This window comes from Kitasatospora sp. UYEF31 (genome assembly GCF_057291755.1).
In genome coordinates, this window is record NZ_JBXAWK010000010.1 from 56422 (window position 1) to 114092 (window position 57671).

Consider the following 57671-nt stretch of genomic DNA (forward strand, 5'->3'; position numbering starts at 1 on the left):
ACACAACAACACCGCACAACCCGGACAACAACACCGGACAACAGGGGGACGAACGGGATGCGACTGCTCCTGGTGGAGGACGACCTGCGGGTCGCCGCGCCGCTGCGCGCGGTGCTGGCCCGGCACGGCATCGAGGTGCGGCACGCCACCTGCGGCGAGGAAGCCCTCGAAGCGCTGTCGGACGCCTACGACGTCGTCCTCCTGGACCTCGGGCTGCCCGACCACGACGGGTTCGAGGTGTGCAGCCGCATCCGCCGGCAGTCCGACGTGCCAGTGATCATGGTCACCGCGCGGGCCGACGTGCGGTCCCGCATCCACGGGCTGAACCTCGGCGCCGACGACTACGTGACCAAGCCGTACGACATCGGCGAGCTCCTGGCGCGCATCCACGCGGTAGGGCGCCGTACGCGCGTCGACGCCGTGCCGGACGTCGCCGACAGCAGCCATCTGCAACGCCTCGGGCAGCTTGTCCTCGACACCGCCGCCAGGAGGGTCACCCTCGACGGGCGCGACCTGGGACTGACCCGCAAGGAGTACGACCTGCTCGCACTGCTCGCCGGGCGGCCCGGCGTCGTCTACCGGCGGGAGCAGATACTGAGCGAGGTCTGGCAGAGCGCCTGGTCGGGCAGTGGGCGGACGCTGGAAGTGCACGTCGCTTCCCTGCGCGCCAAGCTCGGCGACCCGGCGCTGGTGGAAACCGTACGCGGCGTCGGTTACCGCGTCGTGGGCGCCTGAGCCGCAGTGCGCACCCGTGTCCTCGCCCTACTCCTCGCCCTCATGGCGGCCGTGCTGCTCTCCCTCGGCATCCCCCTGGCCGCGTCCCGTGCCGACAGTCGGCAGCAGGACCTCATCCGCGACCGTGTCGACGACACCGCCCGGTTCGCCTCCGACGCGCAGCTGACCGTCGTCTCCGACTCCGAGCTCGTCCGCTCCACCGAGAGCACCGGCGAGCGTCCGGAACCGGCCGACCTCGGTGTCCTGCGCGGCGAACTCGAACGCTACGAAAACGTCTACCGGATCAAAGCCGGGGTCTTCGACCTCTCCGGGCGGCCGCTCGCCGTCTCCCACCCCGGTTATGTGCTCCCGGGCGGCATCCACCCGAAGAACGCTTTCGCCGAAGCCCTCGCCGGCCGCCGCAGCGAGGACCCGCCCCGGGTGCTGCCCTGGGAGGAGCGCCGCATCCTCGTCGCCGCCCCCGTCATCCACCGCGGCGACGTCATCGGCGTCGCCGTCACCGACTCGCCCACCGGGCGGATGCGCTCCCGCGTCCTGGGCGACTGGCTGGTCCTCGCCGCCGGGGAGGCCGTCGCGCTGCTCGCCGCCCTCGTCCTGGCCACCCGGCTGGCCGGCTGGGCGCTGCACCCCGTCCGTACGCTCGACGCGGCGACCCACGAAATCGCCACCGGGCGCCTCGGGGCACGCGTCGCGGCCGCCCAGGGACCACCCGAACTGCGTCGCCTGGCACGGTCGTTCAATGAAATGGCCGACAACGTCGAGACCGTCGTCGGGCAGCAGCGGGCCTTCGCCGCCGACGCCTCGCACCAACTGCGCAACCCCCTCGCTGCGTTGATGCTCCGGATCGAGGAACTCGGCTTCGAGCTGCCGCCGGAGAGCGACGGGGTCCTTGAGGGACTACGCGAGGAGGGCCGCCGGTTCACCCGCGTCCTCGACGGTCTGCTGGCACTGGCACTGGCTGAAAACGATGCCAATACAGCGTACGGAAACGCTGGTCCCGTCGATGTCGCCGCCCTGGTCCGGGAACGCGTCGACGGCTGGGGCCCGGTCGCCCGCAGCCGCGACCAGACCTTCGACCTGTTCGGTTCGGCGGCACTGACCGCCGCGGTCGACCCGGTGACCCTCGGCAGTGCCCTGGACGCGGTCCTCGACAACGCGCTGAAGTTCAGCCCGCCGGGGGGGACCGTCCGCGTCGGCGTGTCCGCAGCCGGTGACCACGTGGAGATCAGCGTCTCCGACCACGGACCGGGGTTGACCTCCGACGAGATGCGCCGCGTCGGGGACCGCTTCTGGCGCAGCCCCCGGCACCAGAACGTGGACGGCACGGGGCTCGGACTGTCCATCTGCCGCACCCTGCTCAGGTCCGCCGGCGGCACGCTGGAGTTCACCACCGGGGAGGAGGGCGGACTGACCGTCACACTCGGTCTTCCGCGCACAGACTGACGAAGCGTCAAATCCTCGTCGGGCCGACAGGACGCCAAGCCCTGTAAAGGTTGAGGAAGCGCCAGGCCCTGTTGAGGCCGAGGAAACGCCAGGCCCTGTTGAGGCCGACGGTCCGTCAGGTTCCGTCCAGGCCGACGGCCCGTCAGTTGATCTCACAGTGCGGCGGACGCGGCGCCGGCAGGTTCAGCTTGCCCAGGTGGGTGTCGTACGCCCGCTGCCAGTCGCCGTTCGCGATCCGCTTCTCCAGGGACTGGCACACCATCCGGGCCAGCGCGGTGTCGCCCCTGGCGAACGCGACCCCGTACGGCTCCTGGGAGAACGGCCGCCCCAACAGGCGCAGCTGACTGGGGTGCTGGGTGACAAAACCGGCCAGGATCGCGTCGTCGGTGCTGACCGCGCGCACCTTCTTCGCCAGGAGGTCGGTGACACACTCGGAGTACTTCCCGCGCTCCTCAAGCTTGATCTGCGGGAACTGCTGCTTGATCCGGGCCGCGGGCGTCGAGTCCCGGACCACGCACACGGGCTGTCCGGCCAGGTCCTCGGGGCCGTGCACGGCATCGTCGTCGGTACGGATGAGCAGGTCCTGACCGGCGATGAAATACGGGCCGGCGAAGGACACCCGCTTCTTGCGGTCCTCGTTGATCGTGTAGCTCGCCACCACGAAGTCGACCTGGCCGCTGGATATGCGGTACTCCCGGCCCTGGGTCTCCAGCGGCAGGAACTGCGGCTTCGTCTTGATCCGCAGGTCCTCGGAGATCATCTTGGCGATCTCGTCGTCGAAGCCCGCGTACGAACCGTCCGGCAGGAGCACGCTCAGCCCCGGCTGGTCGGGCTTGACGCCGATTATCGCGTAACCGCGCTTCACCATCGCCGCGTACGTCTGCGAGTCACGCTTCAACTGGTCGAACGTGTCATCGCTGCCCGCCCCATGACCCCAGGTCAGCAGCAACGGCAGGCCCACGACCAGCAGGGCCAGGGCCAGTGCGGCGGATACCAGCACCCCGCGGTGCCGCCAGAACTTCCGGCGCGGGGCCGGGACGGACGGCAGCGGGCCACCGGACGTCGGCTCCACGGGCCCGGTGTCGCCGGACCCGGGTGAGGCCACCATCAGTGAGGCCGCGGTCTCGGGCACCGGGCCGCCCCAGGTCGCCGGGACCGCGTCCTGGACCAGCCGGGCGAGCAGCAGCTCGGCCTCCTTGGCGTCCATCCGGTGCACGGGGTCCTTGCGGAGCAGACCCTCGATCACCGGCTCAAGCGGCCCGGCGAACCGCATCCGGGGCGCTTCCTGACGCACCGAAGCCTCGATGGCGTCGATCGGGTTGGCGCTGCGGAACGGCGCCCGCCCTTCGACCATCTCGTACAGCGTCGCGCCGAGCGACCACAGGTCCGAGGCCGGTTCCAGGCCGGTCCCGGCCGGTACGAGGCCGGTCTTCGAGCGCTCCGGGTCCTTGAGGTGCTGCTGGTGCTGCGCCACGGCCTGCCCGGCCCGTTCGGGCGCCAGGTAGCCGGGGGTGCCCAGGAGCTCCCCGTACTGCGTCACCTGCGGCGCGTCCACATAGGTGGCGATGCCGAAGTCGGTGAGGACCACCCGGCCGTCGTAGCCGAGCAGCACGTTCGCGGGCTTCACATCGCGGTGCAGCACGCCCCGTGCGTGCGCGGCGCGCAACGCCCGCAGCACGTGCAGTCCGACCCGGGCCGCTTCGTCCACTTCCAGACGGCCCTCGGCGCGCACGACATCGGCCAGCGGCCGGGAGACCACCAGCTCCATGACGATCCACGGCCGCCCGTCCTCCACGATCACGTCGTGCACGGTGACGACGTTCTCGTGCCGGATCCGGGCCGCGGCGCTGGCCTCCCGCTTGGCGCGCTCCAGCCAGGAGCGCTGGAGTTCCGGATCGAGCCCGGGCTGGAACAGCAGCTCCTTCACCGCCACTTCACGGCCGAGCGCGGTGTCGACGGCGAGCCAGACGCGGCCCATGCCGCCCTGGCCGAGGCTCCGGCTCAGCCGGTAACGCCCGGCGACCAGGTGACCGGCGGCGGCTCCGGACCCCTCCGGCCCCACAGGATTCTCAGACCTCTCGGACACTGCGGTCGGAACCTCCCTATCGCCCTGTTGTTCGATCCGGCTGACGTCGGTGCCAAGCATGGTGCACGCCGGGCACCGCGCGCATGTCGACTGCGTCACGGATTCCCGGCGGACGGCCCGCGCGGCGGCGCCCGCACCGGGGTTGATCACACATCAGCGATCCGCACGGCACCGTACGTCACGGTTTCACCGACCGGTACCACGCCCTGGCCCCCTCGTGCAGGGGCAGCGGATCAGTGAAGACAGCCGTACGGGGATCCACCAGCTGGGCCGGATGCACATCCCGGCCGATCTCCTTGCGGCTGCGCATCACCGTCCCGGTGACCTGCTCGACCAGGAGCGGATCGGCCCCCGCCGAGGTCACCAGCAGGTTGGGCACGGCCACGGTCGCGACGTCGGAACCCATCGAATAGGCGTCCCCGGGCACCACGGCCTCGCGGTAGACGGGGCCGTAGCGGTCCCGCAGCGCCGCCGCGTACTCGCCGAGCGGGACCAGCCGTACGGCATTGTTCTCGGCCAGCTGCGACACCGCCTTGGTCGGCAGACCGCCTGACCAGAAGAAGGCGTCGAGGGATCCGTTCTTCAATCCAACAACGGCGTCGTCCAGCGTGATCTGCGCCGCGTCGATGTCCGTGTCCGGATTGAGCCCGCCGGCCGCGAGCAGCCGGCGTGTGACCAGTTCCACACCCGACTGCGGCAGGCCGATGCCCACCCGCCGCCCGCGCAGGTCGGGCAGCCGGGCGACCTGGGACCCCGTCGGGACCACCAACTGCACGTAGTCGTCGAACAGCCGGGCCACCGCCCGCAGCCGGGCCAGGTCACCGGCCGGCAGGTCGGCCACCGCGTCCGTGGTGGCGATGGCGAAGCTGTCCCGTCCCGCGATCACCCGCTGGAGGTTGTCCACCGAGCCGCGCGTCGGATCGAGGGTGACCCGTACGCCCAGGTCGTCGGACAGACGCGGGGCGAGCAGTGTCCCGTACCGGTGGTAGACCCCCTCGGGTACGCCGGTCGCCAGACTCACGGGACCGCCGTCGTACCGTGGATCATTGTTCGAGTTCAGCCACAGCACCCCGGTGCCCGCGACCACCAGCGCCAGGACGGCCACGATCCACACCACGCGGGTGGTGGGTCGGGGGAGCGTTCTGCGCAGGGCTCGCATGGGGGGAATGCTCCCAGTCCTGCGGCAGGCCGTGACATGGGGGTTCCGCCACCACATATCCTTGGGCGGTTATGCGTAGCTACCAGGTCCGTACATACGGTTGCCAGATGAACGTCCACGACTCCGAGCGCCTCTCCGGGCTGCTGGAGGACGCGGGTTACTCGCGCGCGCCCGAAGGCGAGGACGCCGACGTCGTCGTGTTCAACACGTGCGCCGTAAGGGAGAACGCCGACAACCGGCTGTACGGGAACCTCGGGCACCTCGCCTCGAAGAAGGCCGCCCGCCCCGGCATGCAGATCGCCGTGGGCGGCTGCCTGGCGCAGAAGGACCGCGACACCATCATCGAGAAGGCCCCGTACGTCGACGTGGTCTTCGGCACGCACAACATCGGCTCCCTGCCGGCCCTGCTCGACCGGGCCCGCGTGCAGGAGGAGGCCCAGGTCGAGATCCTCGAATCCCTGGACGTCTTCCCCTCCACGCTGCCGACGCGGCGCGAATCCGCTTACGCGGCCTGGGTGTCCGTCTCCGTCGGCTGCAACAACACGTGCACCTTCTGCATCGTGCCCGCGCTGCGCGGCAAGGAGAAGGACCGCCGCCCCGGCGACATCCTCGCCGAGATCAAGGCCCTGGTCGCCGAAGGCGTCGTCGAGGTGACGCTGCTCGGCCAGAACGTCAACGCGTACGGCTCCGACATGGGCGACCCCGAGGCGTTCTCCAAACTGCTGCGCGCCTGCGGGGAGATCGACGGGCTTGAGCGGGTCCGCTTCACCTCGCCGCACCCCCGCGACTTCACCGACGACGTGATCGCCGCGATGGCCGAGACCCCCAACGCCATGCCGCAACTCCACATGCCGTTGCAGTCGGGGTCGGACACCATCCTGAAGGCCATGCGCCGTTCCTACCGCCAGGAGCGCTTCCTCGGCATCATCGAGAAGGTCCGCGCGGCCATGCCTGACGCGGCCATCTCGACGGACATCATCGTGGGCTTCCCCGGCGAGACCGACGAGGATTTCGAACAGACCATGCACACCGTACGGGAGGCCAGGTTCGCGAACGCGTTCACCTTCCAGTACTCCAAGCGACCCGGGACCCCCGCCGCCACGATGGACGGGCAGATCCCCAAGGCCGTGGTGCAGGAGCGCTACCTGCGGCTGGTCAAGCTCCAGGACTCGATCTCCTGGTCGGAGAACCAGAAGCAGGTCGGCCGCGTTGTCGAGGTGCTCGTCGCCGAGGGGGAAGGCCGCAAAGACGGGGAGACCCACCGCCTCTCCGGCCGGGCCCCCGACCTGCGCCTGGTGCACTTCGAGGCACCTGCTGAAGGTGTGCGCCCAGGTGCTGGACTCATGGTCCCCGGCGGCATTCGCCCCGGGGCTGGGGTTATGGTCCCCGGCGGCATTCGCCCCGGGGCTGGGGTTATGGTCCCCGGCGGCATTCGCCCCGGGGCTGGGTTTATGGTCCCCGGCGGCATTCGCCCCGGGGACATGGTCACCACTGAGATCACCTACGCCGCCCCGCACCATCTGCTCGCGGAGAAGCCGGTGCTGTCCGTGCGCCGGACCCCCGCCGGTGACGCGTGGGAGAAGCGCAACGCGGCCCCCGCGGCTGCTGGCGCTGCTGTCGCGCCCAAAGGCGTGATGCTCGGGTTGCCGACGATCGGCGTGCCGAACCAGGCGGCGGTGCAGGAGTCGGGCTGCACTAGCTGCGGCTGACGCTGCCGCGGGCTGGCACTCGGGCGACTCGCCAACCAGACAGACGGGTAAGAAGTGGTGGTCATCCGGCCCGGATGACCACCACTTCTTACCCGTCTGTTCAGTTGGTTAGCGTGCCGGCCAGGGGCCCACCGCGCACTGGCCAGGGGCCGACCGCGCACTGGCCAGGGGCCGACCACGCGCCGGCCGCCTCAGCGCGCGTTCCACCCCAGCATCACCGGGCGCTCATGCTCGAACCCCAGGACCGACACGGTGGCCGTGTCCAGCTTGAACAGCCGCCCGTAGTCCGCGGGCAGGCCCAGCCAGCGGGCCGTGAGCACCCGCAGCACGTGGCCGTGCGCGACCACCGCGGCGTCGCCGTCCTCCAGAACCGGGATCAGCCGTTTCAGCACCCGGTCCACCCGCGCGCCGACCTGGTCCGCGGTCTCCCCGGGGTGCTCGGCGTCGCCCGGGATGACGCCGTCCCGCCAGAGGTACCAGTCGGGATGCTTGTCCTTGATCTCCGCCGATGTCCGGCCCTCGTATCCGCCGTAGTCCCATTCCCGCAGGTCCGGGTCCAAGTCGACCGTGGACAGCCCGGCGAGGTGCGCGGTGTTGCGCGCCCGCAGCAGTGGGCTGACCAGAACCTGCTTGAATTTACGGTCGGCGAGCAGTCCGGTCACCGCGGTGGCCTGCTCCTCCCCGTGTGCGGTCAGTGGGATGTCGGTGAGCCCGGTATGCCGCCCCGTGCGGCTCCACTCCGTCTCGCCGTGCCTGATGACAATTAGTTCACCCATGTGATCGATTCCATCACGGGCCTACGGGGCGGGCATTCCCGCCGGTCACATACGCTCGGACCTGTGCTTGTAGCTGCTGTTGTCTCCCCCGCCCCGCCCCTGCTGCTCCCCGAGGTGGCGGGCCCCGCCGCCGCGTCGGAACTCGACGGCCTGCGCGCGGCCTGCGACCGGGCGCTGACAGCGCTCATCGCCGCCGGGCCCGCCGGCGTCCTGGTGATCGGCGCAGGGGACGAGTCCTTCGTGACCAGCCACCCGTGGGGTGCCGTCGGCGACCTCCGCAGGTTCGGCGTGGACCGCTCCGTGCGGCTCGGCACGGGGCGCGCCGCGAGCCCGGAGTCCGCGCGGCTGCCGACCTCCCTGACACTCGGTGCCTGGCTGCTCGACCGGGCGGGCTGGCAGGGCCCCGTCGCAGGCTGCGGCGTACCGTCCGACATGACCCCACAGGAGTGCGCCGAGCTCGGCCGCGAGGTCGTCGAGGGCCCCGCGCGTACGGCCCTCCTGGTCATGGGCGACGGCTCCGCCTGCCGCACGGAGAAGGCCCCGGGCTACCTCGACCCGCGCGCCGAGGCGTATGACGCCGCCGTCGCACGGGCCCTGGCGACGGCCGACATCACCGCTCTCGCAGCCCTCGACCCCGGGTTGTCGGCCGAACTGTGGGCTGCCGGGCGCGCACCCTGGCAGGTCCTGGCCGGCGCGGCCGAAGGGGCCGGACTGGGCGGGGAGCTGCTGTATTCGGACGCGCCGTACGGAGTCGGTTACTTCACCGCGCTCTGGATTTAGGCCCGGCCCCGCGATCGCAGTGCCGCCCCGGTCCGCAGGGCCGGGGGAGCGCCGGACCCACTCGCCCCGGACCCACTCGCCCCGGACAGACCCGAGGGCCCGTCCCCTGTGCCGGGGAGCGGGCCCTTGTGGTCCGAGCGGTCGTCCGCGCGTCTGATCAGATGGTCGGCGGCTCGCCGCCCGAGGTGCCGGGGACGACCTTCTTCACCGCGTTCTGCACCGAGTCGACCTTGTCGGCGTACTTGCCGTCGGTCTTCTCGTCGATCACGTCGCCGGCTTTGTCGACAGCGCCTTCGATCTTGTCCTTGTGGCCGCCGAGAGCGTCGCCGACCTTGTCCTTGAGCTCTTCGGCCTTGTCCTTGAAGTTATCGAGCAGACCCATGTTTTCTCCTTCCGGTTCTCCCACCGCTTCTTCCTGGTGGGAGGCCGTCGCAGCTTCGGGCTCGATGCCGTTCTCCGCCGCGTGCCCGTGCTCGGCGTCGGCAGGACGTTCCCCGACCAGGACGGCTACGTCGCCGCCGGCCTGTCCGGGCGGGGCGACGGCGTCCGATTCCTCGGACCGCCGCTTGAACCAGTCGAAAACGCCCATTTCATGACTCCTTGACCGTACGACGCAGATGATGTTCGTGCATGTCGTGGCACGCGGTCGCGGCCAGACGGGCGTACGGAGCGCTCCGGACGGCGGACGACCGGCAGACACGACACCTGAAGGGCGAAACGACGCTGAGCCGTCCGGGTTACGCGCGCTCGGGGCACCCCAACCCGACGGGGGACAAAAAGGTGGTCGCGATCCGGCACAATCGTGCAGGTGAGTTCCCCCGTCACGTCCTCAGGTCCCCGTGTCGTCGCCGTAGTCGGCCCTACCGCCGCAGGGAAGTCCGATCTAGGCGTGGCGCTGGCCAAGGCCCTCGGCGGCGAGGTGGTCAACACCGACTCGATGCAGCTGTACCGGGGCATGGACATCGGCACCGCCAAGATCACCGACGCCGAACGCCAGGGCGTGCCGCACCACCTCCTCGACGTGTGGGATGTGACGCGCACCGCGAGCGTGGCCGAGTACCAGGAGGACGCCAGGTCGGTCGTGGACCGGCTGCGGGCGGAAGGCCGCACACCCGTCCTGGTCGGCGGCTCCGGGCTGTACGTCCGCGCCGTGCTAGACGAACTCGACTTCCCCGGCACGGACGCCGCCGTTCGCCGGCGCCTGGAGGACGAACTCGCCGAAGGCGGCACCGGACCACTCCACCAGCGGCTCGCGGCGCTCGACCCCGAGGCGGGTGCGAAGATCCTGCCCTCCAACGGCCGCCGGATCGTCCGCGCCCTCGAAGTCATAGAGATCACCGGCCGTCCGTTCACCGCGAACCTGCCCACCCACGAATCGGTTTACGACAGCGTGCAGATCGGCGTGGACGTCCCCCGCCCCGTCCTCGACGAACGCATCGGCCTGCGCGTCGACCGCATGTGGGCGGCCGGGCTCCTGGACGAGGTCCGCCTCCTCGACTCGATCGGCCTGCGCGACGGCGTGACCGCCTCGAAGGCCCTCGGCTACGCCCAGGCGCTCCGTCAGCTCGACGGCGAACTCACCGAGGCTGACGCGAAGGCCGACACCGTACGGACGACCCGCCGTTTCGCCCGCCGCCAGGACACCTGGTTCAGACGTGATCCGCGGGTGAACTGGTTGGGGTGGGACCGTGCGGATCTGCTTGCGGAGTCGCTGCGGCTGATCGGCGGCTGACCGCGCCCCGGGGGTCCGGGGGGTGGCCCCCCGGGTGGGCGCTGTAGGCGTGATCCGCGGGTGAACTGGTTGGGGTGGGACCGTGCGGATCTGCTTGCGGAGTCGCTGCGGCTGATCGGCGGCTGACCGCGCCCCGGGGGTCCGGGGGGTGGCCCCCCGGGTGGGCGCTGTAGACGTGATCCGCGGGTGAACTGGTTGGGGTGGGACCGTGCGGATCTGCTTGCGGAGTCGCTGCGGCTGATCCGGGCCTGAGCGGGTCAAGACCGGGCGAGCGTGCGGAAGGCCCCGTGCGAGATGGCCGGTTCGCGGGAGTTCCTCCGTACAGGAACGGTTTTTTGACTGTTCGTCACCGGGTTGCTTGTTGACTGTGGTGACCCCGTGGCAGGGTGGCGCCATTGTGCTGTCCGCTCCGGGGGAGGCCCTATGGCCCTGCAGATGCCTAAGAAGCGCTACACCAGACTGGCTGCTGGTGCCGCTGCCGTCGGACTGGTCCTGACCACGCCGGGAGTCGCCTCGGCGCACCCGCACGGGCCGGGCGGTACGCCGCCCAAACAGCCCACCGCCACCGGCTACGGCGGCGCGGTGTCGTCGGTCGACCCCGATGCCACCGCGATCGGCCTGGAGGTGCTGCGCCGGGGCGGCAACGCCGTGGACGCGGCGGTGGCCACCGCAGCCGCGCTGGGCGTCACCGAGCCCTACTCGTCGGGCGTCGGCGGCGGCGGCTATTTCGTCTACTACGACGCGAAGTCCCGTACGGTCAGAACGCTCGACGGCCGGGAGACCGCACCCGCGGCGATGAACGAGAAGTCCTTCCTGGACCCGGCCACCGGCAAGCCCATCCCGTTCGTCGAAGGGGTCAACTCCGGACTGTCGGTCGGCGTCCCGGGCACGGCGATGACCTGGGACGAAGCCCTGCGCAAGTGGGGTAGCACCAAGCTGAAGGACGCGCTCAAGCCGGCCGCCGAGCTCGCCGAGCGGGGTTTCACCGTCGACGCGACCTTCCGTGACCAGACAGCGATGAACGCCACGCGCTTCGACGACATCGTCCCCACCAAGGCACTGTTCCTGCCCGGCGGCGTGCCCCCGGCCGTCGGCAGTGTGTTCAAGAACCCGGACCTGGCGCGTACCTACCGCGAACTCGGGGCCCGGGGCGTCGACTGGATCTACGAGGGCGGCCTCGGCCGGGAGATCACGGACACCGCGCAGAAGCCGCCCATGACCCCGGACGCGGACCACGTCTTCCGCCCCGGGCTGATGACGGCCAAGGACCTGGCGGCGTACGACGTCCTGCGGCAGAAGCCGACACAGACCGGCTACCGCGGCTACCAGGTCTACTCGATGGCCCCGTCGTCGTCCGGCGGTACGACCGTCGGCGAGGCGCTGAACATCCTGGAGACCAAGGACGTCTCGAAGATGTCCGCCGTCGACGCGGCGCACTACTACCTGGAGGCCTCGCGCCTCGCCTTCGCCGACCGCAACCGCTACGTGGGCGACCCGAAGTTCATCGACGTGCCGCGCGGGCTGCTCGACGACCGCTACGCGAAGGAACGGGCCTGCCGGATCGACCCGGCCAAGGCCGGGGTGAGTCCTGTGCTCCCGGGGGACCCGAGGCCGCCGTACGACCGGAACTGCGCCAAGCTCACCGGCGTCGCGGACAACACCCCGTACGAAGGCGACTCGACGACGCACCTGACGGTCGCCGACAAGTGGGGCAACGTCGTCTCCTACACGCTGACCATCGAGCAGACCGGCGGCAGCGCGATCACCGTGCCGGGCCGCGGGTTCATCCTCAACAACGAGCTGACCGACTTCAGCTTCGCCCCGGTCACTCCGGGCGTCTTCGACCCGAACCTGCCGGCCCCGGGCAAGCGCCCGCGCTCCAGCATGGCGCCGACGATCGTGCTCGACGGCCACGGCAAACCGAAGCTCGCGGTCGGCTCCCCGGGCGGCGCGACGATCATCACCACGGTGCTCCAGATCCTCGACGGACGCTTCGACCGGGGCCTGACCCTGCCCCAGGCAGTGGCCGCGCCGCGCCTGTCACAGCGCAACGGCGCCGCGACCGAGGCCGAGCCGGGCGTACCGGCCGACCTGAAGGCCGGGCTGGCCGCCAAGGGCCACGTCTTCCGGGACAACCCGGAGATCGGGGCCGCGGCCGCGGTGGAGTTCCTGCCCGGTGGCAAGCTCCAGGCGGTGGCTGAGCCGGTGCGCCGCGGTGGCGGGGCGGCGGGGGTGGTGTATCCGGCCGGCTGAGCCCGGTGTCGCGTCGGTCAGGTACAAAATGCCCCTCGGTTGTCCGTTCCGCCGGGATTTTGTACATGATCGACGCGGCGGACCCGGTCTTTGTACGATCGACCCGTGAACACTCTGCGCTTCCTCAAAGGCCACGGCACCGAGAACGACTTCGTGATCGTCCCGGACGCCGACGGCGCCCTGGACCTCACGGCCGCCCAGGTCGCGAAGCTGTGCGACCGCCGCGCGGGCATCGGCGGCGACGGCCTGCTGCGTATCGTCCGTACGGCCGAGGCCGCCGAGGTCGCGCACCTGGCCGACCAGGCTGAGTGGTTCATGGACTACCGCAACGCGGACGGCTCGGTCGCCGAGATGTGCGGCAACGGCACCCGGGTGTTCGCGCGCTACCTGGTCGAAGCGGGGCTCGCCGAGCCGGGGACGTGGGACATCGCCACCCGGGGCGGGGTCAAGACGATGACCGTGCCCGCCGAGGGCGACATCACTGTGGACATGGGCACCGCTGAGTTCCCGGCTGCCGCGGGGGTCGTCACTTTGGGCGGTTTCGGCCGTCCCGCCGTCAACGTGGACATGGGTAACCCGCACGCGGTCGTGTTCGTGGACGACCTGGCTGATGCCGGTCCGCTGTCCGAGGCCCCGGTGGTCAGCCCCGCGACTGTTTACCCCAACGGCGTCAACGTCGAGTTCGTGGTGGACCGCGGCCCCGGGCACGTGGCCATGCGGGTGTACGAGCGGGGGAGCGGTGAGACGCGGTCCTGCGGTACCGGGGCCTGCGCGGTCGTGGTCGCCGCGGTACGCAGGGACGGGGCCGCGCTGCCGGCCACGTACACCGTGGATGTGCCGGGCGGCCGCCTGGTGATCACCGAGCGGGTGGACGGTCACATTGAGATGACCGGGCCCGCGGTGATCGTGGCTGAGGGGGAGCTCCGGGCCGGGTGGCTGTAGGGCACCTGTGCCCTGCTGCGTCGATCATGCCCGGACTGCTGTGCCACAGATCAGTTCACTGCATTCCGAGCATGATCGACGAACGCCCGCCAGTGCCCGCCGGCAGCCAACTCCACGTTTCTGTAACACTGTTACGCCCTCTGTGGTAAACCATCGCTTGACTCGTACCAGCGATTCGGAGGGCTGAACCCCATGAGCGACACCCCCACCGCCCGCGTCACCGCCGCCGAAGTCAAGAAGGCGATCCACACCCTCGGCTCGCAGTTCTACTTCGCCCCCGACACTGCCGCGCTCGGCGAGGAGCTCGGCCTCGACTTCCTGGGGCTCTACGTCGCCGGACGAGGCGGAGTCCTGGGGAATGTGGACGCAGCCACCGTGGCGGACGCGTTCCACTTCTTTGTCCCCGGCATGATCGAGCGGGGCCACGAGAGTGCGGTCGCTTCCACAACCCTGGAGAAGGCCGCCCTCGCGTACGTCGAGGGCAACCGCGTCTGGGGCCGCAAGACCTACTCCGACCTGGACGGCGTCGAACGTCTGGCCGAGCTCGCCGGGAAGATCATCACCGCGAACGACCTGGGTGCCCGTGCCCCGCTCTACAGCGGCTGCCGCGCCCAGCCCGTCGCCGCGGACGCTCCGGCCGCCGTCGCGCAGCACATCACCACACTCCGCGAGCTGCGCGGTGACCTCCACATCATCGCCGTCGACGCGTACCGGATCGGCCGACTGGACGCGGGTGTGGCCGACGGCGAGTCCGAGGGGCGTATCCGCATGCACGGCTGGCAGGGCGACCTGCCCACCGCCTCCGACGAGCTCAAGGCCCGTCGGGCCGCCGCCGAGGACCTGACCGATGCCCTGGTCGCGGCGACCTTCACGGTTCTGGACGACGCGGAGCTCACGGAGTTCTCCGCCCTGGTGAACGCAGCGTTCGAGCACTTCAAGAAGCAGATGAAGAAGTGAGCTGAAGATCATCCGTACGTCCAGCCCCCGGGCCGGTCCCTCATCCGCGGGTCAGGGTCCACCCTGGCTGGAGGGTGGGGGACCGCGCCGCTCATTCGTCCCCGCGGAGGAGAACCCTGACCGGCCCGTGGGCTGACGTGCGAAGACGATCGCGAAACTAGCTTTGACCGTGTCGAAGCCATCCGGCCACCAAGGGGCCGAGGCGTGAAGTCCACGGGGGAGCACCACTCATGTCCGTACAGCGTCCGTCCACGCAGCGTCCGTCACACAAGCGGCGTCTTGCCCTGATCGCTGTAGCGGCACTCGCCGTACCCGCCTTCCTGGTGGGCTGTGATGTCAACGTCAGCACCGACGACGAACACAGGCGCGATGTCACCAGTGAGGTCACCCAGGCGGTGAAGAAGGTGACCGTGCGTTCCGACGCCGGCAGCGTCCGGATCACCGAGCAGGACGTGAAGACCGTCAAGGTGCTGGAGAAGAAGCACTACTCCAAGGACGAGCCCACCACCCGTCAGGACGTCAAGGGCGACAACCTCGACCTCGGCTACGACTGCAAGAACGGTGGCACCTGTTACGTCAGCTACGAGATCACCGTGCCGCGCGGGACCGCCGCCGACGTGAAGACCAGCGCGGGCGAGGTCTACCTCACCGGGCTGTCGGGCGACATCAAGGCCAACACGAAGGCGGGGCAGATCGACGGGCGGTCGCTCACCGCCAAGAACGCCTATGCCGGCACTGACGCGGGCAGCGTGGAGATGTCCTTCAGCTCCGCACCGCTGAACCTCACGGCGGAGACGGGGGCGGGCAAGGCTGTCGTACGCGTGCCGGGCAGCGCCAAATACGCCGTGGACCTGTCCTCGTCCATCGGGAACACCGAGCTGAAGGTGCCCACGGACCCGTCCGCGCCGAACAAGATCAGGGTGCACACCGACGCGGGCCAGGCCAAGGTGCTGGCCTCCTGAACGGCCCGCCCGGGGCGGCCGGGGAAAACCCGGATGCCGACGGCGGGGGCGGCATGGGAATATCGGGAAGGCCGGAGGCACTATGGCAGTAGCGGACAACTGCGCTTCTTAAGATCGACTCCGGTCACCGTGAACACCAGCCCTAAGGATGAAATGACCCACGCTGAGAGACGTCCCGGATACGACGCGAACGACGAGATGTACGACGAAATCCTCGACGGACCCGCGGCACCGGACGTCGACGGGCCTGGTCAGGACACCTCCGGCCAGGACGGTTACGACGGCGACCAGCAGGACCTCGCCGACCGCACGTCGATGCGCCGCGTCGCGGGGCTGTCCACCGAGCTCGCCGACGTCACCGAGGTCGAGTACCGCCAGCTGCGCCTGGAGCGCGTCGTGCTGGTCGGTGTCTGGACCTCCGGCACGGCTGAGGAGGCGGACAACGCCATGAAGGAGCTGGCCGCGCTCGCCGAGACGGCCGGCTCCGAAGTGCTTGACGCGGTGATCCAGCGTCGTGACAAACCCGACCCCGGAACCTACCTCGGCAAGGGCAAGGCGCTGGAGCTGGCCGAGATCGTCCTGGCCACCGGCGCCGACACCGTCGTCTGCGACGGTGAGCTCACCCCGGGCCAGCTGATTCAGCTCGAAGACGTGGTCAAGGTCAAGGTCGTCGACCGTACGGCCCTGATCCTGGACATCTTCGCCCAACACGCGAAGTCCAGGGAGGGCAAGGCCCAGGTCTCGCTCGCCCAGATGCAGTACATGCTGCCGCGCCTGCGCGGCTGGGGCGCTTCGCTGTCCCGGCAGATGGGTGGCGGTGGCGGTGCTTCCGGCGGCAGTGGCGGTGGTGGTGGCATGGCCACCCGCGGCCCGGGTGAGACCAAGATCGAGACGGACCGCCGCCGGATCCGCGAGAAGATGGTCAAGGCGCGTCGCGAGCTGGTCGAGATGAAGAAGGCCCGCGACACCAAGCGGCAGGAGCGCAAGCGTCATGCGATCCCGTCGGTGGCCATCGCGGGTTACACCAACGCGGGCAAGTCCTCGATCCTGAACCGGCTGACCGGTGCGGGTGTGCTGGTGGAGAACGCGCTGTTCGCCACCCTCGACCCGACCGTGCGCCGGGCTGAGACGCCGTCAGGCCGGGTCTACACCCTGGCCGACACGGTCGGTTTTGTCCGGCACCTGCCGCACCAACTGGTCGAGGCGTTCCGGTCCACCCTGGAAGAGGTCGCCGACGCGGCCCTGATCCTCCACGTGATCGACGGTTCGCACCCCGAGCCGGAGCTCCAGCTGGCTTCGGTCCGCGAGGTGTTCGCGGAGGTGGAGGCCTCGCAGGTGCCGGAGATCGTGGTCATCAACAAGGCCGACGCGGCCGACCCGATGGTCCTGGCGCGACTGCTCCGTCGCGAGCCGCACGCGATCGTCGTGTCGGCGCGTACGGGCCAGGGTCTGGACGAGCTGCTCCAGCTCATCGACGACGAGTTGCCGCGCCCGGCCGTCGAGGTGCGTGTGCTTGTCCCGTACAGCCGCGGTGACCTGGTCGCCAAGGTGCACTCGACCGGTGAGCTGCTGGTGGAGGAGCACCGGGAGACCGGCACCTGGCTGCATGCCCGGGTGGGTGCTGAACTCGCAGCGGAGCTGGCGAAGTTCGAGACCGCCGCGCACTGATCCGAGCGTCCCGAAAGGCCCCTTGCCCATCCGGGCGGGGGTCTTTCGTGTTGTCCGGGGGCGGTTGGGCGGCAGTGGACCAAGACGTCGTACGGGTCGGCTGGCGTGTCCGGGCCCGCAACCTCAGGCGCGCTGAAATGAGGCTCACCCGCGCGCATTACCCCGGCCGGGGTTGCTCGTTAAGCAGGACGGGGCCTGTTCCGGCGTACGCCCACTACGCACAGTCCCGGAAGAATTGGTCTCTGTGGCACATTTTTTAAGGTAAGCCTGGCCTAAGTCCCCTGGTTCGCTCCGGGTCGGGCTGCGTACGCACGTATGGAGGTCCCGCCATGACGGTGGCTCAGATTCGCTCCGGGGAAGGTCTGGAGACCGCCGCTGTCGGTCCGCAGCGGGACGGCCGGGAGCGGGACCGCGGCGCGGCGGCCGCCCTGCGCCGCCGGCGCAGCCGTGAGTCGGCTGCCAGGACGTACGCCCGGTCGCTGCCCATCGTGCCGGTGCGCGCCAGGGGCATGACCGTCGAGGCCGCCGACGGCACGCGCTATCTGGACTGCCTCTCCGGGGCCGGGGCCCTCGCGCTCGGCCACAACCATCCGGTGGTGCTCGAAGCGATCCGCGCGGGGCTCGACGTCGGGGCTCCGCTGCAGGTGCCCGACGCGGCGACTCTGGTCAGGGACGAGTTCGTCGAGGCGCTGTTCCCGACGCTGCCCCGCGAACTGGCGGAGAACGGCCGCATCCAGTTCTGCGGCCCCGCCGGGACGGACGCGGTCGAGGCCGCGCTGGAACTCGTGCGCACCGCGACCGGCCGTTCCCCCATCGCCGCCTTCACCGGCGCGTACCACGGGATGACCGCCGGGTCCCTGGCGGTCAGTGGCGACACCGCCTTCCGTGCGGCCGCAGGGGGGAGTGCCGGTGAGGTGCTGCGGCTGCCCTACCCGCACCCGTACCGCTGTCCGTTCGGGGTCGGCGGCGCGGAAGGGCACCGGCTCGCGGTCCGGCAGGCTGAGTCCGCGCTCGGCGCTCCGGGGTCCGGTGTGCCGCTGCCCGCCGGGATGATCCTGGAGGCCGTCCAGGGTGGAGGCGGCGTGGTCCCGGCTCCTGACGAATGGCTGCGGACGATGCGGGCGCTCACAGCCGGGCGCGGCGTCCCACTGATCGTCGACGAGGTGCAGACCGGCCTCGGGCGTACGGGCGCCATGTGGGCCGTCGGGCACAGCGGCATCGTCCCGGACGTCATGGTCATCTCCAAGGCGGTCGGCGGCAGCCTGCCGCTCGCGGTGGTCGTCTACCGCGAGGAGCTGGACATCCGGTGGCCCGGCCCGCACGCGGACACTTTCCGGGGCAACCAGCCGGCGATGGCGGCTGGTGCCGCGACGATCCGGTTCATCCAGGGCAACGGTCTGGTCGCCCACGCCGCCGCGACCGGACTGCGCCTGCGGGGCGGCCTCGACGACCTGATGAGCCGTACGGCCTGCGTCGGGGACGTGCGCGGCCGCGGCCTGATGCTCGGCGTGGAGATCGTCGAACCTGACTCGGGCCCGGGCCCGGACGGAGCGCGACCACCCGCCCCCGGCCTCGCCGCGGCGATCCGCCATGAGGCCCTGAACCGCGGCCTGATCATCGAACTCGGGGGCCCGTACGCCTCGGTGGTGCGCCTGCTGCCGCCCTTGACGATGACTCACACGCAAGCTGACGCCGTCCTCGAACGCCTGGCCGCAGCAGTCGCCGCCGCCGAGCGCACCACGGTCGCCGCGGAATGCGCGTGACCGGGCCTGAGGAGATCCCGTTCTCCGGTAACAGGCCTCAAGTGGCAGCACCCGTCAACGCGGACACAGTTCTCGCCACCGACGCCCAGCGCCTCGGCGGCCTGCTGAGCATCGCCTTGTCCGGACTCGCCGACGGAGCCGCCGAACGCGGCGGACCGCTGCCGTCCGGGGGTCCGGCGGCCGTCACCGCCGCGGTGACCAAGGCACTGGGGGAGACCCTGCCGGTGGAGGGTGTGGGCGCGGCCGAGGCCCTGGGCGTGCTCAGCCGCGCGCTGGCGGCCGGTGCCGCCGACCCGGCCGACCCGCACTGCGCCGGGCACCTGCACTGCCCGCCGCTGGCCGTGGCGGTGGCCGCCGACCTGGTGGCCTCGGCGCTCAACCAGTCCCTCGACTCCTGGGACCAGGCGCCGGCAGCCTCGGTCTTCGAAACAGAGGTGGTCGGGGCGCTGGCCGGGCTGGTGTTCGGCGCCGGCCGCGGCGGCGGCACCGTCACCACGGGCGGTACGGAATCCAACCAGCTCGGGCTGCTCCTGGCCCGGGAACACCAGGCCCGTTCCGGCGACGGCGCCGCCCGGATTCCGAAGCCCCCGCAGGGCAGTCGGGTGCTCTGCTCGCAGGCGGCCCACTTCTCCGTCAAGCGCGCGGCGGGTTTTCTCGGGCTCAGCCTGGGGCTCGGCGAGGACGCGGTGGTCACCGTGCCGACGGGGCCCGACCACCGGATGCAGCCCGCCGCCCTGGAAGCAGCCTGCCGCCACATCGAAGCGACCGGCGAGCGGGTGCTCGCGGTGGTCGCCACGGCCGGCACCACCGACCTGGGCGCGGTCGACCCGCTGGGCCCGATCGCCGGGATCGCCCGCGCGTACGGGGCCTGGATCCACGTGGACGCCGCGTACGGCGGCGGGGCCCTGTTCTCCGAGCGGCTCGCGCCTTTGCTGGCGGGGATCGACCAGGCCGACTCGGTCAGCCTGGACTTGCACAAACTCGGCTGGCAACCGGCCGCCGCCGGGGTGTTCCTCGTACGCGATCCAGCTCTTTTCGCCCCGCTGGAACGCAGGGTGGCCTATCTCAACACGGATGAAGAGCACCCCAGCCTGCTGGGGTCTTCGCCGCGGACGACCCGGCGGCCCGACTGCTTCAAGATCGCGGTGACCCTGCGGGCCCTCGGGCGGCGCGGCCTGGGGGAGCTGGTCGACCGCTGCCACGACCTGGCCGGACACGCGGCGGTGGCCGTTGTAGCCGACAACCGTCTCGAACTCACCGCCGAACCGGTGCTCACCAGCGTGGTGTTCCGCTACGTGCCCGCCGACCGTACGGCATCCGACCGGGTCAACATCGCGCTGCGCAACCGGCTCCTCCACGCGGGCCGGGCCGTCGTCGGCCGGACGGAACTGGGGTCCGGGCCCGGTTCCGTACGGCTGAAACTCACGTTGCTCAACCCGCACGCGACCGAAGCCGACGTCGAGGCACTCCTGGGCGCCGTCGTCGAGGCGGGCCGGGCCGAAGAATCAGCACAGCCGGACGAGTTGACGCGTACGAACAGTCCACAGAGGAGAACCGATGAAGCCCGCCGGTCCTGACAGTGCCGAACCGGTCATGGGGCCGGTAGCGGTGGACACGGGCCTGCTGCCCGGCCCCCGGGGCAACTGCCGCTCGGCCGCGGAACCGCCGGACGGGCCGAACCCGTTCACGGTCCCCGACGCGCTGGACGACCCCGACCCGGAAGTCGCCGCCGACGCCGCGGCGACCGAAAGCCTCCTGCGCTGCTGGGTCCGCGAAGCCGACCTGCCCCGGCCCGACGGGGATGTGCTGCGCCTGGGCCTGCTCACCACCGGCGTCACGATCGAAGTACCGGTCCACTACTGGTCGGCGGCCGGCTGGCACCGCCTGGGGCGGCCCGTCGTCGCGGAGACCGGCGCGGACCTCGACGTCGTCACCCTGGCCGCGCTGCTCGCCCGCGAGGTCTCGGCCGACGGTGGCGGAGCCGACACCGTGGCCAGGGTCGCCGACTCGGTCCGGCGGACCGCCGCGCACATCCGGCACCGCCGCGCGCACCCCGCCGACCCGCAGGGCGGCACACCGTTCCTGGCCGCCGAACAATCTCTGCTGCTGGGCCACCCCTGCCATCCGACGCCCAAGAGCCGCGGCCAGTTCACTGACGCGGAAGCGGCGGCGTATTCACCGGAGTTGCGTGGTTCATTCCCGTTGCACTGGTTCGCCGTCGCGCCCGACCTGGTCAGCGAACGCAGTGCGCTGAAACAGAGTGCTTCGCAGATCCTGCTCGAACTCGCCGACGGGGCCGAAGCTCCCGACGGCATGCTGCTCATCCCCGCCCACCCTTGGCAGGCGCGGCAGTTGACGTACCGTCCGGAAATCGCCGCGCTCCTGCGCACCGGCATGTTGCGCGATCTCGGCCCCGGCGGCCCTGAGTGGTCGCCGACCTCGTCGGTGCGCACGGTCTACCGCCCCGGCGCGCCCGTGATGCTCAAGCTCTCCCTGGGCCTGCAGATCACCAACTCCAAGCGCGAGAACCTGCGCAAGGAGCTGATCCGCGGCCTGGAGGTGCACCGGCTCCTCGAAGCGGGCCTGCGAGCCGAACTCAAGGAGGCACACCCGGGCTTCGGTATCGTCAGCGACCCCGCGTGGATCACAGTGGACGCGCCGCCGCAGGAGGGCGATCTCGGGCGGGCCGAGTCCGGATTCGAGCTGATGCTCCGCCAGAATCCTTTCGACTACCGGGAGTCGGTCGCCTGCCTGGCCGGCCTGGTCGCCGAGCGGCCCGGGCTGGGCCCCTCACAGCTCGCCCGGCTGATCCGGACCTACGCCGAGCGCCACGGACGCCCGGTGGCCGCCGCCGCGGAGGAGTGGTTCGACCGCTACCTCACCCACGTCGCCGAACCCGTCCTGTGGCTCGACGTCCACGCGGGCATCGCCCTGGCGGCCCACCAGCAGAACACCCTCGTCCTGCTCGACGCCCACGGCCTGCCGTGCGGCGGACGCTACCGGGACAACCAGGGCTACTACTTCCGTGCCTCCCGTCGCGCCGACCTCGACCGGAGGCTGCCGGGCGCCGGACGGGCCAGCGACACCGTCGTGCCCGACGGGACCGCCGACGAACGCCTCGCCTACTACCTCGGCGTCAACAACCTGCTCGGGCTGATCGGCGCGTTCGGCGCGCAGGGCCTGGTGGCCGAAAGTGTGCTGATCGGGCACGCCCGGAGCCTCCTGGAGGAGTACGCGGACCGGTCCGGAGCCGCGCACAAGCTGCTGAAGGAACACGAACTGCACTGCAAAGGCAACCTGATGACCCGACTGCGCGGCCTCGACGAACTGGTCGGCCCGGTCGACGGACAGTCGGTGTACGTGCGCGCGCGGAACCCGTTCGTGTGAAACCGCCGGGCGGATTCCCGGCAGGGCTCGTGTCGTGACCGCGGCGAGCCGACGCATTACTGACCGGAGCAGCCACCCGGCGACTGATCGAACCCCTCGAGTACGGAGGTCCCCCTCATGCTGTCCCCCGCGATCGCCCGCCCCGCCACCACCGCACCGGCACGGGCCGTCCCGCCGAGCCGCGAGCCCGGCCGCGACCTCAGCCGTGCCCCCAGCCGCGACACCGTGGCCGGCCCGCTGGCCGAGGCCGCCCGCTGGGGCTCGGTCATCCTGCCGTTCGGCCGCTTCTCCCTCCACGAGGTCGTCGTCAAACGCGACCTGCCGATGCTGTACACGTGGATGAACGACCCCGCCACGGCCCGCTGGTGGGACCTGGCGGGACCGTCCGACATCACCCGCGACCACCTCGCCCGGCAGGCCCGCCTCACCCACAGCGCGGCCTACCTCGGCTGCCTGGACGACGAACCGGTGAGCTACTGGGAGCTGTACCGCGCGGACCTAGACCCGCTGGCCGCGCACTACCAGGCCCGGTACCGCGACGCCGGAATCCGCCTGCTCGTCGGCCCGGCGGCCAGGCGGGGGCCGGGCCTGGCCCCGGCACTCCTGCGCGTCGTCTCGGACCTCGTACTGCGCGCGGACCCCGACGCCACCCGCGTCGTCGCCGGACCCGACGTGCTCGACCGCACGACCGTCGCCGCGTTCCGCACCGCGGGCTTCCACAGTGTCGGGGAGCCCGGACTCCCGGGCCGGACCGCCGAGCTGATGGTCAGGGACCGGACCCCAGGAGCGCCGCACCGGTGACCCCCCTGACCCCCGTCCCGGCCCCCCGGGACCCGGCAGTCCCCACGTACGACCTGGTCGGTATCGGCGTCGGCCCGTCCAACCTGGCACTGGCCGCCCTCGCCGACCGGGTCGCCGGGCTGCGCACGCTGTTCCTCGAACGGACTCCCGAATTCCAGTGGCACCCGGGCCTCCTCATCGAGGGCACCGCGCTCCAGGTGCCGTTCCTCGCCGACCTCACCACGATGGTCGACCCGACCAGCCCCTGGACCTTCCTCAACTACCTGCGGGTCCACGACCGGCTGTTCCCGTTCTACTTCGCCGAGCGCTTCCAGGTGCCGCGCCGCGAATACGACCACTACTGCCGGTGGGTGGCCGAATCCCTGCCGTCCTGCCGGTTCGGCACATACGTCGACCGCGTCGAATGGAACCCGTCGACGGCGGTCTACCACGTGCACTACTACGACGTCACCCAGGAGCGGGCCGGCGTCGCGTACGCCCGGAACGTCGTCCTGGGGCTCGGCACCGAAGCCGTCGTGCCGCAGCCGCTCGCCCCGCTCCTGGGCGAGGACGTCCTGCACGCCGCGGACTACCTGCACCACCGGGACGACCTCACCGGGGCCGGCGACGTCACTGTCATCGGCTCCGGGCAGTCCGGCGCCGAGGTGTTCCTCGACCTGCTGCGTCGAAGGCCGGACAACGGACGCCTCACCTGGCTCACCCGCTCCCCGGCCTTCGCGCCTGTGGAGAACTCAAAACTCGGCCGGGAGCACTTCACCCCCGACTACACCCGGCACTTCCACGGGCTGTCGGCCGAGACCCGCGACCGGTTGCTGCCCGGCCAGTGGCAGGTGCACAAGGCGGTCAGCGGCGGGACGATCGCCGACATCCACCGGGAACTGTACGAACGCGGCATCGGCGGGAAACGCGTCCGCGCCACGCTGATGCCCCACGTCAGCGTCAGTACGGCCCGCCACTGCGCAGACGGCGTCGAACTGGGCTGCCTGCACACCGGGCAGGGCCGCGGCTTCCAGGTGCTGACCGACAAGGTCGTCTGCGCCACCGGCTACGCCCCACGCCGCCCCGCAGTCCTCGACCCGCTCCTCCCGTACGTCAGGACCGACCACCGCGGGCGCCTGCAGACCGGTCTGGACCACCGGGTGACCCTCGACCCGTCGGTCGGCGCGGGACTGTACGTCCAGAACGCCGAACACCACACCCACGGTGTCGGCACCCCGGACCTCGGACTGGGCGCGCACCGGGCCGCGCTGATCCTCAACGCGGTGTGCGGCAGGACCGTCTACCGGATGCCGGACCGCGCCGCGTTCACCACCTTCGGCCTGGCCCCCGCCGACCTGCGGACACCCGCCCGGGGCCCGGCGCTCGCGCTGCCCGCGGCCCAATGACTGTGCTTCACCGAGCGGTGTCCTCTTACGTCTGTCCTGCGCTTCGCTACGGACTGACGCCGGACACCGCGGCGACGACCACCCCGACCATTCCCAGGAGTACCGCCGTGTCCCTGCCCCACCCCGTAGAACGGGTCGACCCGAAGGTCCCCGGAGCCAGGCAGCACCGCACCGGACAGTCCGCGGAAGCGGCCTGGCGCAGCGCGGGGCGCGCGCTGCTCGCCAAGACGATCGGCGAATTCGCGTACGAGGAACTCCTCCTGCTGGTCGCCGACCCGGAGGGTGGGGCCGACGCGTGGCGGGTCGACCTCCCCGGCGAAGTCCGCTACCGCTTCCGGGCCAAGCGCGGGGCCTACGACACCTGGCACGTCGAAACGCAGTCGCTGCGCCGGGTGTTCGGCTCCGGTAAGGACCGCGAGGAGGACGTGGCGTGGGATCCGCTGCGGTTCCTCCTGGACGCGTACAGCGCGCTGGGCCTGTCCGGCGACACCGCCGGGCACCTCGTCCGTGAACTGACCGCGACACTCGCGGCCGATGTGCGGCTCGCCGACGGCGCGATCCCCGCCGCCCGGCTGGCCGAACTCCCGTACGCCGAACTCGAAGGCCATCAGACGGGCCATCCGTGGATCGTCCCCAACAAGGGCCGGGTCGGGTTCTCCGCCGCGGATGTTCAGCTCTACGCACCCGAGGCGCGCAAGCCGATGCGCCTCGACTGGATCGCGGTGCACCGCGACCGCGCGGAGTTCCGCGGCGTGCCCGGTCTGACCGCTGAGCGGCTCTACACCGCCGAACTCGACACCGACACCCGGCTGCGGTTCCGCTCGGTGCTGTCCACGCGCGGCCTGGACCCCGGCGACTTCCTGTGGCTGCCGGTGCACCCGTGGCAGTGGACGGAGACCATCGAGACCCTGTTCGCCCCGGACATCGCGGCCGAACGCATCGTCAAGCTCGGCCCCGCACCTGACCGTTACCTCCCGCAGCAGTCGGTCCGCACCTTCCTGGACATCGACGAACCAAACCGTCGTACGGTGAAACTTCCACTGTCGGTGCTCAACACCCTGGTGTGGCGCGGTCTGCCGACCGAGCGCACGCTGGCCGCGCCCGCGGTCACGAAGTGGCTGCTCGACCTCAGGGACGCAGACCCGTTCCTGCGCGACGAATGCCGGGTCGTGCTGCTCGGCGAGACAGCATCGGTGACGGTCCGTCACCCGGTTCTCGAAGAACTTCCCGGAGTGCCGTACCAGTACCGGGAGTTGCTGGGGGTCATCTGGCGTGACCCGCTGGAGCCCCGGCTCGAATCCGGGGAGCGGGCCCGTACGCTCGCCGCCCTTCTCCAAGTCGACCCCGAGGGACGCCCGCTCATCGCGGAACTCGTGGACCGCTCGGGCCTGGGGGCCCGCCAGTGGCTGCGTCGGCTGTTCCATGTGATGCTGCCGCCGCTGCTGCACTTCCTCTACCGCTACGGAATCGTGTTCTCCCCGCAGGGCGAGAACGTGATCATCGTGTACGACGACACTGACGCGCCTGTGCGACTGGCGGTCAAGGACTTCGTCGACGACGTCAACGTGAGTGCCAAGGCGCTGCCCGAACTCGACGGCATGCCCGCCGGGGTCGCGGACGTCCTGTTGCGCGAACGCCCGGAAGCCCTCTGTCAGTTCATCCACGCAGGGCTGTTCGTCGGTCACTACCGCTACCTCGCCGAACTGTGCGACCGGCAGTTCGGGATCACCCAGACGGAGTTCTGGGCGATGGTCCGCGAAGAGATCCTCGACCAGCAGGACCGCTTCAGTGAACTCACCGACCGGCACGCGATGTTCGACCTGCTCACCCCGCGCGTCGAGCGCCTGTGCCTGAACCGCAACCGATTGCTGCTCGACGGCTACCGGGACCGTCCGATGCGCCCGCACGCCGCCGTGCACGGGACGGTGCGCAACCCGCTGCACACCAGCTGAACCCGTGTCAGGAATGGATCTTTCGGCGCACCGTCCTTTACGGGGTGGGATATTGCCCCGCTTTGCGAAGTCACCGGGGGCTCGTCCTGAGGCCCGGCGGGGAATGCGCCGGAAGATCCATCCGGCACAGCACTAGTGTGATCCAGGTCACCGGTGTCAGAATGCGCCCGTGACCGACGACGACGACGTCCTGGACCCACGCCGCCATGAGGCGCGTCCTCCGCTGAATGCCGCCGTGGCCCAGGCGGAGGCGGTGCCCGGGGATGTGGCCACGAATGTGGCCACCGCGTCCCGTCTGGTCCGGCTCGCCGCGACCGTCGGCGCGGACGTGGTGATCCTCCCCGAGCTCTTCCTCTCCGGCTGCGACCTCGAACTGCTGCGCGACGGACCGCGGGACAGCGCGATCATCCCCGGCGACCCGCGCCTCGACGAACTGTCGGGTGCCTGCTACACCTCCCGCACGGTGGTGGTCGTCGGCGCGTACGTCCGGCAGGGCGGCGACCGCACCAACTCCACCGTGGTCATCGGGCGGGACGGCGAGCCGCACATCGCCTACGACAAACAGCACCCCGGCGCGGACGAACGCGGCCTGTTCCGGCCCGGCGTCCACGGCTGCACGGTGGAGGTCGGCGGCTGGCGGCTCGGCCTCGGCATCGGCTACGACATGAGTTTCCCCGAACACGTCCGGGCCGCCGTCCTCGACGGGTGCGACGCCTACCTCTGCAGCGGCCTGACCATCCAGGGTGACGGCCGCCACCGCGGCGGGCTCTACCTGGCCACCCGGGCGCTGGAGAACACCTGTTACACCGTGGGCGCCAACCACGTCGGCAAGACCGGGCAGGGCGACGCCGACGGGCACAGTGCCGTGTTCGGCCCGGACGGCCGCCTTGTCGTCGAGGCGTCCGCGGACAGCACCGACGTGGCCGTGGCCACCTTCCAGGACTTCGAACTCGACGCGGCCCGCGAATGCCTCACGATGCTCGAGGACCTGCGCAGCGTGCGGACGGGGCGGCGGGAGGGGCTCAAGCTCGGCTGACCCGGGGCCTCCCCCTCGCCGGTGGCTTCCACGCACCCGGCCCGCTGACGGGACCGCGCGTCAGCCGTGCTTGGCCACGGTGAGCAACACGGCGGCGTCCTCCAGGGCTTCGAGCGTGTGCCGGGCGTCCGGCACGATCAGCAGGTCTCCGGCCGAGCCTTCCCAGGATGTGTCACCCGCGCGCAACCGGACGCGTCCTAGGAGGACGTGGACGGTCGCTTCGCCCGGGTTCTCGTGCTCGTCGAGCACCCGGCCGGAGGCCAGTGCGATCACGGTCTGGCGCAGCACATGCTCGTGTCCGCCGTACACGGTGTGGGCACTGCGGCCACTCGACGCGTTCTGTGCGAGGCCGAGCTGTTGACGTGCCGTGGCTGTCAGGGACGACTTCTTCATGCGGGTCTCTCCTTCGGACACGTGCGGTGGGTGGACCGGCGTCGGCAATCACCCCGTCCGGGGCGGCTGCCCCCGTTTCGGGTCCTTGAAGCAGCCAGCGGTCAGATGCTCTGGCGTTGACACCCTCTCCAACCTCAAGGGATGGAGACTCCCTCCACCCTCAAGGGATGGAGACTCCCTCCACGCTGCGCACAGACCGCGCCGCAGGCGGCACAGGTCCATTTCCGCACGTTCAGCGGTTTGGGTCCGTCCTTGGTCCCGCAGGCCGGGCACACCTGGCTGGTGGGCTCGAACCGGCCGATCCGGCCGGTCTCCGGGCTTGCTGTACCCGGCCGGGGCCGGACACGCTCCCGTAAGCTCCTTGCGGTCCGACGCCTGCGTGGTGGACTGCCGGACAGGCGTCCGTATCCACTTCGGCACCGGCGAACCGGCGGGAAGTGTCACAGGCAGCCTCTACTCTTGTCGGCGATGAGCGCCACCGATCTGAATGAGCTGCTGAACGCCGCCGTGACCGCCCTCGGCGGCACCGAACGACCGGGACAGGTCACGATGGCCCAGGCTGTCGCCGGCGCTGTCGAGCGCCGGGAACACCTCCTCGTGCAAGCCGGCACCGGCACCGGCAAGTCCCTCGCCTACCTGGTTCCGGCACTCGCCGCGAACCGCAAGGTGGTCGTCGCGACCGCGACCCTGGCGCTCCAGCGCCAGCTGGTCGAGCGCGACCTGCCCCGCCTTGTCGAGGCGCTGTTCCCGCTGCTGCGGCGACGGCCGTCGTTCGCGACCCTGAAGGGCCGCAGCAACTACGTGTGCCTCAACCGGGTTAACGGCGGGCACCCCGAGGACGACCCCGAAGACCAGCTCTTCGACCCGGCGCCCACCTCAAAGCTCGGTCGCGACATGATCCGGGTCCGTGAGTGGGCACAGGAGACGGAGAGCGGTGACCGCGACGATCTCAGCCCCGGCGTCAACGACAGGGCCTGGTCGCAGGTGTCCGTGTCGTCCGCCGAATGCCTGGGCCGTTCCAAGTGTCAGTTCGGTGAGGAATGTTTCGCTGAGCAAGCCCGCGAAATCGCCAAACAGTCCGACGTGGTGGTGACAAACCACGCACTGCTCGCCATCGATGCACTGATGGATGACGTCCAGGTCCTGCCCGAGCATGAGGTGTTGATCATCGATGAGGCGCACGAACTCGCCCAGCGGGTCACCGGCGTCGCCACCGACGAACTCACCATCGGCTCCGTCGAGCGCGCCCAGCGCCGTGCCGCGCGGCTCGCCAACGAGCGGGCCGTCGACCAGTTGCAGACCGCGGCTGAGGGCTACGCCAAGGTCATGGGCCAGTGCGAGGCCGGGCGCATCCGGGAGATCGGCCCTGACCTGCAGTGGACACTGTCCGCGCTCCGCGACGCCTGCCGGGCGGCGATCACCTCGCTCGGTGAGGTCCGCGACAAGTCCGTCACCGCCGAGGAGTCGGCGAACAAGCAAGCGATGGCGGCGGTGCAGGCCGTTCACGACTCCTGTGAGCGTCTGCTCAAGGGTTCTCCGTACGACGTCGTCTGGATCGACGTCAACGAACGCTCAGGACCGGTCCTGCGGGTCGCCCCGCTGGCCGTGGCCGGGCTGCTCCGCGAGGCGCTTTTCGGCGACCGTACGGTGGTCCTGACGTCGGCGACGCTGAAGCTCGGCGGCGACTTCGGCGGGGTGGCCAGGTCGCTGGGCCTGAGCCTGGAGGGGCTGCTCCCCGAACCGGGCGCGGAGGTCCCGGTGCCGGTGGTGGTCAGCAGGGCCCCCGAGGCCGAACCCGGCCCTGAGGACGCGGACCCCGAGTCGGACGCCGACCTCGCGGTGTGGCGCTGCCTGGACGTCGGCTCGCCCTTCGACTACCCGAAGCAGGGCATCCTCTACGTCGCCAAGCACCTGCCCCCGCCGGGCCGGGACGGCATGGGGCAGGAGCGCCTCGACGAACTCGCCGAGCTGATCGAGGCGGCCGGCGGGCGCACCCTCGGGCTGTTCTCCTCGCGGCGGGCCGCGGAGGCCGCGACCGAGGCCCTGCGTGAGCGTCTGGACGTGCCGATCTCCTGCCAGGGGGAGGATTCCCTCCCTGAGCTCCTCAAGGCCTTCTCCGCGAATCCTCAGGCCTGCCTGTTCGGCACCCTGTCCCTGTGGCAGGGCGTGGACGTGCCCGGCCCGTCCTGCCAGCTCGTGGTCATGGACAGGATTCCGTTCCCGCGTCCCGACGACCCGCTGATGTCGGCCCGCCAGCAGGCCGTGCAGGAGAACGGCGGCAACGGCTTCATGGCGGTCGCCGCCACCCACGCCGCGCTGCTGATGGCCCAGGGCTCCGGGCGGCTCATCCGCACCATGGACGACCGGGGGGTGGTGGCGGTGCTCGACTCAAGGCTGGCCACCGCGCGGTACGGCGGTTTCTTCCGGTCCTCGATGCCGGACTTCTGGCCGACGACCGACCGGAACCTCGTCCGGAAGTCCCTGGCCGCGCTCGACGCGAAGGCGAAGAACGACTGAAGCGGGCAGGTCGAGCGCCTTCGCTGAGCACAGTCGGTTGCGCGCGTGCGGGAATGACAAGTGCGGGGCCAGGAGGAATTCCTCCTGGCCCCGCACTTGTGCTCGGTGGTTCCGCTTCGTGGTCGGGTTCCGCGACCAGGCTCCGCTGTCAGGCATTGTTGTTCAGGGCTGTTCAGGGCTGTTCAGAGTTATTCAGCCTGTTCAGAGCCTGTTCAGAGCCTGCGCATGACCGCGACGACCTTGCCGAGGATGGTCGCGTGGTCTCCGGGGATCGGGTCGTACCGCGCGTTGTGCGGCATCAGCCAGCGGTGCCCGTCACGGTCGCGCAGCCGTTTCACGGTGGCTTCGCCGTCCAGCATCGCAGCCACGATGTCGCCGTTGTCGGCGACCGGCTGGCTGCGCACCGCGACGTAGTCGCCGTCCATGATCGCGGCCTCGACCATCGAATCGCCGGAGACTTTGAGCAGGAACACGTCGCCGTCGCCGACAAGCTGCTTGGGCAGCGTGAAGACGTCCTCCACCGACTGCTCGGCCAGGATAGGACCGCCCGCCGCGATCCGGCCGATGACGGGCACACGGGACGCGTTGGGGAACTCCGAGGCGCTCCGCGAACCCGGCAAGGCCCCGGCCGCCGCGGGGGCCAGGGGGCGCCCGCCGTCCGGGGAGCGGACCTCGTACGCGCGCGGCCGGTGCGGGTCGCGGCGGAGGTAGCCCTTGCGTTCGAGGGCCATCAGCTGGTGCGCGACCGACGAGGTGCTGGACAGGCCCACAGCCTCCCCGATCTCACGCATGCTCGGCGGGTAGCCGCGGTCTTCCACGGAGGTGCGGATGACCTCCAGGACCCGCAGCTGCCGCTGCGTGAGGCCGGTGGCCGCCCGGCGCGGAATTGTCCGCGCGGCCTGCTGAGGCCGTGCGCTTTCATCCAGCGCCGTCGGCGTCGTGGATTCGGAAACCACAGTCACAGTGCCCCCACCCGCTTGTGCTTCGACTACGTGCCCGTTGGCTGTCGAACGGATTCCGGTGTGGCCGGAATGAACGACCCCGGTGGTGTCTCCCGTCATCACATGCCCCTCTCGACGGTTTTCCGACACGGTTCATCGGACACATCAGAGAACGGTACTCGCATCGAAAGGTTGCGCCAAACACACGTTCGAGTGAATTTAGACCGTTTCAGTGGCGTGCACCCTCAAGTGGCGGTATTCATCGTACAGAAGTTCGAATCAAAAAATGGTGGAAAACCGGCTTCTCTGGTGAATTCGAGCAAGCTGTTCGAATCGTGTCGCGCTCTCGTTCGACAACGGACCATACGGTTGCGAACGGCGCCTTCCGGTCTCCCGGCCGAGCGGTCGGCGGGTGCCGTCCGGATGTCGGCGGGGTGCCGGCCGGGCGTCGGGCGATCCCATCGGCACGTCGGGTCGATGTCTGAAATCTTACTGATTGTCGGAGAAGTGCAGGTGGGCAGGGCCACGCGGATTAATTTCCCGCCGGCCCCGCCGCTGCCACCTGCGGCGATGACCGGCGGTCACAACAACGGTGCCCACGGTCCGCGAGTCGGCTTGCAGCGCGTCCGAGCTGCGGTCTAACGTAGCCACTACATCTTGTGGTCGAGATCTGGAAGCCACCCACAAGTTGTGGTCGCCGTATATAGCACACTCCCGAAGCGCACCGGCGTGGACCCCTGGGGCACAGCCCCGGGCAGCCCCCGGGGCGTGGGCAGCGGCCCGGCTTCCGACTCGAAAACCGGAAACAGACGACGGAAGGGGGAGGACAAGGCATGCACTGCCCCTTCTGCCGCAGACCCGACAGCCGTGTGGTCGACAGCCGCACCGCCGACGACGGCGCGGCCATCCGCCGCCGCCGCTCCTGTCCCGACTGTGGTCGCCGCTTCACCACCATCGAGACCGCCTCGCTGACCGTCATCAAGCGCAGCGGGGTCACCGAGCCGTTCAGTCGCGACAAGGTCGTCTCCGGAGTCCGCAAGGCCTGCCAGGGACGCCCTGTCACCGAGGACGCGCTCGCCAAACTCGGCCAGCAGGTCGAAGAGGCGGTCCGGGCCACCGGCTGCGCCGAGCTCAGCACCCACGATGTCGGCCTGACCATACTCGGGCCGCTCCGGGAGCTCGACGAAGTCGCGTACCTGCGCTTCGCCTCGGTCTACCGGGCGTTCGAATCCCTTGAGGACTTCGAATCAGAGATCGGGCTGCTGCGCACCGGACGGGCCTCCCCGGAGGCCGCGCCCGGTGCGGACGGCGTCGGTCCCGACTCCGAACAGCACGGCACCGGGCTTCCCGAACAGGTCGGCAGGACGCCGGAGCCGGTCGGCAGAGCCGCGAGCCGGGCGGGGAAGAGCGACAGGCACGGGAAGATCGAGCGTCCTGTGCAGGACGGCCGGTCGGCCAAGGACGAAAAAGACGACGCAGTCCCGCGTGAGCCCGTGCCCGATGCCGGCTCCGCAACCCCCTGAGGCATTCCCACGCCGCAGAACCCCCGCGCGATCCAGGGACAAGTCCGTACCCGGACTTTTCCGACGGTGCGCGGGTTCCAGACCCGGGTGGTCCGGGCGACCGAGGCCACCCCACCGGACGGAGCCGGGCGCACCCGGCGGTCCGTGACGCTTGTTGTTTTGGAGGAGAAGGCATGACAGAGACGACGAACGGCCCGGCACGCGGTGGCCGGTCACGGTCCGGCAAGGGCCTGCGGGTCGAGCGCGTCTTCACCACCCCCGGAGTCCACCCGTACGACGAGGTGGTCTGGGCGAAGCGTGACGTCGTCATGACCAACTGGCGCGACGGCTCGGTCAACTTCGAGCAGCGTGGCGTCGAGTTCCCCGACTCCTGGTCGGTGAACGCGGTCAACATCGTCACCAGCAAGTACTTCCGCGGCGCCGTCGGCACCCCGCAGCGTGAGACGGGCCTCAAGCAGCTCATCGACCGCGTGGTCAAGACGTACCGCAAGTCCGGTGAGGACAACGCCTACTTCGCTACCCCCGCCGACGCTGAGATCTTCGACCACGAGCTGACCTACGCACTCCTCCACCAGGTCTTCAGCTTCAACTCGCCGGTCTGGTTCAACGTCGGCACCAGCCAGCCGCAGCAGGTCAGCGCCTGCTTCATCCTGTCCGTCGACGACTCCATGGAGTCGATCCTCGACTGGTACAAGGAAGAGGGCATGATCTTCAAGGGCGGTTCGGGCGCGGGCCTGAACCTGTCCCGCATCCGGTCCTCCAAGGAACTCCTCTCCTCCGGCGGCAACGCCTCGGGCCCGGTCTCCTTCATGCGCGGCGCCGACGCCTCGGCCGGCACCATCAAGTCGGGCGGCGCCACCCGCCGCGCGGCCAAGATGGTCGTCCTGGACGTCGACCACCCCGACATCGAGGACTTCATCGAGACCAAGGTGAAGGAGGAGGAGAAGATCCGCGCCCTGCGCGACGCGGGCTTCGACATGGACCTGGGCGGCGCGGACATCACGTCCGTGCAGTACCAGAACGCCAACAACTCCGTCCGCGTCACCGACGAGTTCATGGAGGCGGTGGAGCAGGGCGGGAAGTTCGGCCTGCGCGGCCGGATGACCGGCGAGATCATCGAAGAGGTCGACGCCAAGTCGCTCTTCCGCAAGATGGCGACCGCCGCCTGGGCGTCCGCCGACCCGGGCATCCAGTACGACAGCACCATCAACCACTGGCACACCTGCCCCGAGTCCGGCCGCATCTCCGCGTCGAACCCGTGCAGCGAGTACGTCCACCTCGACGACTCCTCGTGCAACCTCGCCTCGCTGAACCTGATGAAGTTCCTGCGCGACGACGACACGTTCGACGGCGAGAAGTTCGCCAAGACCGTCGAGCTGGTCATCACCGCGATGGACATCTCCATCTGCTTCGCCGACTTCCCGACCAAGAAGATCGGCGACACCACCCGCGCCTTCCGCCAGCTGGGCATCGGCTACGCCAACCTCGGCGCGCTGCTCATGGCCACGGGTCACGCGTACGACTCGGACGGCGGCCGGGCGCTCGCCGGCGCGATCACCTCGCTGATGACCGGCACGGCGTACAAGCGCTCCGCCGAACTCGCCGCGGTCGTCGGCCCGTACGACGGTTTCGCCCGCAACGCCGACGCGCACAAGCGCGTCATGAAGCAGCACTCCGACGCCAACGACACGGCCCCGCGCACGCAGGACCTGGACGCCCCCGTGTGGGAGCTGGCGACCAAGGCGTGGAAGGACGTTCTCAAGCTCGGCGAGAAGAACGGCTACCGCAACGCGCAGGCCTCGGTGCTCGCGCCGACCGGCACCATCGGCCTGATGATGGACTGCGACACCACCGGCATCGAGCCCGACCTGGCGCTGGTCAAGTTCAAGAAGCTCGTCGGCGGCGGCTCGATGCAGATCGTCAACGGCACGGTCGCCCGTGCGCTGGGCCGCCTCGGCTACCCGCTGGAGCAGGCCGAAGCGATCATGGCGTACATCGCCGAGCACGGCCACGTCGTCGGCGCCCCCAGTCTGAAGTCCGCGCACTACGAGGTCTTCGACTGCGCGATGGGCGAGCGGTCCATCTCCCCGATGGGCCACGTCCGGATGATGGCCGCCGCTCAGCCGTTCCTCTCCGGCGCCATCTCCAAGACGATCAACATCCCGTCGGCCGCGACCGTCGAGGACGTCGAGCGCGTCTACATGGAGGGCTGGAAGCTCGGTACGAAGGCCATCGCCGTCTACCGCGACAACTCGAAGGTCGGCCAGCCGCTGTCGGTCGGCAAGGGCGACAACAAGGGCGAGGCCGCGGCGGCCCCGGCCGTCATCGTCGAGAAGGTCGTCGAATACCGCGCGACGCGCAAGCGTCTGCCCAAGGGCCGTCCGGGGATCACCACCTCGTTCTCGGTCGGTGGCGCGGAGGGCTACATGACGGCCAACTCCTACCCGGACGACGGCCTGGGCGAAGTCTTCCTCAAGATGTCCAAGCAGGGCTCGACCCTCGCGGGCATGATGGACGCCTTCTCCATCGCGGTCTCCGTCGGACTGCAGTACGGCGTGCCGCTGGAGACCTACGTTTCGAAGTTCACCAACATGCGCTTCGAGCCGGCCGGTCTGACCGACGACCCGGACGTGCGGATGTCGCAGTCGATCGTCGACTACATCTTCCGCCGCCTGGCGCTCGACCACCTGCCGTTCGAGACCCGCTCGGCCCTGGGCATCCACTCGGCCTCCGAGCGGCAGCGGCACCTGGAGACGGGCTCGTACGAAGAGGAACTGGCGATCGAGGCCGAGGGCTTCGCCACCGGGACGCCGGCGCAGCCGGCTCCGGTCGAGAACGCCGCACCGGTCGCTGAGAAGCGCGCGGAGGTCAAGATCCTGCCGGCGCAGGTGAAGCCGGCCCCGAGCCTGCTCGAAGCCCACCTGGGCCGCAGCGACGACGCGCCGCTGTGCATGACGTGCGGCACGAAGATGCGGCCCGCGGGGAGTTGCTACCTGTGTGAGGGCTGCGGCTCGACGAGTGGTTGCAGCTGAGCTGTTCCCGGTTGACCGGTAGGTGACTCCGGAAGGGGAGTCGGCAGGGTTGGTTCCCGCCGGCTTCCCTTTTTGGGTTTTCCGGGGGTGTACGGGGGAGGCCGCGCTTGTGCGGGGCCTCGGAGACCGGGACGATCGGGCCGTCGGTGATACAGGTGTAGGTGACCGTGTAGTGGCCGGGGATCTTGTCTTTGTCGTTGGTGATGAAGGTGACGAGATCCCCGGACACAGCTACAGCGCTCGCGAACCTGACCGGCGCACGGCGGAGGCTGGAGATGCCGTCGCCGTCGATGCTGACGAGCGGGAAGGCTGTGTACGGGTACGCCCAGGTGTTTTCGGCGCCGACGTTCAGGGCGTAGCAATCGGTCCAGTGGTCGCCCAGCCTGTCGAAGGCGGCGTACCAGGTGGGACGGCCGTCGGACGAGATTGTGCGGCCGTCGAGTGGCAGTGCGGCTTCGATACCGGTCGGTGGAGTGCCCGGTGGAACGGCCGATCTGGCTGGGGATCCGGTCAGCACAAAGCCGCTGCCGAGAGTGTCGATCCTTGGGTGGTGCGAGTCCAGTTCACGGAGCGGGACTTCGGTGATGTCCTTACCGTCGATCACGACGGCGGTCGCTGCGTACGGCTCTTTGGGGAGTGTGCGCTCAATGCACCACGAGCCCGGATCGACGAGCAGAACCACGATGCGTCCGTACGCATCGACAGTGGAGGCGGCGACTGATCGGTCCGCATGGCGCTCCGGCACCGCGTCCCACAGGCGCAGCCGGGCAGACGCGGCGGAGCGCCCCCGGCCCGCTAACGCGGAAGGAGGGCGCCCCGGACGGTGGGTCAGTTGCTCTCCGGCGTGATCACCGAGAAGGTCGCCCCGGCCGGGTCGGTGAGCATCGACATGCGCCCGACCGCCGGCAGGGTCTCCGGGCCCATGAGGGTGGTGGCGCCGAGACCGACCGCGGCGGCGGTGGCCGCGTCGCAGTCGGCCACCGCGAAGTACGGGTGCCAGTTCGAGGTGCTGGCCTCCATCGGCATGATGCCGCCGAAGACCTTGCCGTCGGCCAGGCCGCCGGTCGGGGCGACGGTGGTGTAGACGAAGTCGCCGACCGGGACGTCTTCGGTGTCCCAGGCGAAGACCGAGCCGTAGAAGGACTTCGCGGCCGGCGCGTCTGTGGTGAGCAGTTCGGCCCAGTACAGGCTGTTCTCCACGGTGACGACCTCCAGTCCCTTGTTCGCCGCGGGCTGCCAGACGGAGAACTGGGCACCGGACGGGTCGGTGAAACCGGCCATCCGACCCTGGTCGAAGACGTCCATCGGGGCGAAGCGGACGGCACCCCCGGCCTGCTCGACGGCCTTGGTGGTGGCGTCGGCGTCGGCGGTCTCGAAGTAGATCGTCCAGTCGCCGGAGACGCCTTCCTCCGTGCACGGGCCGATCGCGGCGACCTTCTTGTCGTCCAGGTAGAAGATGCCGTAGTTTCCGGCCTCCGCACCCATCGAGAAGAACGTCCAGCCGAACAGGGCGGTGTAGAAGGCGGCGGACGCCCCGATGTCGCGGCTGCCCAGGTCGAGCCAGCTGGGGGAACCGGGGACGTGGCTGGTGGTGATCATGCGGTGGGCCTCCGAGGATCCTGTGGGGGTGTCCGCGTGGTTGACGGGCGCGGAGGGTGACGTTCCTTGGGTTGGTTCCCAGCATCGCAGCGGACACTGACATCCGCCGTTCGACCGTCGGACCGGCGGAAGGGTTCCCGGACGGGCGGCGGGTCACCGTAGGGGTGTGGGGCGCCTCCTGCGGGTGCTCTGCGTAGCGCTGTGCGGCCTGTGCGGCCTGTGCGGCCTGTGCCGCAGTCCAGGAACGGTCGCCTCAGGCGCTTCGGGAGCTGTCCTCTTCCGCAGCGGGTACGTCGAGCGCCGTCCCGTTACAGCCGCTTCACCCGCAGTCTGATCACCACACGCTGGTCGGCAACCACCTGCCGGAGGACGGCGGCCTTTTCCTCCGAGTCTTCGAACTCCGGCATCATGCTGAGGAGTTCACGTCCGGTCGCGTCTCCCGGCTCGGTGCTCACCGGGGACACTTCCGCTTCGCCTTCGGCGACGGCGAACGACCAGTGGTCAGCGCTCGACACACACAGCGCACTGCGCGGATCCTTGCGGAGCTGCCGGAGTTTGACCCGGTCGGCGGTAGTGCTGATCCGTACGGTCCGCTCCTCCGGGTCCCACCCGTAGAGCACGGTCGACAGGTGCGGGTGGCCGGTGCTTTTGTTCGTGGCCAGCGTGCCGCCGACGCCCTACAGGAACCGGGCGGCGATGAGCATCTCCTGCGCGGTGGAGATTCCGCACAGGAGCGAAGCGGTGGTGAACACGGCCAGTCCGGCGATGAACATCCGCTTGCGGCCGGTCAGATCGCCGAGTCGGCCGGCCAGGAGCAGCAGGCCGCCGAAGGCGATCATGTACGCGTTGACGGTCCAGGTGAGGTTCCCTGCGGTGAAGCCGAGGTCGTCCTGGATGGCCGGCAGGGCCACGGTCACGATGCTGCCGTCGAGGATGATCATCAGCATTCCCGCGCGGAGCGCGGCGAGTGCGAGCCGTCGTGCGGGGGTTTGTGTGGCCCTGTCCATGGAGCGTCTCCCGAGTCGCGTCGGGTTGTCAGGAGAGACGTTAGCAGATGATTTTGTTAGATATGATATAATTCCGAACTATCTTTTGCAGATCAAGTTTGGTGGTGCCGTCCGGGCGTCGTGGCCTCAGCCGCGTGGCCGACGGGCCCGCCGTACGGTCTGCTCACTCGCCACCGGAACCGCCAGGTGTCCTTCGAAAAGCTGGGTGAGCGCACTGAGGAGGGCGTCCTGCTGCGCGGGCGGCAGCGTGCCGAGGGCCTCGCGGTGCACCCGGTCGGCGATCTTGATGCCCGCGGCGACGGCCTGCTCGCCGGTTTTGGTGACCGAGATGATCCGCGCCCGACGGTCCGTGCGCGACAGGTGGCGCTCGGCGAGCCCCAGCCGCTCCAACGCGTCGACCGTCACGACCATCGTGGTCTTGTCCAGGCCGGCGATCTCCGCCAGCTGGATCTGCGTCCGCTCGGCCTCCATCGCGTGGAGCAGTACGCAGTACGCCCGGGGGGTGATCCCCAGCTCGGTGAACGCCGCCGCCATCCGGGTCGCCAGGACGTGGCCGGTGTGGGTCAGGAGGAAGGACAGGTCCGGGTTGGTGCGGGTCGGGACGTTGGTAGTCATGGAGCCAGCCTACCCAGAACGTCCGCTAGCGGATTATCTATCTCCGTCGCGAAGCCGTGAAGCCGCGAAGCCGCGAAGGTGTGGACGCCTGAGGTAATGAGGTCCTGACGGTTCGACGTGATGTCACATTCCGCACCGGCAACCGGTCAATACTGCGAGAACGTGTGCGATACGAGGAGAGGCGGCAGTCATGGACGACACAGTCCTGGTCACCGGAGGCACCGGAACCCTGGGGCGCGAAGTCGTGTCCAGGCTGGTCGGAGACGGCCGGGCTGTACGGGTTTTGAGCCGTCGTCAGCGCACTGACGGGGGTCCGGAAACCGGCTGGGCCGTCGGGAACCTGGAGGCGGGTACCGGCCTCGCCGTGGCCCTGGCGGGGGTGGGCACCGTCGTGCACTGCGCGAGCGTCACGAACAAGCCTCTGGGGAAGCCCGACATCGCGCTCATGCGCAACCTGGTCGCGGCCGCGCGGCCGCGCGGCAGGCCGACACCGCGCCGCACATCATCTACGTCTCGATCGTCGGCGTGGACCGGATCCCGTTCTCCTATCTACCAGGCTAAGTACGGCGCGGAACAAGTGCTCGAAGCATCGGGACTTCCGTACACGATTCTTCGCACGACGCAGTTCCACAACCTGGTCGCGGGGCTCATTGGGGGACTGACGAAGGTGCCCGGAGTCCTGCTGCTCCCCAAGGGCGTGCGGATCCAGCCGGTTGCGGCCGGGGAGGTCGCGGACCGGCTGGTGGAGCTCGTCGACGCCGGACCCGCGCAGCGGGTGCCTGATCTCGGCGGCCCGCAGGTGCGTGAACTCGCAGACCTGGCCCGGGTGTACCTGGCACGGGACGGCAGGCGGCGGCGGACGGTCGGGCTCCCGTTGCCGGGGAAGGCCTGGCGGGCACTGCGTGCGGGGGAGGGCCTGGCGCCCGGCCATGCGGACGGCAAGGGGACCTGGGAGGACCACTTGGCCGGGCGGCCCTGATCACGGCGGCATGATCACGGCGGCATGATCACGGCGACATGACCATGGCTGCCTGACCATGGCTGCCTGACCACGACGCGCGGATCACCACTCGCGGATCAGCTTCACCGTGTCCTGATTGCCGAAGTCGATGTTCATCCAGGCGACGGTACCCGGCTGTCCCGGGCAGCACGCGATCGCGATCGAATGGGCGTTCTCCCCCTGGAACACGATGTCGGTCTTCCCGGCACCGGCCTTGTACGTACCGGATAGGGCGATGTCGAGCAGCCGGGCGCTGATGGTGTGGCCGTCAGTTTCGAAGGTGTACCGCAGGTCGTTCATATCCTCGGCGTAGTACGTGCCGAAGAAGTCCGACGACTTGGCTCCGCAGACGGCGTCCGCCTTCCCGGAGCGCGCCGCGGCGGCGGCCGGGGCAGCAGCGCCGGCGAGTAGCAGGGCGGCGCAGGCGATGGCGGGGAGAGTGCGGGCGCGGGACATGCCCATGGTGTTGCCTCCGGAGCGGGAGTCGGCGGTTGATCCGCCGGGCTGGACCCCATCTTTGGCGGCGGAGGGTGTCGGCGCATTCGGTGTTGGGCCGTGCGGGTGTTGTCCCGCCGCGTCGGTCATGGTCAAAACGCCGCTCAACGATCTCCAGAAGGCACTTTTGTACATGACCGACGCGGCGGTTCACGTCAGCGAAGGCACGGCCGTGCGCCCCCGCTTGAACTCGAAGAACTCCGGCCGCCGGGCCAGCGCCGCGACCGCGTCGAAGATCTCCAGGGCCGCCTCCCCGACGGGCTTCGGGGTGACGACCGGACCGAAGGCCGCACAACCACCGGGCTCGAACACCAGCACAGGGGATCCGACATCCGGCCCCGCGGCGTCGAACGCCCGCTGGTGACTCCGTACGACGTAATCATCCAGAGCGGTGTCCGTCGCGGCGTCGATCACGTCCAGGGCGCCCGCCGCCTGCAGAGCGGCTTCCAGAGTGGCGGCGGTGGGCGCCGCGCCGTCCTCGTGCAGGGCGGAGCCGAGCGCTGTGTAGAACGCGCCGGACTCCTTGTGGCGGCCCTGCTCCGCCAGGTATTCGACGACCCGCTGCGCCTGCAATGAGATCTCGAACACCGGGACGAGGTCTGCGGGCAGTTTCGCGTTCGGGCTGAGCAGCCGCAGGCTGAACGACCGCCAGTGCACTTCGAACCCGCGTTCCTGCGCGACGTCCGCCAGCCAGCGCGAAGTGACCCACGTCCACGGGCACACGGGGTCGAAGTGGAACCGGACGACGGTGACCTCGGGGCTCACGCGATTCCTCCCTGACGCTTCGGCACGGGGCGCCGCGCGGGGTTCTGTACCCGTGGCCCACCGTGCGCAACGAAGGAAAAGCTGTCCGTTTTGTCGCGATCAAAACATCAGACAGTCGTACGGTGGAGCAAACGGGCGCAGGGAAATCCAGCCAGGTGCAGGGGAAACCAGCCAGGCGTACGGAAAATCAGTCGGGCGTCCGGTAGAGCCGCGCCCGCACCCGGCCCGCAGTGATCTCGTCCGCCAGCGTGAAGCCCCACGCCGGTTCCAGGTGCGGACGTTTGTGCGGAGTCACCACCACGAACGTGTCCGTGGCGACGGAGAGCCGGTAGACGACCTGCGGCAGCCGCGAGACGTCGAGGAGGTGCAGCGCGAAGCTGCACACCGCGAGGGTGAAACGGCGGTCCTCAAGAGCGCCCGCCCCGACATCCTCGAAGCGCAGCGGAAGCGCCGTCAGACCGGTGCGGTCCCGGTAGGCCGCGCCCGTGTACGGGTCGGCCCCGGTGACCTCGACCGCGCCCAGGGACCGCAGCACCAAGGTCGCCTCGCCGCTGCCGCAGGCCAGGTCCAAACAGGATGTCAGATCCAGCGACCAGCGCTGCGCCGCGTCGGCAAGGACCTCGTGGACGTACTTCTCGTGCGGGTTGCGGTACTCCGCGCCGAACCGGTCGTAGTACGCGGCCACGCCGTGTTCCCGGTAGCCGTGGCGGACGGGGGCGCCGCTGGTCTCAGGCCTGGTCTTGGAGTCACTGGTCTTGGAATCGCCGGACTTGGAATCACCGGTTCTGGAGCCACCGGACTTGAGGTTGGCGGCCCGTACGACGTCGGGCTTCACATTGGGGGTCTTCGGCTTCCTGGCCATCAGCGCCGCAGCTCCGCGGTCACGGTGACCGGGCCGGGCGCGGCGACGGTGACCGTGGTCCAGCCGTCGGGGGTGCGGCCCAGGACCGCGCCGGGGTGGTCGGCGCTGAACCAGCGGGTGGCGTGGATGCGGACGGTGAACGTGCCGGGGGCGTCGGCGGTCAGGGTGAACGACGACGGGTCCAGCTTGGTCAGCCGCCCGGGTCCGTCGACCAGACCGCTCGGGTCGGCGACCTCCCAGAGTTTCCAGTGGGCGTCGGACCAGACGGGCTTGAGCCAGTCCGCGCCGATGCGCAGGAGGTCGGCCTCGCGGTAGCCGGCCGGGTCGAGCGGCACGTCGGGGAGGGCGATGAAGCGGACGCCGGTCTCCCGCACCCACGCGTGGTAGCCCTCGGCGGTCAGCTTGGCGTCGTACAGCGGCGCGTTGTCCTTGCGGTCCAACTGCCGCTCCCAGCCGCGGGCGAGGGGCTGGTGCTCGGCGACGAACACGGCTTCCTGGTGGCTGCGGGTGAAGGGGATCTCCACCCGGCCGATGCCGGAGCTGTTGTGTTTCTCCAGGTAGTCGAGCAGCCCGGAGTAGTAGCTGTCCCGCTTTGCGGGGGCGTCGCCGAAGCTGTGCGCCACCGCGATGGCAGCCGAGGAGAACTGCCAGGCGAGCAGTGGCACCGCGAGCAGCGCGAGCACCTTCCGGCGGCCGAGTGACAGCAGGAACGCGGCGGCCAGCGGCCCGGCGACCATCTCACCGAGCCGGGCGACGTTGCCCCCCACCGCACTCGGGACGACGAAGATCACGGTGGCTGAGGCCCCGTACAGGATGAGGAAACGGCGCGCGGTGGTGCGGTCAGCGGGCAGGAACCACAGGCCGAGACCGGTGAAGGCGAGGATCGCCAGGAGCCGCCACAGCGGGAATCCGAAGTCGCCGCCGCCGGGGAAGGCGAGCGGGAGCGCGAGCCCGGCGACGGCCGGGGCCAGCGCCAGGCGGCTCAGCCAGACGCGCCGCCGCGGCACCCACGCCAGCGCGCTCATCAGCAGGAAGGCGGCGGACAGCGGCGAGGCGAGCCCGGTGAGCAGCGCTGCCAGGGCGGCCCGGACGAGCCGGTTGTCGCGGGCGGCGAGGAGTGCCAGCAGGGCGAGGGCGACACCGAGGACAAAGGGCGTACGGCCGATCAGATACTCGATGCTGACCACCGTGGCGAACCACAAAGACCCCACGCCCCGGGCCAGCGGTGTGCGGCCGATCCCCAGCCGGGACCAGGCCCACGCGGCGGCCACGCAGGAGAGCGCGGTGAGCGTACGGGTGCCGATCCCGCCGGCCAGGACCGGGGTGATCACGCTGTAGCCGGGCAGCAGATGGCCGCCGTACCACTGGTTGTTCCACAGGACGGCCCCGTGCTCCTTGGCCAGCCACGCGCGGAACACCTGGGCCGGCCAGTCGGCACCGCTGACACCGCTGACGGTGATCAGGGCGATGAGCGCGACGGTGATGAGGTACGGGCGGTCGGCGAGCACCCGGGCGGCGCGTCTGCGCCGGCTCGCGGGTGGGGCGGTCGTGGGCGCGGTGGCCGTGGGCGCGGTGGCCGTGGGCTGCGCCGAGGGGACCCCGGAAGTGCCTACGACGGGGGTCCGGTCGCGGCCGTCCAGAGTTTCGGTCATGGGGGATATTTTTTCACGAACCGGGGACATCCGGGACCGCACCGGGGCTGACGTGCGGCGTACTACCTCAGGGGGACGGCGGACCAGCCGCGGGGCGCAGGCCCCGGACCCCGGTTCGGACCGGGTGCTGCCCGTGCTCGCGGACCCGGCTCAGACCGGGTGCTGCCCGTGCTCGCGGACCCGGCTCAGACCGGGTGCTGCCCGTGCTCGCAGACCTGGCCCTGGGCGGGGATCACCGCTCGCGGCGCGTCCGGATCGTCGTCGGGGTCAGGCTCGGGCGGGTTGGGCAGTCCGGCGCGGATCCGCATGTCCCGCGGGTCGCGCGGGCCCTCGATCCGGCGGATGACCGACAGCGCGGCGGTGTTGAACGCCTCCACCAGGGACTGCGCGGTTGACGCCGGCCACTCGGCGCGCTGGACCGCGTGCATGCTGTGGTCGCTCTCGCACCAGCACGCGACCTCGACGGTCGCGGTGACGCTCACATACGGGCCCTCGTGCCGCCAGACGTCCAGGCCGAGCTCCAACCAGTCGCCGTCCAGCGTCGATTCGTACAACTGGAGGGACGTGCCCAGAACATGCGGGGAGTCGGCCGGATCCAGCCCCTGGGTGTCCGCCGGGTCCGGCTCATGCCAGAACCACCGGGCCGGGTCGTCCAGGGACCGGCGCAGGTCGAGCGCTCGCGCGGCGGCGATCAGACGTTCACGGCCGGCGTCGTCCAATTGCGGGAACAGCCGCGCGAACGGAATTTCTGAGGCAGGTCGTTCGGTGGCGGGCACGTGGGCATTCTGCCGCCGAATGGGGTACCGGCGTCAATGCGTCAGCGGGCGTGTCGGGGCTGAGTCTGGGTCAAGACCCGGCGCGGGCCGCGGATCGGCACCCGTGGTGACCGTGCACTGCCTGTCCGCAGTGGGGCGGGCGGCTATTTGAGTATCTTCGACTCCTGCGTGGTGATGTTCACCGGTCCGGGCGTGTCCACGATGATCTCGGTCCAGTCGTCGGGCGTGGCCTTGAGCTCCACGCCTTCGCGGTCCGGGGTGAACCACCGGGTGTAGTGGATGCGCACGATGAACGCGCCGGGGCTGTCCGCGGTGAAACTGAAGCCCTTGGCGGTCAGCCCGGTCAGGCTGCCGGGCCCGGTGAGGATCGGCTTCGGGTTCTCCACCTCGTAGACCTGCCAGTGCTTGTCCGACCAGACCGGCTTGAGCCACGGCAGTTGTCTGGTGTTGATCAGTTCGAGCTCGCGCTTCGCGGAGAAGTCCATCGGCACGTCGGGCACGGCGATGAACCGCACGCTCGTCTCCTCCACCCACGCGCGGTACTGCTCCGCGGTCAGGTGCGGGAAGTACAGCGGCGCGTTGACGTGCCGGTCCAGCTGCCGTTCCCAGCCGCGGGCCAGCGGCTGTTTGTCCGCGACGTACACCGTCTCCCAGTGGCCGCGGGTGAACGGCACCTCCACCCGGCCGACGGGGAAGTTGGCCGCTTCCAGGAAGTCGTTGACGCCCTCGTAGTAGGCGGCTTTCTCGCCGGGACTGTCCTTGGCGTCGTGGACGACGGCCAGCGCCGCGGACTGGAACTGCCAGACCAGGAGCGGCACAGCGAGGATGGCGACGAGCCGGCGACGCCCCAGGGAGAGCAGGATGACCGCCATCGCGGGGCCGGCCATCATCTCGCCGAGGCGGGCCAGGTTGCCGCCCAGTGAGGTCGGGATGAAGAAGAACACGACCGCGGAGGCGGCGTACAGGATCAGGAAGCGGCGGGCGGTCTTCTGCTCCTTGGGCACCAGCACCAGACCGACGACGGCGAAGGCCACGATCGGCCAGAAGCGCCACCACGGGAACGGGAAGTCGCCGGCGTTGGGGAACGCCAGCGACGCGGCGATGCCGACCAGCGCGGGGGCGAAGGAGAACCGGGTCGGCCATTCCCGCGTACGGGGGACCCACGCGGCGCCGATTAGGAGCAGGAAGGCTCCCGACAGGGGCGACGCGAGACCGGCGAACAGCGCCGCGACGGCCGCCCAGCCGAGGTAGCCCTTGCGGGCGGCGAGCAGGGCCAGCAGGCCGAGCGCGACGCCGAGGACGAAGGGGGTGCGGCCGATGAGGTACTCGACCGACATCATCACGGCGAACCAGATGGCCCCCACGCCCCGGGCCAGCGGTGTGCGGCCGATGTTGAGCTTGTGGAAGGCCCAGGCGGAGGACACACACGCGATGGCGGTCAGCGTGCGGGTGCCTATCCCGCTGGCGATCAGCGGGGAGATCATGCTGTAGCCGGGCAGGAGATGACCGCCGTACCACTGGTTGTTCCACAGCAGGGCACCGTGGTCGCGGATCAGCTGGGTGCGGAAGATCTGGGCCGGCCAGTCGGGGCCCTTGATGCCGGTGACCGCCAGGATCAGCACCAGGGCGGCGGTGATCAGGTACGGCCGCTCGGCGAGCACGATTCCCAGGGCGCGCAACCGTCCCCGGGGCGGATCACTGTTCTTCACAGTGTTGTCGCCCAGGGCAGTGTCATCGCCCAGCTCGGGGGTCGCTTCAGAGCCAACTGTCGTCACACGGTCTAAGTCTTCCAGAAGGAGGGGTCTGCGAGCGCCCGGATAATAAATTATGGGCTTACTTGTCGTTAATGTCACACGATTTTTACTGTTGCTCTCCCAGGAGTGACCGGGTGGTTGGCTTGTGGTGCCGCCGGTCACCGCAGCAACAGAAGCGCGGCGTAGCTGATGGGGATCCCCCACAGGAGCACCGCGAACACGATGGAGGCGATCAGTCCCGCCCAGCCCTCGGGGCCCAGGCGCGGGCGTCCCACCAGGGCCGGCTCGGCGGGCACGTAGGTCACTTCCGCGGGCCCGGGGTCGACTTCCCCGGCGAAGTACAACCGCTCGGCGGGGATCTCACGCAGCCGTCCGTCCACGGTCACGAACCGCACCGTGCGGGGTGGCGGGACACGCGGATCGGTGACCGGTGGCCCGAGCACCTCGGCGTGCACCGTCACGCCGTGCCTGCGCAGCCGCACCCGCAACCGGATCCGGCGGAACAGGGACCCGGTGCAGGCTGCGGCGACGGGCAGGGCGAACACCACCGCGGCGGCGAAGGCCAGCAGGTCGTCGGGTGCCGTGCTGGGCAGGATCGCCGCAGCCGCGATGAACAGCCCGGCGTACGCCAGCCAGCGGCGTCCCGGGGAGAGCCGGGGGCGGCGCTCCAGAGTGATCCACGCGCTGAGGTCCACCCGCCGCCCGGGGCCGGCCAACTCGCGCCGGGCTGCGACGGTGAACAGCTCAGCCTCCGTCGCGCTGGGGCAGGTCACGTCGATGGGGGCGCTGCCGTCGGCCAGGATTATCCGGACCAGTCCCGGGCTCAGGTCCACGGTGGTGACGGCGGCGAACGGGATTCGGCGGGTCACCCGGCCGCGGGTCCACAGGAAGACCTCGTCGCCGAGCCGCACGGTGGACCGCCGGCCGCGCAGGACGGGACGCACGGGCTGACTGCCGGAGAACCCGGATCCGTCGGGCGCCTGGTCCGCGGGTGGCTCCGTGCCGGTCATCCTCTGACGGTAGACCGTCCCCGCGGTCCCAGAAATCCGGGAACTCCCTCAAATGTCGGGGCGTCAATTGGTGGGGTACTGCGATCGGTTGCGTCTGGAATGCCGTGAATCGTAGGGATTGCTCGGATTCCTGACCAGTGTTCGCCGAGTCTGCCGGTTTGCTCGAACAAACGAACGCTAGGGTCTGTCCAGTACGGCGGAACGGGCGCGTCCGGCAGCGCAGGACGTCCGTCGGGTGGAGGGGAAAGGTCAGTCGTGGACAGGACAAAAAGCGTGCGCACAACCGGCGGCCGGGACATTCTCCGAGCGGCGCTCGCGGTCGCGATGCTCGTCGTGCTGTGCGTTGTACTGGCACTGCCGTTCATCCTCGCTGCCGCGTTCCTCGGAATGATCATCAGTGGTCCCGGATTCATCGGCGGCCCGCTGGTGATCGTGGCCGAGATCCTGACCGCCCTCGTGGCACTCGCCGTGGAAACCTCGGGACCCCGCAGGCTGCCGGTCGGTCTCGCCCCCACCCGGCGCGAGCAGCCGGGCCTGTGGCGCCTGGTCCGGGCCACCGCGCGGGAACTGGACGTACCCGAGCCGGACGGCCTGGTCCTCACCGGCGGCACCGTGTGCGAACTGCGCGCGCTGCGCCGCCCGGGTCCTGCCCTGCGCCGGCACCTGATACTGGGTGCGGCCCTGCCTTTGTCCCTGAACGAGCGGCAACTGCAACTTGTGGTCGCACATGCGCTCGGCCACGCGCGCCGCCGCCGGCCCAACGTCCTGGAGGCCCTGGCCGTCCACGGGGTGGACCTGGTCGCCGGACTCGCCGAGACCGCCGGGCGCCACGATTGGTGCGCGGAGGCCGCCCGCGCCTTCGCCCGCCGCTACGCCAAGGTCACCGCGCCCCTCGTCGCCCGCGAGGAGCGCGCCGCCGACCAGACCGCCGCCCGGGTCTACGGCTCCGCGGACCTCGCCGACGCGCTGACCGCGCTGGAGTCCGTACGTGCCGACTGGCGTTCCTACCGCCGTGACGAACTGGTGGTGGGCCTGGCCGCGGGGTGCGTCCCCGCCGACCCGCTCGACGGTTTCGCGGCCCGGCGCGCGCCGGACGGGACTCCGGAGGCAGCCTCAGCGGAAACCCCGGACGTCCCGGACAGCCCGGATGCCCCGGACACCGGCGACGGACTGCGCGCCCGGATCGGCGTGCTGCGCGCCGCTGCCGTCACCGGCCGCACGACTGCGGAGGGCGCACACATCCCCGCCTCCCTCCTGGTCCACGATCTGATCCGGCTCAAGCCGCACCTGCGCCCCTACCTCGTCGCCACCGACGACGAAGGCGGCCTGCGGCCCGGCGGCTTCGCGGTGCTCGAAGACCTCCCCGTGCTCGACCAGGAGACCTTCCACCGGCAGTTGGCGGACCACAGGGCGGCCGTGGGGCGCCCGTAGAACGGCACTGGAGGACCGTGCCGCTCCACTACCGTGGTCCGCGATGAAGAACGCGGGCGAAAAGAAGACCGAAGTCAAGACCGAAAAGCAGAATCCGGTACGGACGGGTCCTACGTACGAGGTCGAACTCGAACTGAAGGCCGCCGGGGCGCACACCATCGCGGGAGTGGACGAGGTCGGGCGCGGTTCCTGGGCGGGACCCCTGCTGGTCGCCGCCGCGGTGACGGACCTCAGCACCCCGCCCGCCGGGCTCACCGACTCGAAACTGCTCACCGCCCGCCGCCGCGAGACGCTGGTCGTGGAACTCGACCCGTGGGTGACGGCGTACGCCTTCGGTGAAGCCTCGGCTGAGGAGATCGACGCGCTGGGCATGACCGCCGCACTGCGCCTGGCGGCCGTCCGGGCGCTCGACGGCCTGCCGGTCCGGCCCGACGCGGTGATCCTCGACGGCAAGCACGACTTCCTCGGCTCCCCGTGGCCGGTGCGTACGGTGGTCAAGGGCGACCAGGTGAGCGTCAGCGTCGCGGCGGCTTCCGTGCTCGCAAAGGTGCACCGGGACGCGATGATGGCCGGCCTCGACGCCGACTACCCGCGGTTCGCCTTCGGGTCCAACGCCGGCTACCCCTCACCGACGCACCGCGCGGCGCTCGCCGAACTGGGTCCCACCCCGTACCACCGGCTGTCCTGGGCCTACCTCGACGACCTTCCGCAGTGGAAGCACCTGAAGCGGGTCCGGAGCGACCTTGAGGGTGGCGGCCAGCTGGGACTCGGTTTCTGACCCCGCGCCGGTCGGTGGCGTGCCGCCGCAGCCCACGTTCGCGCCGCCTGCCGCCCAGCCGTTCCCCGGCGGCCCCGCGCCCCACCTGACGGGCGCTCAGGAACCAGCGCGGATCCCAGGCGCGGGCAGGACCCGCACGGGCGTCGGTCGCGCGCGATAGATTGCGGAAAAACAGTGGGTACGGGGGAATGGGTTCCGCTTGCCCGGTGCCTTCGTCCCGTCCGTCCGCCGGGCACGCGATCATGGAGAGGTGACTGTGCGCATCGGTGACCGCTTGCACTGCCCGGGATACGCCGTCGTCGGAGTGGAGACCAGCGGCCTGTCCCCGCACCGACACCGCATCGTGGAGATCGCGGTGGCGCAATGCGACCTGGACGGCCAGGTCACCGACTTCTTCGCCACGCTCGTCAATCCCGAGGGCCCGGTCGGCGACTTCGAGAACCACGCACTGTTCGACGACGACATCGTCGAGGCGCCGGCCTTCGCCGAGATCGCGCCGTGGCTGGCCAGGCTGCTCCAGCAGCGAGTGGTGGTCGCGCACAACGCCCGGTTCGACATCGGCTTCCTTGAACGCGAGTTCGAGCGCCGCAGCCGGCCCGCACTGCCGCCGCTCACCACACTGTGCACGATGCGCGAGGCCCCGCAGTTCCTTCCGGACGCCCCGCGCTTCTCGCTGCCCGCGTGCTGCGAGGCGGCCGGTATCCCGCTGGACACCGGCCACGGCGCGGCGGCGAAGGCGATGGGCGCGGCCCGGCTCCTGGAGCGCTACCTCGCCGACGGGGCCGGCGACCTGCGCCACTGGCAGCAGGCCCGGACGGTCGCGGCCTCGCTGAACTGGCCACGCCGTAAGGCTGAGGAGCCGAAGACCTTCACCCGGGACGAAGCGCACGCCGCGCGCCGGGTCCGGGCCGAGGCCGAGCAGACCCGCCGCCGGCACGCCGTGGCCTACCTGGAACAGGCCCGCGTCGGCGGCCCGCCGGTCGGTGTGGGGGAGGGCCCCGACAGTTACCTCGCCGTACTCGACGCCGCCCTCGAAGACCGCGTGATCACCTTCGAGGAAGCGCACGACCTGGTCGAACTCGCCGCCTCGCTGGGCATCGACGAGCAGCAGCGCAAGGACCTCGACCGGCTCTACGTGACCTCCCTCGCCGCCTCGATGGTCGCCGCCGGGCCCGTGGTCGACCGCGAGGAACGGGCAGACCTGAGCCGGGTCGCCCGGCAGCTGGGGATCCCCCGCACGGCCGTCGACGACATCCTGACCATGGCCGGCGACGCCGCCACGCCCTCGGCTGGTACACCTGGCGTCGACCCGCGCATCCTGGCCCGGGGCCGTCGCCTGGACGCGGGCCTCTGCGTGCTGTTCCACGGCTACCTCGCCATCGGCCTGCCCGAGTTGGAACGCCGGATGGCCCGCGCCCACCTGACCCTGGCCGGCGGCATCCACGACCGGGTCGACGTCCTGGTGGTCGCCGACCCGGACGAATCGGCCGACAGGACCTACTGGGCCCGGCAGCGCGGCATCCGGGTGTTGATCGAACCGGTCTTCCTGGCACTGCTCGCCGACCTCGAACGCGAGCGGGACACCGCCGCTGACTCCGCCGTGCACGAGAAGACCGCGCCCGCCCCGCGCACCCCCGCGCCGGACCCGTGGGTCGGCCCCGGCGTGCCCGCCCCACGCACCACCAGCGGCTTCCTCATGCCCCGGGCGGGCAACACCCCGGGCTACGACACCGACGACGTCAACAATGATGTGACAACGGCCGACGAGGCGTTCGGCGGCCTCGAAGCGGCCGAGGTGACCGTCGCCGACGTCACCGGGCCGCCACCGCCCAAGCCGGTCAGGCCGCCGCCCGGCACCCTCGCGGCCAACCCGCAGGCCAGGACCGCGGCACTGCCGTCGATCCCGCCGCCGCCCGCCCCGGGCACTGTGCCGGTCCCGGAGGCCGGACGCTCCCGGCAGGACCGCACGAGGGCCGCCGGACCGGCCCAGGAGTCGGCCGAACTGCCGGCCGCCGGGTCATCCGTACCAGGGCCGACCGCCCCGCCGGAGTCCGCGTCCCCGACCGCCGCGCCCCCCGTGGTGCCTTCAGCGGCGGCACCCGCGGCCCCGGCGGCAGCTCCCGCGCCGGCCCTGTCTGCGCCCGCCCAGTCCGGGCCGCCCCGGGCGCTCGCCCGCGGCCAGGCGGTCGTGATCAGCGAACTGGGCCCGTTCCGCGGCACCCTGCGCATCGAGGCCGCCTGGTCCGGCCCGGAGACCGCGGACGCCGACGTGATCGTGCTCGTCCTGGACGACGACCGCAGGGTCGGCGGCGACGACGACCTCGTGTTCTACAACCAGCCTGTACACCCGTCAGGAGCCGTCGGCCTGGCCGGGAAACTCCGGGAGGGCGACCGCGCCGCGGACTCCGTCGACCTGGACACCGAAGCACTGCCGGGCGGGCGCAGCCGGATACTCGTCGCCCTCGCCCTGGACACCGGGACGGGCGACCACACCTTCGCCGACGTCTCCGCCACTGTGGCGGTCGTCGATCCGGTCAGCCGTCGCCGGCTGGCGGAATTCCGCTTGTCCGGCGGGCCGGAGACCGTCATGATCCTGACCGAGGTGTACCGCCACAGCGGCTCCTGGCGGCTGCGGGCGGTCGGCCAGGGGTACTCTGAAGGGCTGGCCGCACTGGTCACAGAGCACGGTGTCGCAGTTGACGCAGAGTAGGGCCGGTCGGTCGGAGGCTGCGTCGCCGCACCAGGGCAGCGGTGCTCCGTGGAGCCGTCCGGCAGACGGTCGCCGGGCATGGGGTTGCCCGTACGGCCCAGTGGAACGACCCCCGTCTTCGCACACCGTGGACGGGTTTGATAAGACTGCCTACCATGTCGCGTGTGTTCTCCGGAAAACGGACATCCATCCCGCGCTTCACCTCGCGATCTCCGCGCACACCGCACGCGTCGGTTCCGTCCGCTCCCCCGGGGGATCGCTGAAGACCTTCAGCAGTCCCCCCGCGGCACCGACAATCCGCCGAGTCCCCGAACACGATTGATGACTTCGAATCCTGTGACTGCACAGCCCGTGGCACCCTCGCCGTCCGCTCAGCTCCCCTCCGACGTTCCGCGTCCCGCAGCCCCCAAGCCAGGACCGCCGCGCCCGGCGGCGCCGAAGCCGGGGCCCCGCCCCGCGCCGAAGGCCCCCGCCGCCAAGGTCCCCGGCCCCCGGGCCCAGACCACGGCCCCGGCCCCGGCCCCGGCCCCGGCCCCGGCCCCGGCCCCCAAGGCTGCGGCCCGGGGCACCGACCCGCGCGTCCAGCACATCAAGGCCACCGCCGCCGACGCGCTGGACACCGCCGACGCGACCGTGGACCGGCTGCTCGACGAGGGCGCGGACCCCGCCGGGATCCTCGTCCTGACCACCGGTGACCCGCACCCGTGGCAGCAGCACGAGCAGTCCTTCGGCGCGGACGCGTACTGGCGTCAGGCCACCGGGGGCGGCGACGTCTTCTACGCCTCCGCACTCGACCGCCGCGACGTGCGCCGCCCGATCGTGGTCGTCGCGGTCAACGGTTTCGCTGACGTGACGCAGGCCGCCGCAGTGCTGGCCGCGGCCGTCTCCGGTGCCGATACCGCCTACGTCTGCGGCGAGCCGGTCTGATTTTTCCGTCGATCATGCTCGAAACGCTGTGGATCCGGCCGCCGGAGCAGCGTTCCGAGCATGATCGACTGATTTCGGGCCGCACAACCGGGATCATCGGCTAGCGTTCGGACCATGTCGGACTCCCCCTCCATAGCCCAGCTGCTCGACCGTTTCCTGAGCGAGCAGGAGGACACCCTGCGGCTGCAGCAGTACCGCACCTGCAGCAATGTGATCGACATGCTGTCGACCTACCTCAACCGCTACGCGTACACCACGCTCGGCGGGCCCGACCGGCAGATCTGGCAGGACGCGTACGACATCGGCGACGAGTTGGCGTTCACCCATCTGTTCGGGGTCCGCAAACTGGTCACCGGCATCCGCGGCTTCCACGAGGACTACCTGCCGAACCGGCTGAAGGCCGACAGGCTCATCCGGGACCACGCGGTCGCCGTGACCCGCGACCTGGCCGACTGGCTGTCCCGCCAGGAGTAGGACGACTCAGGCGGCTCCGGCTCCGCTACGCCGTCGGCAGCGCCCGCAGCCTTGGCGTGTCCGGCGGCTCCGCGCGGATCGGGACGACCTCAGCGCCGGTGCCGGACACGGACGGCGTGCGTCCGGAACGCCCGTCGCCGACCGTCTCCCAGCCGTCCTCGCCGAGTGCGAGGAACGCGCCGCAGCGCAGACCGTGCAGTGTGCACGCGTCCGACAGGCCCCACATCCAGCGTCCGTCGTCGGGCTGCCAGACCTTTCCGCCGGGGCGGCAGACCAGCAGGACCGTGGTGCGCACAGGGTGGCTGCGGCGCAGGTCGTCGGGGACGATCCGGCGCAGGTGCGCCAGCAGGGTGTTGCGGCACCGCCAGCCGTCCGTCGGCTGTCGGCCCACCGGGAACGAGGCGCTCGCCACGGCCCGCTCCGCGCTGTCCAGGACCGCGACCACCGCGGTGCCGGGGACGGGCTGGTGCAGCGCGTGCAGCCAGGAAACGACGGCGCGCGGATCGCGCAGCAGCGGGACACCCAACTCCTGCCAGGCCTCCGGATCAAGGAGCCGGGCGGCACCGGACGCGCGGTCCCCGGGGCGGGGTGGCCGCCCGAAGGCCGTCGCCGGGCCGGTGGCCGTCAGGGGTGGCCGGGCCGCGCCGGCGGCCGGCAGGCCGGCCAGCAGGCCGGCCGGCGGCCGGTGCAGACCGGACAACGGTATGGATCGCGGCGGAGACTGCGACAAGGGCTGCGGTGAAGACTGCGGTGAAGACTGCGGTGAAGACTGCGGTGAAGACTGCGGTGAAGACTGCGACAAGGGCAGGGACAAGGGTTGCGACAAAGGTTGCGCCAGCGACTGTGGCGGGGTGCTGAGCGACGGCGTCAAAGGACGTTGATGCGGAGGTCGTGGGGCGGCGGGGATCACGGTCCTCCTTCCCGTCCGGCGCGGACGCGGCAAACCGCCACAGAACAGCACCGTACGACTGCTCTGCGACATTTCCGCGGGGTGCTCGGTTCTGATTCTCGCCGCACATACGTGCAGCCAGCAACAGGGACAAATGAGGGATTAGTCACCGTTTGTGGGGCACAAGGGCTGCATCTCTTCTGGCCGTACGCCCGTACGGGGTGAGAGCCGTCGGACTCACCCCTCGACGGCGGGGACGAGCGGCGGCACTGCCGGGGCCCCGGCCCGGCGCAGCCGTCCGGCGGTGACTGTGTTGTGCGGGCGCTTCGGTCCACAGAACCAGGGAGGCATTCGAATTCTTGGTGGCACTTGTGCCCTGACCTGCGTAAATGCGCCGATCTGGGCTAGTTGCGGCCAAGGACTCTCCCCTGACCGTCTCCGATTGGGCGGTTGGTGGACCGACTGCGAGCAGAATGCCGCACGCAGCGAGTTGGCCGATTGTCCGTGCTATCGGGTTGCATAGGGGCATGGACAACCTGGAACTCCGCAATGAAGCCGACGTCATCCTCGCTGAACTCGTCGGCGCTCCGGCGGGGTCGGCGCGGCTGCGGGAGGACCAGTGGCTCGCAGTGGCGGCACTGGTGGAGGAACGCCGCAGGGCACTGGTGGTGCAGCGCACCGGCTGGGGCAAGTCGGCGGTGTACTTCGTCGCCACCGCTCTGCTGCGGCGGCGCGGAGCCGGCCCCACGGTGATCATCTCGCCGCTGCTGGCACTGATGCGCAACCAGGTCGAGGCGGCGGCGCGGGCCGGAATCCAGGCACGCACCATCAACTCGGCCAACCCGGAGGAGTGGGACACCATCTACGCGGAGGTCGAACGCGGCGAGACGGATGTTCTCCTTGTAAGCCCCGAACGCCTCAATTCCGTGGATTTCCGCGAACAGATGCTGCCCAAGCTCGCCGCCACGACCGGTCTGCTGGTGGTCGACGAGGCGCACTGCATCTCCGACTGGGGGCACGACTTCCGCCCCGACTACCGCCGACTGCGGGCGATGCTCGCCGAGCTTGCCCCCGGTGTGCCGGTGCTGGCCACCACGGCGACCGCCAATGCGCGGGTGACCGCCGATGTGGCCGAGCAACTGGGCACCGGTGCCGGCGAAGCCCTGGTGCTGCGCGGCCCGCTGGAGCGGGAAAGCTTGCGGCTGGGTGTGGTGCAGCTGCCGGACGCGGCGCACCGGCTGGCCTGGCTCGCCGAACACCTGGACGGGCTGCCGGGTTCCGGGATCATCTACACCCTCACCGTTTCCGCCGCCGAAGAGGCCACCGCCTTTCTACGGCAGCGCGGCTTCCGCGTGGCCTCCTACACCGGAAAGACGGAGAACGCCGACCGGCTCCAGGCCGAGGCGGATCTGCTGGCAAACCGGGTCAAGGCGCTGGTCGCGACATCAGCACTGGGTATGGGTTACGACAAGCCCGACCTCGGCTTTGTGATCCACCTCGGTTCGCCGTCCTCGCCGATCGCCTACTACCAGCAGGTGGGGCGTGCGGGCCGTGGCGTGGACCACGCCGATGTGCTGCTGCTGCCGGGCAAGGAGGACGAGGCGATTTGGAAGTACTTCGCCGATACCGCTTTCCCGCCCGAGGCTCAGGTTCGGCAGACCCTCTCAGCCCTCGCTGAGGCGGGACGCCCGCTGTCCGTACCCGTGCTGGAAGCGGCGGTGGACCTTCGGCGTACCCGGCTGGAGACCATGCTGAAGGTGCTGGACGTCGACGGCGCTGTCAAGCGGGTCAAGGGCGGATGGACGGCCACGGGAACTGACTGGGTGTACGACACTGAGCGCTACGCGTGGGTCGCCCGGCAGCGGGCCGCAGAGCAGCAGGCCATGCGCGATTATGTGAGCACATCCCAGTGCCGGATGGAGTTCCTGCGTCAGCAACTGGACGACGAGGGCGCGGTCCCCTGCGGCCGATGCGACAACTGCGCCGGGGTCTGGGTCGATTCCGCAGTTTCGGCGGACGCGCTGACAGGGGCCGCGAAGGAACTGGACCGCCCCGGTGTGGAGGTTGGGCCGCGCCGGATGTGGCCGACGGGGATGGCCGCGTTGGGCATCAACCTCAAGGGCCGCATCACAACCACTGAGCAGTGCTCCAACGGGCGGGCCCTGGGGCGGCTCTCGGACATCGGCTGGGGCAACCGACTGCGCCCGCTACTGGCCGGGAACACGCCCGACGGGCCGGTCCCCGACGATGTCCTGAAGGCCGCGGTGACGGTTCTCGCCGATTGGGCGCGCTCCCCGGGCGGCTGGGCGTCGAATGCTCCGGACGCCTCCGCCCGGCCGGTGGGAGTCGTCGCTGTGCCGTCGCTGAGCCGTCCACAACTGATCGGTTCCCTCGCCCAGGGAATCGCGACCGTCGGCCGGCTTCCCTTCCTGGGAACGCTGACCCACATCGGGCCGGACGGCTCGCGCGCGGCACGCCGCAGCAACTCAGCCCAACGTCTCAGGGCGTTGTCCGGCACTTTCGCTGTCTCTGCGGAGTTGGCTGCCGCACTGGCCGACTCTCCCGGCCCCGTCCTGCTTGTGGACGACTACACAGACTCCGGCTGGACCCTCGCGGTTGCCGCTCGCCTGCTCCGCCAGGCAGGCAGTGCGCAAGTTCTTCCGTTGGTCCTCGCTACTGCGGGCTGAGATTTCCTTGAGTGGAATTTCGGTCGCCGAAGCCCCTGCCTGTTCGCTGGTTGCCCGACGTAGTGGCATTGGTCCTGTACCCGGCGCGCAGGCGGCGTTGTCAAGTCATTGGAGTTCCCGGCGATGCGATCCGGCTTGGGACGTACCGGGCCCGGCGGCGGCCTGGTATCAGGCCACCGAAGGCAGCCCGGTGCCCGTGGTGATCTGCTGTCAGGTGGCATGGCGGGTCCTTATTCCGGCTGGGTTACCGGAGGCCGCACCGCGCCGGTGGCCCGGTTCGCTGAGTGGGCACTTTCAGACACCCGACG

At 70.5% G+C, this 57671-nt stretch carries 41 protein-coding genes and 6 pseudogenes; 28 read left to right on the top strand and 19 right to left on the bottom strand.

Annotated features, from left to right (window positions below; all coding sequences use genetic code 11):
* The first annotated feature begins 57 nt into the window (after nucleotides 1-57).
* Nucleotides 58-735, top strand: coding sequence for a response regulator transcription factor (locus AC0Z36_RS07385; RefSeq protein ID WP_485461903.1), 678 nt, complete (start codon nucleotides 58-60; stop codon nucleotides 733-735).
* Between the two features lie 6 nt (nucleotides 736-741).
* Nucleotides 742-2178, top strand: coding sequence for a sensor histidine kinase (locus tag AC0Z36_RS07390; protein ID WP_485461904.1), 1437 nt, complete (start codon nucleotides 742-744; stop codon nucleotides 2176-2178).
* Between the two features lie 142 nt (nucleotides 2179-2320).
* Here the strand turns inward: AC0Z36_RS07390 and AC0Z36_RS07395 are convergent, their stop codons facing one another.
* Complete coding sequence (locus AC0Z36_RS07395; RefSeq protein WP_485461905.1) at nucleotides 2321-4264, bottom strand: bifunctional serine/threonine-protein kinase/glutamate ABC transporter substrate-binding protein; 1944 nt, start codon at nucleotides 4262-4264, stop codon at nucleotides 2321-2323.
* 178 nt (nucleotides 4265-4442) lie between these two features.
* Nucleotides 4443-5423, bottom strand: coding sequence for a TAXI family TRAP transporter solute-binding subunit (locus tag AC0Z36_RS07400; protein ID WP_485461906.1), 981 nt, complete (start codon nucleotides 5421-5423; stop codon nucleotides 4443-4445).
* A 71-nt stretch (nucleotides 5424-5494) separates the two neighbouring features.
* Here AC0Z36_RS07400 and miaB point away from each other — a divergent pair.
* A pseudogene (gene miaB / locus AC0Z36_RS07405) lies at nucleotides 5495-6748 on the top strand (tRNA (N6-isopentenyl adenosine(37)-C2)-methylthiotransferase MiaB); the annotation flags it as partial.
* Between the two features lie 144 nt (nucleotides 6749-6892).
* Nucleotides 6893-7132: pseudogene (locus AC0Z36_RS07410) on the top strand (tRNA (N6-isopentenyl adenosine(37)-C2)-methylthiotransferase MiaB); the annotation flags it as partial.
* A 191-nt stretch (nucleotides 7133-7323) separates the two neighbouring features.
* Here AC0Z36_RS07410 and AC0Z36_RS07415 read toward each other — a convergent pair.
* Complete coding sequence (locus AC0Z36_RS07415; protein ID WP_485461907.1) at nucleotides 7324-7908, bottom strand: histidine phosphatase family protein; 585 nt, start codon at nucleotides 7906-7908, stop codon at nucleotides 7324-7326.
* Nucleotides 7909-7971: 63 nt separating this feature from the next.
* Here AC0Z36_RS07415 and AC0Z36_RS07420 point away from each other — a divergent pair, with 63 nt between their 5' ends.
* Nucleotides 7972-8688, top strand: coding sequence for a class III extradiol dioxygenase subunit B-like domain-containing protein (locus tag AC0Z36_RS07420; protein WP_485461908.1), 717 nt, complete (start codon nucleotides 7972-7974; stop codon nucleotides 8686-8688).
* A 157-nt stretch (nucleotides 8689-8845) separates the two neighbouring features.
* Here the strand turns inward: AC0Z36_RS07420 and AC0Z36_RS07425 are convergent, their stop codons facing one another.
* Complete coding sequence (locus tag AC0Z36_RS07425; RefSeq protein ID WP_485461909.1) at nucleotides 8846-9277, bottom strand: antitoxin; 432 nt, start codon at nucleotides 9275-9277, stop codon at nucleotides 8846-8848.
* A gap of 219 nt (nucleotides 9278-9496) precedes the next feature.
* Between AC0Z36_RS07425 and miaA the strand changes: the two genes are divergently transcribed.
* The 13 genes from miaA to AC0Z36_RS07490 all read left to right on the top strand — a co-directional run bounded on the left by miaA (nucleotide 9497) and on the right by AC0Z36_RS07490 (nucleotide 27526).
* Complete coding sequence (miaA, locus tag AC0Z36_RS07430) at nucleotides 9497-10420, top strand: tRNA (adenosine(37)-N6)-dimethylallyltransferase MiaA (protein WP_485461910.1); 924 nt, start codon at nucleotides 9497-9499, stop codon at nucleotides 10418-10420.
* A gap of 423 nt (nucleotides 10421-10843) precedes the next feature.
* Nucleotides 10844-12673, top strand: coding sequence for a gamma-glutamyltransferase (gene ggt, locus AC0Z36_RS07435; protein WP_485461911.1), 1830 nt, complete (start codon nucleotides 10844-10846; stop codon nucleotides 12671-12673).
* Nucleotides 12674-12778: 105 nt separating this feature from the next.
* Nucleotides 12779-13615, top strand: coding sequence for a diaminopimelate epimerase (gene dapF / locus AC0Z36_RS07440; protein WP_485461912.1), 837 nt, complete (start codon nucleotides 12779-12781; stop codon nucleotides 13613-13615).
* Between the two features lie 192 nt (nucleotides 13616-13807).
* Nucleotides 13808-14572 (top strand): SCO6745 family protein, encoded by a 765-nt coding sequence (locus tag AC0Z36_RS07445; protein WP_485461913.1) that lies wholly within the window; start codon nucleotides 13808-13810, stop codon nucleotides 14570-14572.
* A 230-nt stretch (nucleotides 14573-14802) separates the two neighbouring features.
* Nucleotides 14803-15534: a DUF4097 family beta strand repeat-containing protein gene (locus tag AC0Z36_RS07450; protein ID WP_485461914.1), complete on the top strand. Its 732-nt coding sequence runs from the start codon at nucleotides 14803-14805 to the stop codon at nucleotides 15532-15534.
* A 153-nt stretch (nucleotides 15535-15687) separates the two neighbouring features.
* Nucleotides 15688-17202: a GTPase HflX gene (gene hflX, locus AC0Z36_RS07455; protein ID WP_485461915.1), complete on the top strand. Its 1515-nt coding sequence runs from the start codon at nucleotides 15688-15690 to the stop codon at nucleotides 17200-17202.
* Nucleotides 17203-17531: 329 nt separating this feature from the next.
* On the top strand, nucleotides 17532-18965 hold the full coding sequence (locus tag AC0Z36_RS07460) for a diaminobutyrate--2-oxoglutarate transaminase family protein (protein WP_485461916.1): 1434 nt from the start codon (nucleotides 17532-17534) through the stop codon (nucleotides 18963-18965).
* Nucleotides 18956-20542, top strand: coding sequence for a pyridoxal phosphate-dependent decarboxylase family protein (locus AC0Z36_RS07465; RefSeq protein ID WP_485461917.1), 1587 nt, complete (start codon nucleotides 18956-18958; stop codon nucleotides 20540-20542). The genes AC0Z36_RS07460 and AC0Z36_RS07465 overlap by 10 nt, the downstream gene beginning before the upstream one ends.
* The gene (locus AC0Z36_RS07470) at nucleotides 20523-22352 is read left to right on the top strand and encodes an IucA/IucC family protein (RefSeq protein ID WP_485461918.1); all 1830 of its coding nucleotides are present in this window, start codon (nucleotides 20523-20525) and stop codon (nucleotides 22350-22352) included. The genes AC0Z36_RS07465 and AC0Z36_RS07470 overlap by 20 nt, the downstream gene beginning before the upstream one ends.
* 117 nt (nucleotides 22353-22469) lie before the next feature.
* Entirely contained in the window at nucleotides 22470-23153 is a 684-nt protein-coding gene (locus AC0Z36_RS07475) for a GNAT family N-acetyltransferase (protein ID WP_485461919.1), read from the top strand.
* On the top strand, nucleotides 23150-24538 hold the full coding sequence (locus AC0Z36_RS07480) for a lysine N(6)-hydroxylase/L-ornithine N(5)-oxygenase family protein (protein ID WP_485461920.1): 1389 nt from the start codon (nucleotides 23150-23152) through the stop codon (nucleotides 24536-24538). The genes AC0Z36_RS07475 and AC0Z36_RS07480 overlap by 4 nt, the downstream gene beginning before the upstream one ends.
* A 113-nt stretch (nucleotides 24539-24651) precedes the next feature.
* Nucleotides 24652-26490 carry an IucA/IucC family protein gene (locus tag AC0Z36_RS07485; protein ID WP_485461963.1) on the top strand — a complete coding sequence of 613 codons (1839 nt, stop codon included), beginning with the start codon at nucleotides 24652-24654 and terminating at the stop codon, nucleotides 26488-26490.
* Between the two features lie 169 nt (nucleotides 26491-26659).
* Entirely contained in the window at nucleotides 26660-27526 is an 867-nt protein-coding gene (locus AC0Z36_RS07490) for a carbon-nitrogen hydrolase family protein (protein WP_485461921.1), read from the top strand.
* 60 nt (nucleotides 27527-27586) lie between these two features.
* Here AC0Z36_RS07490 and AC0Z36_RS07495 read toward each other — a convergent pair whose 3' ends face one another.
* Both AC0Z36_RS07495 and AC0Z36_RS07500 read right to left on the bottom strand, forming a co-directional pair.
* Nucleotides 27587-27919, bottom strand: coding sequence for a cupin domain-containing protein (locus AC0Z36_RS07495; protein WP_485461922.1), 333 nt, complete (start codon nucleotides 27917-27919; stop codon nucleotides 27587-27589).
* A 194-nt stretch (nucleotides 27920-28113) separates the two neighbouring features.
* Nucleotides 28114-28224: pseudogene (locus AC0Z36_RS07500) on the bottom strand (zinc ribbon domain-containing protein); the annotation flags it as partial.
* Nucleotides 28225-28387: 163 nt separating this feature from the next.
* Between AC0Z36_RS07500 and AC0Z36_RS07505 the strand changes: the two are divergent.
* The gene (locus AC0Z36_RS07505; protein ID WP_485461923.1) at nucleotides 28388-30436 is read left to right on the top strand and encodes an ATP-dependent DNA helicase; all 2049 of its coding nucleotides are present in this window, start codon (nucleotides 28388-28390) and stop codon (nucleotides 30434-30436) included.
* Nucleotides 30437-30648: 212 nt separating this feature from the next.
* Here the strand turns inward: AC0Z36_RS07505 and lexA are convergent, their stop codons facing one another.
* Nucleotides 30649-31362 carry a transcriptional repressor LexA gene (gene lexA, locus AC0Z36_RS07510; protein ID WP_485461964.1) on the bottom strand — a complete coding sequence of 238 codons (714 nt, stop codon included), beginning with the start codon at nucleotides 31360-31362 and terminating at the stop codon, nucleotides 30649-30651.
* Nucleotides 31363-32210: 848 nt separating this feature from the next.
* Here lexA and nrdR point away from each other — a divergent pair.
* Nucleotides 32211-32765, top strand: a pseudogene (nrdR, locus tag AC0Z36_RS07515) (transcriptional regulator NrdR); the annotation flags it as partial.
* 308 nt (nucleotides 32766-33073) lie between these two features.
* Nucleotides 33074-35932, top strand: a complete 2859-nt coding sequence (locus AC0Z36_RS07520; RefSeq protein WP_485461924.1) for a vitamin B12-dependent ribonucleotide reductase — start codon at nucleotides 33074-33076, stop codon at nucleotides 35930-35932.
* An 828-nt stretch (nucleotides 35933-36760) separates the two neighbouring features.
* Here AC0Z36_RS07520 and AC0Z36_RS07525 read toward each other — a convergent pair.
* The 4 genes and pseudogenes from AC0Z36_RS07525 to AC0Z36_RS07540 all read right to left on the bottom strand — a co-directional run bounded on the left by AC0Z36_RS07525 (nucleotide 36761) and on the right by AC0Z36_RS07540 (nucleotide 39153).
* Complete coding sequence (locus AC0Z36_RS07525; RefSeq protein ID WP_485461925.1) at nucleotides 36761-37531, bottom strand: VOC family protein; 771 nt, start codon at nucleotides 37529-37531, stop codon at nucleotides 36761-36763.
* 253 nt (nucleotides 37532-37784) lie between these two features.
* Nucleotides 37785-38199: pseudogene (locus AC0Z36_RS07530) on the bottom strand (TIGR03618 family F420-dependent PPOX class oxidoreductase); the annotation flags it as partial.
* 12 nt (nucleotides 38200-38211) lie between these two features.
* Nucleotides 38212-38538 (bottom strand): annotated as a pseudogene (locus AC0Z36_RS07535) (MFS transporter); the annotation flags it as partial.
* A 126-nt stretch (nucleotides 38539-38664) separates the two neighbouring features.
* Nucleotides 38665-39153 (bottom strand): MarR family winged helix-turn-helix transcriptional regulator, encoded by a 489-nt coding sequence (locus AC0Z36_RS07540; RefSeq protein ID WP_485461926.1) that lies wholly within the window; start codon nucleotides 39151-39153, stop codon nucleotides 38665-38667.
* 190 nt (nucleotides 39154-39343) lie between these two features.
* Between AC0Z36_RS07540 and AC0Z36_RS07545 the strand changes: the two genes are divergently transcribed.
* Entirely contained in the window at nucleotides 39344-40132 is a 789-nt protein-coding gene (locus tag AC0Z36_RS07545) for an SDR family oxidoreductase (protein ID WP_485461927.1), read from the top strand.
* Between the two features lie 84 nt (nucleotides 40133-40216).
* On the opposite strand, the gene AC0Z36_RS07550 is transcribed toward AC0Z36_RS07545, so the two are convergent.
* The 7 genes from AC0Z36_RS07550 to AC0Z36_RS07580 form a co-directional block, all read right to left on the bottom strand.
* Nucleotides 40217-40615 (bottom strand): hypothetical protein, encoded by a 399-nt coding sequence (locus AC0Z36_RS07550; RefSeq protein WP_485461928.1) that lies wholly within the window; start codon nucleotides 40613-40615, stop codon nucleotides 40217-40219.
* Between the two features lie 183 nt (nucleotides 40616-40798).
* Nucleotides 40799-41413: a mycothiol-dependent nitroreductase Rv2466c family protein gene (locus AC0Z36_RS07555; RefSeq protein WP_485461929.1), complete on the bottom strand. Its 615-nt coding sequence runs from the start codon at nucleotides 41411-41413 to the stop codon at nucleotides 40799-40801.
* A 187-nt stretch (nucleotides 41414-41600) separates the two neighbouring features.
* Complete coding sequence (locus AC0Z36_RS07560; RefSeq protein WP_485461930.1) at nucleotides 41601-42275, bottom strand: class I SAM-dependent methyltransferase; 675 nt, start codon at nucleotides 42273-42275, stop codon at nucleotides 41601-41603.
* A complete protein-coding gene (locus AC0Z36_RS07565; RefSeq protein WP_485461931.1) occupies nucleotides 42275-43927 on the bottom strand; it encodes a hypothetical protein in 1653 nt (550 codons plus the stop codon). The genes AC0Z36_RS07560 and AC0Z36_RS07565 overlap by 1 nt, the downstream gene beginning before the upstream one ends.
* A gap of 185 nt (nucleotides 43928-44112) precedes the next feature.
* Nucleotides 44113-44703, bottom strand: a complete 591-nt coding sequence (locus tag AC0Z36_RS07570; RefSeq protein ID WP_485461932.1) for a hypothetical protein — start codon at nucleotides 44701-44703, stop codon at nucleotides 44113-44115.
* A 143-nt stretch (nucleotides 44704-44846) separates the two neighbouring features.
* Complete coding sequence (locus AC0Z36_RS07575) at nucleotides 44847-46478, bottom strand: hypothetical protein (RefSeq protein ID WP_485461933.1); 1632 nt, start codon at nucleotides 46476-46478, stop codon at nucleotides 44847-44849.
* Nucleotides 46479-46615: 137 nt separating this feature from the next.
* Nucleotides 46616-47467: a hypothetical protein gene (locus AC0Z36_RS07580; RefSeq protein ID WP_485461934.1), complete on the bottom strand. Its 852-nt coding sequence runs from the start codon at nucleotides 47465-47467 to the stop codon at nucleotides 46616-46618.
* Nucleotides 47468-47740: 273 nt separating this feature from the next.
* Between AC0Z36_RS07580 and AC0Z36_RS07585 the strand changes: the two genes are divergently transcribed.
* The 5 genes from AC0Z36_RS07585 to AC0Z36_RS07605 all read left to right on the top strand — a co-directional run bounded on the left by AC0Z36_RS07585 (nucleotide 47741) and on the right by AC0Z36_RS07605 (nucleotide 53787).
* Complete coding sequence (locus AC0Z36_RS07585) at nucleotides 47741-48898, top strand: M48 family metalloprotease (RefSeq protein ID WP_485461935.1); 1158 nt, start codon at nucleotides 47741-47743, stop codon at nucleotides 48896-48898.
* Nucleotides 48899-48941: 43 nt separating this feature from the next.
* A complete protein-coding gene (locus AC0Z36_RS07590; protein WP_485461936.1) occupies nucleotides 48942-49676 on the top strand; it encodes a ribonuclease HII in 735 nt (244 codons plus the stop codon).
* Between the two features lie 250 nt (nucleotides 49677-49926).
* The gene (locus AC0Z36_RS07595; protein ID WP_485461937.1) at nucleotides 49927-52386 is read left to right on the top strand and encodes a TerD family protein; all 2460 of its coding nucleotides are present in this window, start codon (nucleotides 49927-49929) and stop codon (nucleotides 52384-52386) included.
* A 336-nt stretch (nucleotides 52387-52722) separates the two neighbouring features.
* Nucleotides 52723-53313 (top strand): hypothetical protein, encoded by a 591-nt coding sequence (locus AC0Z36_RS07600; RefSeq protein ID WP_485461938.1) that lies wholly within the window; start codon nucleotides 52723-52725, stop codon nucleotides 53311-53313.
* Between the two features lie 114 nt (nucleotides 53314-53427).
* Nucleotides 53428-53787, top strand: a complete 360-nt coding sequence (locus AC0Z36_RS07605; RefSeq protein ID WP_485461939.1) for a hypothetical protein — start codon at nucleotides 53428-53430, stop codon at nucleotides 53785-53787.
* A gap of 25 nt (nucleotides 53788-53812) precedes the next feature.
* Here AC0Z36_RS07605 and AC0Z36_RS07610 read toward each other — a convergent pair whose 3' ends face one another.
* Entirely contained in the window at nucleotides 53813-54415 is a 603-nt protein-coding gene (locus tag AC0Z36_RS07610; RefSeq protein WP_485461965.1) for a hypothetical protein, read from the bottom strand.
* 788 nt (nucleotides 54416-55203) lie between these two features.
* Between AC0Z36_RS07610 and AC0Z36_RS07615 the strand changes: the two genes are divergently transcribed.
* Nucleotides 55204-57363, top strand: a complete 2160-nt coding sequence (locus AC0Z36_RS07615; RefSeq protein ID WP_485461940.1) for a RecQ family ATP-dependent DNA helicase — start codon at nucleotides 55204-55206, stop codon at nucleotides 57361-57363.
* The last annotated feature ends 308 nt before the right edge of the window (nucleotides 57364-57671 follow it).

Bases quoted from the DNA above. Each gene is read 5' to 3' on its own strand.
- AC0Z36_RS07385 (WP_485461903.1), top strand. From the start codon at position 58: ATGCGACTGCTCCTGGTGGAGGACGACCTGCGGGTCGCCGCGCCGCTG.
- AC0Z36_RS07400 (WP_485461906.1), bottom strand. From the start codon at position 5,423: ATGCGAGCCCTGCGCAGAACGCTCCCCCGACCCACCACCCGCGTGGTG.
- AC0Z36_RS07415 (WP_485461907.1), bottom strand. From the start codon at position 7,908: ATGGGTGAACTAATTGTCATCAGGCACGGCGAGACGGAGTGGAGCCGC.
- AC0Z36_RS07425 (WP_485461909.1), bottom strand. From the start codon at position 9,277: ATGGGCGTTTTCGACTGGTTCAAGCGGCGGTCCGAGGAATCGGACGCC.
- ggt (WP_485461911.1), top strand. From the start codon at position 10,844: ATGGCCCTGCAGATGCCTAAGAAGCGCTACACCAGACTGGCTGCTGGT.
- AC0Z36_RS07445 (WP_485461913.1), top strand. From the start codon at position 13,808: ATGAGCGACACCCCCACCGCCCGCGTCACCGCCGCCGAAGTCAAGAAG.
- AC0Z36_RS07450 (WP_485461914.1), top strand. From the start codon at position 14,803: ATGTCCGTACAGCGTCCGTCCACGCAGCGTCCGTCACACAAGCGGCGT.
- hflX (WP_485461915.1), top strand. From the start codon at position 15,688: ATGACCCACGCTGAGAGACGTCCCGGATACGACGCGAACGACGAGATG.
- AC0Z36_RS07460 (WP_485461916.1), top strand. From the start codon at position 17,532: ATGACGGTGGCTCAGATTCGCTCCGGGGAAGGTCTGGAGACCGCCGCT.
- AC0Z36_RS07465 (WP_485461917.1), top strand. From the start codon at position 18,956: ATGCGCGTGACCGGGCCTGAGGAGATCCCGTTCTCCGGTAACAGGCCT.
- AC0Z36_RS07470 (WP_485461918.1), top strand. From the start codon at position 20,523: ATGAAGCCCGCCGGTCCTGACAGTGCCGAACCGGTCATGGGGCCGGTA.
- AC0Z36_RS07475 (WP_485461919.1), top strand. From the start codon at position 22,470: ATGCTGTCCCCCGCGATCGCCCGCCCCGCCACCACCGCACCGGCACGG.
- AC0Z36_RS07495 (WP_485461922.1), bottom strand. From the start codon at position 27,919: ATGAAGAAGTCGTCCCTGACAGCCACGGCACGTCAACAGCTCGGCCTC.
- AC0Z36_RS07505 (WP_485461923.1), top strand. From the start codon at position 28,388: ATGAGCGCCACCGATCTGAATGAGCTGCTGAACGCCGCCGTGACCGCC.
- AC0Z36_RS07520 (WP_485461924.1), top strand. From the start codon at position 33,074: ATGACAGAGACGACGAACGGCCCGGCACGCGGTGGCCGGTCACGGTCC.
- AC0Z36_RS07525 (WP_485461925.1), bottom strand. From the start codon at position 37,531: ATGATCACCACCAGCCACGTCCCCGGTTCCCCCAGCTGGCTCGACCTG.
- AC0Z36_RS07540 (WP_485461926.1), bottom strand. From the start codon at position 39,153: ATGACTACCAACGTCCCGACCCGCACCAACCCGGACCTGTCCTTCCTC.
- AC0Z36_RS07545 (WP_485461927.1), top strand. From the start codon at position 39,344: ATGGACGACACAGTCCTGGTCACCGGAGGCACCGGAACCCTGGGGCGC.
- AC0Z36_RS07550 (WP_485461928.1), bottom strand. From the start codon at position 40,615: ATGGGCATGTCCCGCGCCCGCACTCTCCCCGCCATCGCCTGCGCCGCC.
- AC0Z36_RS07560 (WP_485461930.1), bottom strand. From the start codon at position 42,275: ATGGCCAGGAAGCCGAAGACCCCCAATGTGAAGCCCGACGTCGTACGG.
- AC0Z36_RS07565 (WP_485461931.1), bottom strand. From the start codon at position 43,927: ATGACCGAAACTCTGGACGGCCGCGACCGGACCCCCGTCGTAGGCACT.
- AC0Z36_RS07580 (WP_485461934.1), bottom strand. From the start codon at position 47,467: ATGACCGGCACGGAGCCACCCGCGGACCAGGCGCCCGACGGATCCGGG.
- AC0Z36_RS07590 (WP_485461936.1), top strand. From the start codon at position 48,942: ATGAAGAACGCGGGCGAAAAGAAGACCGAAGTCAAGACCGAAAAGCAG.
- AC0Z36_RS07605 (WP_485461939.1), top strand. From the start codon at position 53,428: ATGTCGGACTCCCCCTCCATAGCCCAGCTGCTCGACCGTTTCCTGAGC.
- AC0Z36_RS07615 (WP_485461940.1), top strand. From the start codon at position 55,204: ATGGACAACCTGGAACTCCGCAATGAAGCCGACGTCATCCTCGCTGAA.